Source organism: Bradyrhizobium sp. BRP23 (genome assembly GCF_020194135.1).
Lineage (GTDB): Bacteria > Pseudomonadota > Alphaproteobacteria > Rhizobiales > Xanthobacteraceae > Bradyrhizobium > Bradyrhizobium yuanmingense.
In genome coordinates this window covers 161342-217703 of record NZ_JADYVW010000003.1, presented here as the reverse complement: position 1 = coordinate 217703, position 56362 = coordinate 161342, and the positions used below count along the sequence as shown (strand labels likewise).

Here is a 56362-nt window from a genome sequence, read left to right as displayed (position 1 = left end):
TGCTCGGCGGTCCCGTGATGTCGCTGATCTCGTACATCGGCTTCCTGTTCGTCCCGCTCGGCCATGGCAGTGTGATCCAGCCCTCTTGCGCCACGCTCGGCGGCCTCCTGCTCGCGGCGGTCGTGCTGAAGGAGCGGATCTCCGCCTCGCGCCTGACTGGCGCGCTCGTCATCGTCGGAGGCCTCGGCGTGATCGGTGCGGAATCAATCGGCCACATCGGTGCCGACGGCATTCAGGGCGATCTCATCTTCGTGCTCGCCGGATTCATGTTCGCCGGCTTCGGCGCGATGCTGCGTCGATGGCGCGTCTCGGCCGTGTCGGCTGCGCTCGTGATCAACGTGCTGTCGCTGCTGCTGGTGCCGGTCTACGTCGCCACGGTGGGCCTCGCCCACATTGCGTCGATCGGCATGACCGAGAACGCGATCCAGGCGCTGGCGCAGGGCGTGCTTGCCGGCCCCGCCGCGCTCTATCTCTACGCCGTCTCGGTCCAGCGTCTCGGCGTCGCCCGCGCCGCGGTGTTTCCGGCCTGCGTGCCCGCGCTGACGCTGCTCACGGGCTGGTTGCTACTTGGCGAGCCGCCCACGATGCTTCAGACGGCAGGCCTCGTGACGGTGCTGTGCGGGTTCTACCTGGCGCAGCGGCAAAGCTAGCGGACCTCACGCCTTCTTCACGAACTCCGACTTCAGATTCATCGCGCCGATGCCGTCGATCTTGCAGGCGATGTTGTGGCCGTCGCTGGCGTCCTGCAGGCGGATGTTGCGTACCTTGGTGCCGCCCTTGACGACCGAGGACGAGCCCTTGATCTTGAGATCCTTGATCACGATGACGCTGTCGCCGTCGGCGAGCAAATTGCCGTTGGCATCGCGCACGCCCGTATCCTGCGCCGTGTCCGCGACCGCGTCCGCCGCGCCGCTCCATTCATGGCCGCATTCCGGGCAGACCCAGAGATCGCGGTCCTGATAGGCGTGCTCAGAATTGCAGGTCGGGCATTTCATCGTGTCGGTCATGACGGGTCTTGTCTCGCGCGTTCGTTCGCGGCGCGACCGTAGAGGCGGGAACCGGGAAAGCAAGCAAAAGCTGCGCACGGCGCGGGCTGGCCGCGCCTGCCGGTGCGATATCACCGGGCGATGCTTGCCGACGCTTTCAATGAGGCAACATCGCCGCCGCGCGTTGAGCTGCATCAACGGCACTGCGCGCAAGGGGCGTACCGTGTCTTCAGGAATGACCGCCGGAGGCAGCGATGGACGACACACTCAGACGAAAAATCCAGACCTTGCTGGACCAGCACCGCACGATGCGGATCGCGACGCTTCGCGCCGATGGCTGGCCGCAAGTAACGACCGTCGGCTATGCCAACGACGGTTTCACCATCTACTTTCTCTGCGGCCCCGACAGCCAGAAGGCGCAGAACATCTCGCGGGACGAGCGCGTGTCGCTGGCGATCGACGACGATCCGGCGCAAGTGATGGAGATCACCGGCCTGTCCATGGCGGCGCGGGCGGTGGCCGTGACCGATCCAGCTGAGGCCGAGAAGGCGATCACACTGGTGATGGCGCGCTATCCCGAGCAGAAGGCGATCGGCCTGCCCATGCCGAAGCCGTCCGAGGTGCGGCTGATCCGTCTCACGCCGACGGTGATCTCGCTGCTCGATTATTCCAAGGGATTCGGCCACACCGACCTCGTGACGTGCTGAGGACGCGAGCTGCGAGCTGGCTTGACGCAGATCAAGCTGGCGTCGTGGTGCACATCTAAGCTGCTCCACGATTCAATGCCGTGAGGTCGGGCGATGTCGCACAATGTTCGAATCTCCATCGGCATCGCCGTCCTGATCGCGCTGTCGGTGCTGTTTCTCTTCAGCGTCGTTCACACCGCCGCCGGGGCGCCGAGGCCCGGCTCGCGCGCGGTCGCCGCAGGTCATCGCCTGGCGCAGGCGTGGTGCCAGTCGTGTCACGCGATCGAGCCGCACATGGCCGGCTTCTTCGAGGAGGCACCGAGCTTCCAATCCATCGCCGACCGCAACGGCACCACCGCGCTCTCGCTCAAGGTGTTCTGGCGGACCAGTCACCAGACCATGCCGAATCTCGTGATCTCGCCGGAGCAGGCCGAGGTGCTATCGGCCTATATCCTGAGCCTGAAGCGCAATTGAGGGCCGGCTCAAGCAAGTGTTGCGAAAACAACCCCATGCACAGTAGCCATCCCCATGGAATTGCTCGGGGTTTTTCCTCACTTCGGTAAAATCGAACAGGATTTGACCCGTCGGGCAAAACAATGGCATGATGCCATCGTGGAACGCGGTCGGGGGCGTCGGGTGCGGCACCATCCCGGATTACGCTTGCGCTCCATCCGGGCTACGCTCGCGCCTCAACTTGCGACGAGCCGCTCATGAGCTTCCTCCTCAACATCGATGTTCCCGACGTGGCGAAAGCCACGACGTTCTACACCGAAGCCTTTGGCCTCTCGGTCGGCCGCCGCTTCGGCGCCGACTTCGTCGAGCTCAACGGCTGGCCCGCACCGGTGTATCTCTTGACCAAGCAGGCCGGCACCATCGGCGCCGGCGGCGACCCCCGCCGCTATGAGCGGCACTGGACGCCGGTGCATATCGACGTCGTCGTCGACGATGTCGACGCGGCCGTCGCGCGTGCCCTCGCTGCGGGTGCGATTCTGGAGGTGCCGGCGAGCGATGCGCCCTATGGGCGGATCGCGATGCTGGCCGATCCGTTCGGGCACGGTTTTTGTCTGTTGGCGTTCAGCGCGCAAGGGTATGACGCGTTGCTGGAAGGTGCGTAGCCTGGATGGAGCGCAAGCGTAGTCCAGCGCCGAGCGTGCCGCGCGACCCCGGATTGCGCTTTGCTCGATCCGGGCTACGCTCGCGCGCGGAAAGCTGCGCCGACATCGGAGCGACATGCCAAAGAAGCTGAAGACCTACCAGACCTCGCTCGGCTTCTACGATCAGGCGATCGCCGCGCCCTCGATGAAGGCGGCGCTTGCCGCCTGGGGCGCCAGCTCCAATCTGTTCCATCAGGGCGTCGCCAGGGAGACCGACGATCCCGATGTCGTCGCCGCGACCATGGCGAAGCCGGGCGTGGTGCTGAGGCGCCCGGTCGGCTCGGACGGCCCGTTCACCGAGAGCGCGGAGCTGCCGACTGATCTCGGCGCAGGTGAGGCCGAGCCCAAGCGCAAGTCCAAGAGCAAGGCCGAGAGCAAACCGACGTCAAAGAAGCGTCCCGCCAGGACGGCCCGGAATGCATCCCGCGAGATCGATGATGCGGCCGCCCGCAAGGCCGCAGCAGCTTTCGAGAAGGAGGAGCGACGGCGCGAGGCAGCGCGTGCCAAGGAGGAGGCCGCCCGCGCCAAGGAGCGTGCACGGCGCGACAAGGCGGTTGCCGCGGCGGAAGCAGCGCTCGACAAAGCAACACGCGAGCACGAAGCGAAGGCCGAGGCGATCGAAGCCGAGCGGGCCGCGCTCGAGGCGCGCGCCGAAGCCGAGCAGGAGCGCTGGGACAAGCAGAGGCACAAGCTGGATCAGGCCCTGCGCCGCGCGCGTGAGTGAGCGGCAGGTGCCGACGTCCGGGACTTCTGCTGCTCATCCAGACCACTCTTGCGTCATACTCGGCCGTCATTGCTAGCGGAGCGAAGCAATCCAGGCTCCCTCCGCGGAAGGACTCTGGATTGCTTCGTCGCAAGTGCTCCTCGCAATGACGGGGAGAGGTCGGAGCGCCAAAGCGCACAGCGCTTATGTCCGCACCTCGCGCGAAATTTGCTTGCCTCGCCTGGCATCCTTTTGCACTCTCCGCGCGAAGGAGACCAACGCATGACCAAGATGACTGCCGCCTGCGCGCTCGGAACCGCCCTGGTGCTGAGCGGCCTTGCAACCTCGGACGCCGAAGCCCGGACGCGGAGAGCCGTCGTCGTTCGCGCGCCGCAAGAGCGGCTCGTCATCACGGCGCCGGTGCTGAGGCCGACGCCTTGGGATTACAACATCGTGCCACGCTATCGTTACCGCCCCGAGCACGACCGGGTCGATCCCTACGGCCCGCCCTTGGTGCCGTCCTATGTGCGCTATGAGGGATGGCGCTGGCCGTATTGGTGGTGAAGGCACCGACCGACGCCAAAACTGATCGGCGCATGCGCTCGGTGAGCTGAGCAGAGGCACGACGTGCATCTGCTCGTCATGATCGCCACTCTCTATCGCAGAGAAGCGAAAGCGGCGGGGCTGCGCCGCCCGTGCTCCTACGGCCGCCCCGGTCCTTGCCTCTGATAACCAGGGGTTGTACGCTGCACTGCAGAAAAGTGCAGTGTAAATGGATCGGCTGAAATGAGCGTGGTTGAGAGCGTGGCGTCCGAGCAGCTTGCGGAGCCGAAAATGCCGCCGGGCGTGCTGACCGAAGGTCCGGTGGTCGACGCCAAGTTTCGCGATTCCTACATCTCGTTCGCCATCATGGTCGGCGGCTCGATCGCGGCGCTGGTCTGGGCCTTCTGGCAAGGCATCGGCTGGGTCGAAGTCTCGGTGTTCGCGGGCACGTTCATCATGTCCACGATCGGCATCGGCTTCATGCATCGCTACTTCGTGCACCGCAGCTTCCGCTGCGGTCCGGTGATGCGGACGATCTTCGCCGCGCTCGCGACCATGGCGGTGCAGGGCTCGATCCTGAAATGGGTGAGCAACCATCGGCGGCACCATCTGCACTCCGACCGGCCCGGCGACGTGCACAGCCCCTATTACGACGGCGGCGGCCATCCCTATACCAGTTTCGCCAAGGGCATGACGCATGCGCAAGGCGGCTGGGTGTGGGACCGCGAGACCACCGATGCCAGCTACTACGCCAAGGACATCCTGGCCGACCCGATCGCGATGTTCTTCACCAGGACGCGCTGGTACTGGTACGCGCTGTCGGCGCTGATCATTCCGGGCGCCATCGGCTACGCGTTTGGCGGCGTGCGCACGATGATCGGCTGCATCCTGTTCGCCGGCCTGTTCCGCAGCTACCTCATGACCATGGCGACCTCGCTGGTCAACTCGGTCTGTCACAGCGACGGCCGCTGGGGCTACCGCCGCTTCGAGACCCATGACGGCACCACCAACGAGCTGGTGACCACGCTGCTCACCTTCGGCGAGGGGCTGCACAACAACCATCACCGCTTTCCGCGCGACGCCTACATCTCGCACGCCTGGTACGAGGTGGACATCAACGGGCTGATCATCCTGGGGCTGGGGAAGCTCGGGCTGGTGCACGATATTTTTGCGGCGGGCGATGCCGGCCGCCATCGTGCTGCGGATGCAGGGCGGGGCGAGCCTGCGCCAGCCGCCGTCGGAAATGCCTTCGACGCCGACGACCGTCGCTCCCCCGGAACGTAATCGTGCCCGCCATGGCCCGGCGCCGATGCGGCGGGGAGTGCACTTCGAACAGGTGCGCGGATAAATTGAAGTTTGATGGCTCGCCGTCTCTGCGTGCAGAGTTGGCGATTGGGTAAAAGTGGCAAAGTGAAGACTGTCAAGAATACATAGAGGTAGAACGGCATTTATCCCCGTAATAAACCCAATACTGCTTGGGGTTTCTTTGCGCGTATTGGGAGGACAGTCATGGCAAGTGTCGAACAATTGCACAGACGGGACGGAGTGAACTTGGTCCAACTCGAAGCCGACATCACTTCGATCCGGTCGGGGAGCTCCATTACTTCAGTTAATCTGCCTGATTACGTCGAGCACACCGCGGGGGTGTCCCGGGTCGGTGCGCTCAGTGCAGAAGCGGTCATTCGCGACTATGAGTCCGCTGCAAAAGAGATCGAGGCCATGGGCACCGAGTTGATCGACGCCGCGCAAAAATGCGAGGCGCTGACGGCCCAGGTTCATGATGCGATCGCCTTCATGCGAGAAACGGCGGCAGGCTATCGTGAAGAGGGACGCAAGATCTTCAAGCGTATCGAAGAATGCGCGCTGTTCACCGAAGACGTTCGCAAGACCTGCGAACAGGTCAAACGCAGAATGGCTGAAGTCTCGGTCGGCCCTTCCGATGAGGAGCTTGCGCCGCAAGAGCCCGAGCTGACGGGGATCGCGGCCAAGGTGACGATGAGCGAGATACGCTGAGGGGAGCGTGGGTGCGTAGGGTGGGTTAGCTGCGCGACTGCGCGAGGCGCAGTTCGCGCAGCGTAACCCACCACCTCTGCCTCCGCGGAAATCAAAGAGGCGGGTTACGCCAGCGGACTGCGCTTCGCGCCGCCGCAGGCTAACCCACCCTACGCACTTCAAATCCAATCGCGCCTTCGAAACGGGCTCACCAATCCGGATCGCCGTAATAGTAAGGGTCGGCCATATAGCGCGGCGGCATCCAGGGGCCTCGCGGCGGCGGCCTCGGCCGCCGTGGCGCGGCGTCCGGTAGGTGCGCCCGGGCACGCGCAGCCGTGTCGTTGCTCACCACGCTGCGCACGACGGGCTTGGCGGGTGCAGAGGCGGATGGCGCCGATGACGCGCTCAATTGCGTTTGCAACGCCTGGACCTGCGCGGCGAGGCGGGCATTGTCCGCCGCGTCCTTCTCCTGCGCGGCCTTGAGCTGCTCGATGGTGGCGGCCTGGTCGCGCAGGGTCTGCTCGCTGCGGCTCTTCAGCTGCTCGAGCTTGTCGTTGATATTCGCAAGCTCGCTCGTGATGGCCTTGAGCGATTGCGCGAGCTCGGACGATGACGGCTCGGCCGCCGTGGCGGCAGGCTTCGGGGCGCTTTCGGTGTCCTTGGGCCCCGGCGGCGCCGGCACCGGGCTCGGCTCATCCGCGGCCGCCCGCAGCACCGTCGCCGGCTGCTCCGGACTTTCCGCGGCGGTCGCTTGCGGGGGTGCGCTCGCGGGTGGAGCCCATCGCGCCATGATGGACTTGCCGATCGATGTCGCCTCGTCGCCATATTGCGATGCGACGGCGGCACCGAGGAGGCCGATCGCCATCACGAGAATAGCCAGTGCGCGCATCATGGCCTTGTCTCCCCTCAGGCCCTGATCGCGTACCTTGGTGTTTAGAACCTTGGCTTCCGGCGTCGGCGTCTTCTTTCCTGACGTGGCGGCTGCCGTCGAGGCGGCGCTTGCGTGCGAGGTCCGCGGGGCTTCGCTGTTGCGTTCCATTCCGGAAACCAGCCGGTCCAGCCGCGCGAGGTCTTCCTCTGCGCTTTTGATCCGGTCGTAGGCCCGCGCCAGCCCACCGTCGGCGCGCGCCTCGTCCGGCTTGGACGCATCAGGCTTGGCGATATCAGGCTTGGCGTTATCGGTCTTGCCGGTATCAGGCTTGGGGTCGTTCGTGTCAGGCATCGATGCGCTCTCCATCCGGTCGGGCGTCAATGGGAGGCAGTCCGATCAAGGATAGGTCTCGCCGCTGTCAGACACAACGCGTGTGCAAAGGAGAAATTATGACGGGCGAGGGAGCGGGCGGCGTGAGGGCGTAGGATGGGTTGTCGCCGCGACTGCGCAAAGCGCATTTCGTAGGGTAGTCGAGCGGATCGAAGCTCATCAACGAATGACGATCCCAGGGGCGTCCAGCCCCGCGGCGCCATGAACGTTCGCTGAGGGGAACGGGCGCTAGTCCATTCCGTTTCCTTTGAGGGGGCTTGTTCGAGGAGGACAACATGAAAGCAACGATCATCGCGCTTTCGGCTGCCGTTGTCATGGCTACCGCACCAGCCGTATTTGCTCAGGGCGTATCGAGCAAGACGCCAGGTCATGAGATGCAGCAAATGGGCAAGAAGGGCGAGCCGGGCGCTTCCAGCTACGCTCCGGGACACAAGAAGAAGCAGCACGCGAAGTCCTCGAAGAGAACCAGCCCCGGCGCGTCGAGCTACGCTCCAGGACGGACTACAGGGCAAACCACAGGTCAAACCACAGGCGCGGGCACCGGGTCGACCACCGGCACGAAGTCAGGGTACTGAACTCCAGGCGGTCCTCAGGCGCGTAGAGTGAGTTAGCTCCGCGACAAAGCGCAGGTCGGGTAGCGCAACCCACCTCTTTAATCTCGGCGGCGGAGAGGTGGTGGGTTACGCCGGCGGACCGCGCTTCGCGCAACCGCCAGCTAACCCACCTTACGTCCCGCGGCGCCGCAATGTGCACCCGTCGTCAGTGACGTATCGTGCGGATTTCGAGCGTGGTCTGGGTGAGCCTGGCCACGAACCCCTCAAGATGCATGACCCTTTCTCTGGTCAATTGTTCATGCAGCTCGGTGATCTTCTGGGATTCGGCGACAAACGAGTCGCAGGCCTGTTTCGCGTACGCCATCTGAAGCTCAAAGGCCTCGACGGGTGAACGCGCCATAGCGAGCTTTCCCAGGAAGCTCCAGGCTTGCTCAAGCGAGGTCCTGATGTAGTCGCTATAGGCGTCGGCAATCGCCTGCGTGCTGGCCTCCAAGGGTTCGACCGGTGCGACGGGTGGGCTTGCAGCGAGCTCCATCCCGGAAGCCTCGTCCGGCAAGGCTGCAGCCGAAGGTATCTCCGCACTGATCGGTCGGCTCGGCTCTTGCCCGGTCTCGTGCCTGGTCTCCGCCGGGGCATCCGGCAATTGATGCCCTGCACTTGCGCGTTGCTCGCCGGCCCCGGCGCGTTGTCCCGCCTTCTTCTTGCCGCCGCGCCGGCCGGATTTGCCCCGTGGCTTGTTGTCCACCGCACTCAACATTGCAAATGGCTCCTGAATATCGATGAAGCCGCGAGCCTCCGTCGCGTTTGCGCTGAAATCGCGATTGTGGGCTGTCGCTTGCGTGGCGGCCATGTGGTGAGATTTTGCCGCTGCATCGTCGACGCATCGGGCAGGAAGTCGCTGGTCGAGATAGCTGCGGGGTGGTCGCCTGTCCTGAGTATCGCTGCGGCGCGATGGCATCGGGTGCGGCAACTCGGTTAACACATTGGTCATTTCTTTGCGGGCATTTTCACGACCTCAGTCAGCAAAGAGGCACCATGTCCGATATCACCATTCCCGGCGGCAAGATCCGTTCCTTCGTCGAGCGGATCGAGAACCTCGACAGCGAGATGCAGGAGTTGAGCGAACAGAAGAAGGAAGTCTTCGCGGAAGCCAAGAGCGAGGGTTTTGACGTGAAGATCCTCAAGGAGATCATCAAGCTGCGCAAGGAAGACAAGAACGAGCGCGACGAGCGCGAAAGCCTGCTCGACCTCTACATGCGCGCGATGGAGACGGCCTCGCCGGAGCAGGCGAAAGCGGCGTGAGACGGGCGGGTTGATCGGTGAGGAGGGCCGCGATCGAAAGGATTGCGGCCGTCATGCGGTAGAAGCCATGCAAGGTGGAGCGCAGCAGAACGGTCGTTCCGGGGGCGCGAAGCGCGAGCCCGGAATCCATTGCGCCACTCGTCGTGCCGCCCGATGGATTCCGGGCTCGCGCCCAAGCGGGCGCGCCCCGGAATGACGGGGTGGCCATCAATAGCGGCCGCCGCTGCCCTTTTGCTGCGTGATCCAGTCCGACAATGATTTCGGTTTCGATTTCACAATCCGGCCCGGTGATGCCTGCGGCTTGTCGCGGACGCCTTTCGCCGGACGGGTGCGCGGCGCTTCCGACTGCCTGACGCCCTTCAAGGCAGCCGCCGATGCCTCAGCGGCTTCCTTCTCCAGGCGCAGCTGTTTCAATCGCGCCATCTTGATGCGTTCTGCCTCGACCTCGGGTCGTTCGGCGAGCTGCGGCTTGTGCTGGGCAAGCTCAGCCGGGACCAGAACACCGAGAATGGTCGTCTCGCCGAGCGCCTTGCAGGCCTCGAGCCGATGCAGTCCCTCGACCAGAACCAGGCGGTCTCCGTCGCGCCGGACGGAAATCGGGACCTGTTGTCCGATCTCCAGCATGCTTTCCGCGATCTCCCCGACGGTCTCGGGCTTGACGGCCTTCTTCTGCTTGGTCGGAACGAAGATCTTCTCGATCGGGAAGCTTTCCGGTTTGGGCATGACTTTACTCCGCTTCTACCGGGCTCGTCGGAACCGATGACGGTGACGGTCGAGTTTAGGAGGGAAGGGCTCGACCGCAAAGGCAATTTCGGCGGTTGGGATTGATGAGCAGGGAAGCCGGAACCAAGCTGCGATCACGGAGGGTAGTGCACTCGATACGGAGCGCATCCAAAAGTGAGCGGAATTGGCTGATTTGGCGATGACAAACCAATTTCGTGCACCGTCGCCGTAACTCGACGGGCCACGATTGCTACTACGAGCTGGTTTGAGAGCTAGAGCCAAATGCCTGTTGGATGGATTGCGTTGTAGCAGTTCCGACAAGTATGGACTGAAGCTCCTTCACATAGGAGGAGAAGCGTTCGATCATCTCGCGAGCACGCGGCCGCTCTTTCGGATCAAGCACGCTGATATAGCCGTTCAACTCGTACTGCAGTCGTCCCCAGCGCCCGCACAACGCAAGGACGAGATCTCGCTCCTTGTGCACTAAGCGTATTGCAGCCCCCTCCGGCTCATGGGTCAGCCTGAGTAATAAAGCCAGTATTTCCTCACCGATAAGGCCGGCCGGATTCGACAGAACACGACTTTGTTGCCGTGCCAGCAACAGTAATTCTTCGAGAATACGATCGTGCTCTAGCTTCTTCTGCTCGTGACGGGGTATCGTCGAGAAACAACAGCTTTAGAAAGTGTCCATCGTTTGAGAATTTAGGAAAATCCATGTCGTAGCCGATTTCAACTATCTCCGAGAGCAGCCGAATTTCAGGAACTCTTATTTCATCGAAATAGCTGCGAGGCTTCGCAAGCACAAAAAACAAATCGATATCTGAGTATTTGCTAGCTTCTAATCGACCGTAAGAACCCGCCGCGTAGATCGTTAGGTGTTCGAAGGCTTTCAGGTGACGAGCCTTTGCTAGCCGTGTGGTCAGCACGTCTAGTTTTGTTTTAGATTCCGTCATCCGCACGTCGAAGCGACGCTGGACGATGTTAGGAAGCTCGATCCCGTCAAATCTGGTCATCACTCCCCCGAATCAGAAGATGAACGTGATTGAAATAGTCGGACTGCATTCGCCGCCCTTTTTTAATCTAATACTACCTAGTTATGTTCAAAAAACCATAAGTTGCAATATGTGAATGAAAGAAGGGCGGCCTCGCGGCCGCCCCTTGCAGATACCTGAGCACGTGCGGGTTCTACTGTCGATCGGCGTTAGCTATCGTCTTACGAACACCCCGTCGTGCTTCCGCAAGTATCGCACTTCATGCACGTCCCATTCCGCACCAGCGTGAAGTTGCCGCACTCCGAGCACATCTCGCCCTCGTAGCCCTTGGCCTTCGCCTCCGCGCGACGCTCGGCCCTGGTCGGAGCCGCGGTCGCGCCGCTGCCGGCCTTGCTCCATTGCAGCGCTTCCAGCTTCTCCGTCGGAGACAGATCGTGCTGGGCTTCCTGCTTCAGGGCGACGGCGCCTTCGATGGCGTCGCCGACGCGGGCGCTAGCGCCGTGGGCGGCCAGCGCCGTGACCCGGCTGCCGCCTGAGGGCGCGCTGTCGTTGCCTTGGCTGACCGCGGCCGAGCCGCCGCGCATCACGACGAGGTTGTCCGTGCGCGAGCGGGTGAGGCCGCGCGAGACCAGCTTGGTCGCGTGCTGGCCGCCGTCCTCGTCCGGCTCCTTGCCTTCCTCGACGCCCTTGCCGAGCGCGTCAAAGCCCGTCTCGTTGGGATCGACATGGGCGAGGTCGAAGCGCGAGAGATAGCTCACCGCGAGCTCGCGGAAGACGTAGTCGAGGATCGAGGTCGCGTACTTGATGCTGTCGTTGCCCTGCACGGGGCCCGCCGGCTCGAAGCGGGTGAAGGTGAAGGCGTCGACATATTCGTCGAGCGGCACGCCGTATTGCAGGCCGAGCGACACCGCGATGGCGAAGTTGTTGATGAAGGAGCGGAGCGCCGCGCCTTCCTTGTGCATGTCGATGAAGATCTCACCGAGACGACCGTCATCGTACTCGCCGGTGCGCAGATACACTTTATGGCCGCCGACGACCGCCTTCTGGGTGTAGCCCTTGCGGCGATCGGGCATCTTCTCGCGCTCGCGCATCACGACGATGCGCTCGACCAGCTTCTCGACGACCTTTTCGGCCACATGCGTGGCGCGCGCCGCCATGGGTTTTTCGTGCAGCAGCTCGACCGCATCGTCCTCGTCCTCATCGTCGCTGATGAGCTGCGAGTTGAGCGGCTGTGAGAGTTTGGAGCCGTCGCGATAGAGCGCGTTGGCCTTCAAGGCGAGCTTCCACGACAGCATGTAGGCGGACTTGCAGTCCTCCACCGTGGCGTCGTTCGGCATGTTGATTGTCTTGGAGATCGCGCCCGAGATGAAAGGCTGCGCCGCCGCCATCATGCGGATGTGGCTCTCGACCGAGAGATAACGCTTGCCGATCTTGCCGCAGGGGTTGGCGCAGTCGAACACCGGATAGTGCTCGGCCTTGAGGTGCGGGGCACCTTCCACCGTCATCGCGCCGCAGATGTGGACGTTGGCGGCCTCGATCTCGCGCTTGGTGAAGCCGACGGCCTGGAGCAGGTCGAAGCCGGGGGCTGCGATCGCCTCCGCGCCGATGCCGAGCTGGTCGCGGATGAAGTCTTCGCCAAAGGTCCACTTGTTGAAGGCGAACTTGATGTCGAAGGCGGTCGGCAGGGCCTTCTCGACCTTGGCGATGGCTTCGTCCGTAAAGCCCTTGGCCTTCAGCGTGGTGACGTTGATGCCGGGGGCATTCGCCAGCGAGCCGTGGCCGACGGCGTAGGCCTCGATCTCCGCGATCTCGCTCTCGCGATAGCCGAGCGCGCGCAGCGCGGCCGGCACGGCGCGGTTGATGATCTTGAAGTAGCCGCCGCCGGCGAGCTTCTTGAACTTGACCAGCGCGAAGTCGGGCTCGATGCCCGTCGTATCGCAGTCCATCACCAGGCCGATCGTGCCGGTCGGCGCGATCACCGTGGTCTGGGCGTTGCGATAGCCGTGCTTCTCGCCGAGCTCGAGCGCCGCATCCCAGGCTGCCTGGGCATGGCTGACGAGGTCGGCTTGCGGGCAGGAGACGAGGTCGAGCGGCACCGGGTTGACGCTGAGCGCCTCATAGCCGTTGGACTGGCCATGCGCCGCGCGGCGGTGGTTGCGGATCACGCGCAGCATATGCGCGGCGTTCTTCTTGTAGCCGGGGAAGGTGCCGAGCTCGGCCGCGATCTCGGCGGAGGTCTTGTAGGTGATGCCGGTCATGACTGCAGTGAGGGCACCGCAGAGCGCGCGGCCTTCCTTGCTGTCATAGGGCAGGCCCATGGTCATCAGCAGGCCGCCGATATTGGCGTAGCCGAGGCCGAGCGTGCGGAACTCGTAGGAGAGCTCGGCGATCGCCTTCGACGGGAACTGCGCCATCATCACGGAGATTTCGAGCACGACGGTCCAGAGCCGGCAGAGATGCTCATAGCCCTCGACGTCGAAGCGCTTGGTGTCGGTGTTGTAGAACGTCAGCAGGTTCGCCGAGGCGAGATTGCACGCCGTGTCGTCCAGGAACATGTATTCCGAGCACGGATTGGACGCGCGGATGTCGCCGGACGCCTTGCAGGTGTGCCAGTCGTTCATCGTGGTGTTGAAGTGCAGGCCGGGATCGGCCGAGGCCCAGGCGGCGTAGCCGATCTTCTCCCAGAGGTCGCGCGCCTTCAGAGTCTTCGTCACCTTCTTCGAGGTGCGGGCGTTGAGATTCCAGTCGCCGTCGGTCTCGACCGCGCGCAGGAAGTCGTCCTTCAGCGAGACCGAGTTGTTGGAGTTCTGGCCCGAAACGGTGAGGTAGGCTTCGCTATCCCAGTCGGTGTCGTAGGTGTCGAACTGGATGTCCTTGTAGCCTTGCTTGGCAAACTGAATGACGCGCTTGATGTAATTGTCGGGCACCAGGCTGCGGCGCGCGAGCTTGATCTCGCGGCGCAGGGCAGGGTTCTTCTCGGGGTCGAAGCAATCGTCGCCCGAGCCTTCGCAGTTGACGCAGGCCTTCAGCACGGCCTTGAGGTGCTTCTGGTTGATCTTGGAGCCCGTGACGAGGGCGGCGACCTTCTGCTCCTCCTTCACCTTCCAGTCGATATAGGTCTCGATGTCGGGGTGATCGACGTCGACGACGACCATCTTGGCGGCGCGGCGCGTGGTGCCGCCGCTCTTGATTGCGCCCGCAGCGCGGTCGCCGATCTTGAGGAAGCTCATCAGCCCGGAGGAGCGGCCGCCGCCGGAGAGCTTTTCGCCTTCGCCGCGCAGGCGCGAGAAGTTGGAGCCGGTGCCGGAGCCGTATTTGAACAGGCGGGCTTCGCGGACCCAGAGGTCCATGATGCCGCCCTCGTTGACGAGGTCGTCGCCGACGCCCTGGATGAAGCAGGCATGCGGCTGCGGATGCTCGTAGGCCGACTTGGACTTGGTCAGCTTGCCCGTGAAGGGGTCGACGTAATAATGGCCCTGGCCGGGGCCGTCGATGCCATAGGCCCAGTGCAGGCCGGTGTTGAACCATTGCGGCGAGTTCGGCGCGACCATCTGCATGGCGAGCATGTAGCGGAGCTCGTCATAGAACGCCTGGGCGTCGTCGTCGCTCGTGAAATAGCCGCCCTTCCAGCCCCAATAGGTCCAGCAGCCGGCGAGGCGGTCGAACACCTGCTTGGCGCTGAGCTCGCTGACATAGCGCTCCTTCTCAGGGAGAGCGGCGAGGGCCTCGGTGTCGGGCACGGAGCGCCACAGGAAGGAGGGGACGGATTCCTCTTCGACCTTCTTCAGGCGCGCGGCAACGCCGGCCTTGCGGAAGTACTTCTGCGCCAGCACGTCGGAGGCGACCTGCGACCACTCGGCCGGGACCTCGACGTTCTCGAGCTTGAACACGACCGAGCCGTCTGGATTGCGAATCTCCGACGTGGTCAGGCGGAATTCGATACCCGCATAAGGTGACTGTCCCGAAGTGGTGTGGCGCCGCTCAATCCGCATGGTCTTGCCCCGTCCTTTTCTTTGACCGGTCCCGCCCCTCGTTGTGGGCGTGCCGGGTCGTCATTGCATCTCGCGGGCGCCTTCAGCCGTTCGGCCTCGGGGCACCGCAGTTCAGCCGGTGGATCCGGCCCTGTTTTTTCCCGGCGCGAGCTCGATGCGTCGCATCGATCATCCTGCCGGCATGTCCACACCCATCCGCCCCCAAGGGGATGTGCGCGACATGCGTTCAACGCCCCACAACGTCACTTCGTCATCGATGCCATCCGAGCCTGTTGCCGGCCCGTTCTGGCGCCCCGAAGAGCCTCTCATTCCGAGGGCAGACAAGCCCTCATCCGCAGCCTTTGGCCGGCTGGCGGAGCTGAAATTTGCGAGACCCTTTGGGGGAGTGCCGGCGGGACGCAAACTCACTCGCGCCGAACGGACCGAAAGCTAGGACTCTCCGTTGCGCCCGTCAAGAACTAGTGCGAGTTCCTGAATCAAATACTAAATATGGTGGATTGCGGGGGATAACAGGGGTCTTCGCCGCGCCTGTCGTGGACCCAAGTATCAGTGAGTCCTCAGGGATTCCCAACTGAAAAAATTTGCATGCCGTGATGACCGGGGCCTTCATCCCGCTGTTCACAGGGCAGGTATATTTTTGAGCAATGGGATTGCGTCAGCAGGACTCACGTAGCCCTACGGACGGTGAGGGCAGGCATGCCCGCCAAAGCGGTGGTGGGACCCGCGAATCCGGGCCAAGGTGACCGCCCGATTTGCCGGACTAGCCGACATGCTTGATTCGACGACGCCGGGCGTGCGGCCGCGCATCGCCCCGGCCGGCCTGATGTTCCTTGCGATCACCTCGATCGGCTGGGGCTTCAACTGGCCGGTGACGAAATTCCTACTTGCCGAGCTGCCGCCTCTGACGCTGCGCGGGGTCACCGGCGTGCTCGGCGCGCTGCTGCTGGCGCTGCTTGCGGTGATCCGCCGGCAAAGCCTGTACGTGGAGGGTGTGATCTGGCCGCGCCTGCTCACCTCGGCCGCGCTCAACGTCACCTGCTGGATGGTGCTGATGGGGCTGGCACTGCTCTGGCTGCCGGCGAGCGAGGCGGCGCTGATCGCCTATACGATGCCGGTCTGGGCCTCGATCCTCGCCTGGCCGGTGCTTGGGGAGCGGCCGACGGTCTTGCGCACGCTTGGGCTGGTGCTGGCTTTCGCAGGGCTTGCCTCGATCATGGGAGGCAACGGCCTTGCCGCCAGCACGGAAAAGCTGCCGGGCATCATCATGGTGCTGGTCGGTGCGTTCGGCTTTGCCCTCGGCACCGTGCTCTCAAAGAAGTACCCGATTCACCTGCCGCCGCTCGCGGCGGCAGCCTGGCAGATCGGGATCGGCTGCCTGCCGATCTCGATCGTCGGCCTCCTGATCGAGACGACGCATTTGTCGCATGTGACGCCGCTCGGCTGGTGGCTGCTGGTCTATTCGGTCGTCGGGCAGTTCTGCATCGCCTATGTCAGCTGGTTCGCAGCACTGGCGCGCCTGCCGGCCTCGGTCGCCGCGATCGGCACCATGGCGGTGCCGGTGATCGGCGTCGTGGCCTCGGCGGTCGCGCTTGGCGAGCCGCTCGGGGCAGGGCAGATCGCGGGGCTGGTGTTTACGCTGGCCGCGGTGGTGCTGGCGACACGGGGGTAGCCGTCCGGACGCCGGGTTATCAGTGGTCCTGAGCCTCTTTCTCTCGCCTCCGTTGTGCCAAGCCCGGCAGTTTCGACGGAAGGTCAGCAGGTGCGACGGCAAAGACCTCGAGAGCCTGGTCGTAGCCTTTGATGGTCCGCTGTCCGAGCGATGCCATCGGGACGCTATCCCTTACCCTTTCAGCGATCGTGGGATCAGCCAGGATCTGCGCGTCCTTTGCGAGATTACAGAGCCGCGACGCCAAATTCACCACGGCTCCCATCGCCGTGTAATCCAGCCGACCGTTGTAACCGACCGTTCCTACCGTTGCCGGTCCCATGGCAACGCCCACACCAAAGCCGATCGCGTGGCCGGCGTCACACCATTTGCCGGCAAGGGCCTGAACCGTCACTTGCAGGTCGATCGCGAGGCGGACCGCTTGAGTTGCCGGCTGTTCGCATGCGATCGGGGCATTGACCAGCAGCATGACTCCGTCGCCATCAAAGCCGATGAGCGTTGCCTCGTGACGAGTCGTCACGGCGCCGACGGCCTCGTAGTACTCTCGCATGACGGCCATGATGACATCGGGTTCATTGCGAGTGGAGAACGCCGTGAAGCCGCGCAAGTCGCCAAAAATGACAGCCACTTCACGTCGCTGCCCTTCGAGCAGTTCGTGAGAATGTTCGACCAATTCGGCGACCTGTGATGGCAGGAACTGCTTCAGCCGCTCGATCCGCGCAGATTTCTGCTGCGAGATCGCCAGTTCAGAAGCCATTTCATTGAAACGCAACGCCAGCTGCTGCAACTCGTCACCGCTGAAGATTTTGATACGATGCTCGAATTGTCCGGTTCTGATCCGCTCCACGCCCTCTTCCAGTTGCTTGATCGGACCGGACATTCTGTGCGCGCGCCAATAGGCGAGCGCCAGCGCGACAAGAACACCAAAGGCAATGAGAATTGACGAGCGCCACAAGGCCGCCCGAATTGATGCAAAGGCTTCCGCGGTTGGCTGCATCGCGATCACCGTCCATCCCACATCGGCGGCCTGAACGGATAGCGCCACCACCGGGTTGCCTCGCTCCCCGGTTATCACCGCCGCTCCGCTCGCCGCGCCAACGAGATGCTTGATCCGGCCAAAACTGCCGGAGCTGGCGCGGCCGCGCAGAACCCGGCTGATATCGGGATGTGCGATCAGATGACCGGAATCATCGACGACAATGGCGTAGCCGGTCTCGCCGATTCTAATGGCTGCGATGACATCCCAGATCAGCTTCAGATTGACCTCGGCGATCGCAACCCCTGCGGCCGGCAGGCTCCCGGCAACCGCGATCCTCATATAGGGCTCTGAATCTTGCTGGTACTGAACCGGTCCGTACCAGACTTTGTTGCCGCGTGCGCCCAGAACAGCGGGATCCGCGGACATATCGATGCCGCGCCCGGTCCTGTTCAGAAGCAGCCTGGAAACAAAGACCCGTTCGGTGCCGGTCTCATCCAGAAGCGAAACCGAAGCGATTGCAGGCACCTGCTGGAGGAGACGCAAGGCATCGATCTTATGTTGCGCATCGTCTCCGGCAGACCAGGGAAGCTGCACCATCCAACCCAGCTGATCTCGCATGCCATCGGTGAACGCCTCGATCCTGTCGGACGCCGCGCGAGCATCGGCCTGCAGCACCGCGCTGATCTGGCGACGCTGGTCTCGGTAACCGAAAGAAGCCTCGACGGCCGCGCCGAGTATCAGAGGCACGACCGCAGCGACAAACAACGTCGCGAAGTACTTGCAGAACAGCGAGCGACGCGGAGGCATCGTACACGAAGAGGGCTGCGCAGCACCGTCCTTCATAGCTACTCTCAGGAGATCACCTTGCTGGCGCGAAACAGGATAGACGACACATCCAGCTTGATACCCAGAAGCCTGGCTGTCTTCATATTGATTGCCAGTTCAAACTTCTCGGGACGCATCACCGGAAGATCTGACGGATATTCACCGCGCAGGATGCGATCGGCATAAGTGGCAAGCCGAAAATAGGTCGTGCGCTGGTTTGCGCCGTAACTCAAGAGACCTCCAGCGTCACAATATTCAGACCAGCCAAACATCGAAGGCAGCCGGTGCGCGATTGCAAGCTCCGCAATCTTCGCACGATGCACCAGCGTCACAGCATCGGGAAACACGAGGAGAGCATCCGCGTCCACCTTGCCGGCAGCCATCAACCCATTCTCGATTTCGCGCGCGCCGCAGAACGGAACGTAGGCTGCCTCTATCCCAAGGTTTCGGCACGACTCCAACGTCGCACGCCATTCCAGCGGCTCTCCCGGATGATCCGTATTCGAGAAGACCGCCAGCTTTCGCAGCTTTGGATAAATGTCCTTGAGCAGCTCAACGCGCTTTCCTGCCAGCTCGAGCGACAGGAATGTGCTGCCGGTGAAATTGGTGCCGGGGTGAGCAAGGCTCTTCACCACACCCAAAGCGACGGGGTCGCCGCTCAATGCAAACAGCACTGGGATGTCGGTGATTGCAGTCATGCCGCGTGTCGCCGGACCGCTCGAGACCACAAGGTCGACATCCCCTCGCTGCAGCTCGGAGACGATCTTCCGCAGTGCCTGCGGATTTCCAGGGGCATAATGCGTCTCGAAGGTTACGGTCTTGCCTTCGACATATCCCAGGGCGCGCATTCCATCGCGAAAGCCGTCCAGGAAGGGATCCGGTTCGGACTCAGTCGAGACCCAGAAGATTCGATGCAGCTTGGCTCCGCCCTGCGCCCGTGCGATCGCAGGCCAGGCCAGTCCTCCACCGATCAACAAGATGAACTCTCTTCTTTTCATGCGAGCACCTGTCGAAACTGGGCCTTGCAGTTCCGGCCGCAGACCAAGATCCTAGCTGTGCGTCTGATGACTGTTGCGCTCCGCAAGCGGACTGTCGCGCCACCGGCTCCGACATTTGTCCTCGTGAGCATGCTCAGAGACTGGGCTGGCGAGACGATTTGTCCTTGAGATGCGCATGATTTTTACTTGAGACCGGCCCGGTTAAGACCAAAACGGCCTTACGCGTTGCATCGCGCGGTGTCCGAACACCTCCAGCGCGGATCCGGGCTAGCTATGGCGTCTCAAAAGGACAGTTGGAACTCACATCCTGAGCCAGTGCCCACGACCTCATAGATTGGGTGACTGCAGCGCCTTCGGCAACTCACGGGCTAGCGCGTGTACTCATGCGGGCTAGGGGCTCATAAAGGCAATGTTCGCTCCTGAGGGACGAGCGGAGATATTCTGATCTGCCAGAGCATCACTGCTTGTGACCCAGAGCCGTCATGAGACCGATGCGCTCAAGACCGCCTGACGGATCCTCATCATTGCGAGATGAACCAATCTGTACCCTGGGGTTTGGACCCGCAACGGAACATATGGCGCTAAATCGTCGGGCGCGCTGGCGATTGCCCAAGTGCCAGAAGCGCTGCGGCCAGCGCCGCCGCGGCCTTTTCGGGCCGGGCTTTCTCATAGATTGCGAACTCAAGGTCAGGAAGGCGCGGCAGCCCCTCTTGCGATCCCAGAATGCGCAAACCTGCAATGACCGCGCTCGCGGGAAGCGGCGTGATGGCGAGACCAGCGAGCGCCGCCGCGCGCACACCTGTCAGGCTGGGGCTGGTATAGATGATCTCCCACGTCAGTTCGCTGTCATTTAGCGCGGCGAGCGCTGCCTCACGCGATACTGACCGCTCGCGATAGAGCGCCAGCGGCAGCACCGCGCCCGGAACCAGATCAAACGCGTCGGCGGCGGCCCAGACCATGGGTTCGCGCCAGACCAGGCGCCCACGCGACGTACCGAGCGGACGCTTAGCGAACACGACGTCGAGTCGTCCCTTGTTCAACTGCTCGATCAATTCCGCACTAACGCCGATCTGCACCTCGAGCTTCACGCTCGCGTGCAACATGGCGAAGCGTCCCAGCGCCGATGGCAGCGAGCCGCCGGCGACTTCCTCGACCACTCCAAGACGCACGGCTCCTGACAGGCGCGGCGCTGACAGGCGATGGCGGGCAGCCTCCTCGAGTTGCAACAGACGACGGGCGTCACCCAGCAGCATCTCTCCATCGTCGGTCAGCGCGACGCTGCGGGTCGTGCGCCGGAACAGCGGACGTTTGGTTTCAAGCTCCAATCGCTTGACCTGCTGGCTGATGGTCGACTGTGTCAGATTGAGCCGTTCGGCGGCGCGGTGGAAGCCGCCGCAATCCGCGACGGCAACAAAGGAACGCAAAAGCTCGAATTCCAGCATGCCGATTGATCCAAATTCATGATCAATCATATTAAAAAATATCGTTTCTATAATCAATACTGGTCACCTAACTTCTGCATCGAAGACAGCGTCGAGCGAAGGAGGTTCATCATGCACGCCACATCACGACCGGGAGCGGATCGCTTCGCGAGGCTAGCTCGGGCGGCCACGATCTGCTCTGAAAAGCTCTGCCCTGCCGAGCGCGCGACCGAGTTGCTCGAAGCGATCATCGAGCCGGGCGACCGCGTTGCCATCGAGGGCGACAATCAGAAGCAGGCCGATTTTCTTGCCGCCGCCCTGACGAGCGTGGATCCTGCGCAGATTCACGATCTGCACATGGTGCAGTCGGTGCTGGCGCTGCCCGATCATCTCGCCGTGTTCGAGCGCGGTGTCGCCAATCGACTCGATTTTGCCTTCGCAGGTCCGCAGAGCCGCAAGCTCGCCGAACTGGTCGGCAGCGGCACGGTGAAGATCGGCGCAATCCATACCTATCTCGAGCTCTATGCTCGGATGTTGGTGGACCTGACGCCGCACGTGGCGCTGATCGTCGCCGACAAGGCCGACCGCAACGGCAATCTCTACACCGGTCCCAACACCGAAGACACGCCGACCATCGCCGAAGCCGCGGCCTTTCGCGGCGGCATTGTCGTGGCGCAAGTCAACGAGATCGTTGACCGGTTGCCGCGAGTAGACGTCCCCGGCGACTGGGTCGATTTCGTCATACCGAGCCCAAAGCCTTACGCGATCGAGCCTCTGTTCACGCGCGACCCCGCCAAAGTAAGGGACGAGAACGTGCTGATGGCGATGATGGCGATTGCTGCGGTCTATGAGCCATTTGAGGTCCGGCGGCTCAACCACGGCATCGGTTACGCCACCGCGGCGATCGAGCTGATCCTCCCGACATTTGCCGCCCGGCGGGGCCTGAAGGGCAAGATCGCGAGCCAATTCGTGCTCAATCCGCACCCGACCCTGATCCCGGCGATCGAAGCCGGCTTCGTCGACGGCGTCTATTGCTTCGGCTCCGAGCTCGGTATGGAGCGCTACGTCGCAAAGCACGCCGATATATTCCCGATCGGCGCCGACGGCAGCCTGCGGTCGAACCGGGCACTGGCGCAGGTCGCCGGACAATATGCCTGCGACATGTTTGTTGGCGCCACGCTGCAAATCGACGCGCGAGGCAACAGTTCGACGGCCACCAAAGACCGGATCGCAGGCTTCGGCGGTGCGCCGAACATGGGCGCGGATGCACGCGGTCGTCGCCACGACAGTCCCACCTGGCTTCGCGCCGGTCAGGAAGCAGGCGATCCCTTACGCGGGCGCAAGCTTGTGGTGCAGATGGTGCAGACCCATCAGCCAAACGGTACGCCCAGTTTTGTCGAGCGTCTGGACGCGTTCGATCTGGCCGCCTCCGCCGGCTTCGCATTGCCGCCGGTGATGATCTATGGCGACGACGTGAGCCATGTCATCACTGAGAAGGCCGTGGCGAACCTCTTGCGCTGCCAATCACCACAAGATCGCGAGGCGGCATTGCGCGCGATCGCCGGCGACACTGAATTTGGCAAGCGCCAATCGCCTGACACAACCGAGAGCCTCCGCCGTCGCGGCATCGTGATGTTTCCGGCAGACCTTGGCATCGACGTCGGCACGGCGAGGCGCGATCTGCTCGCCGCCAAGACGATCGATGACCTCGTGGCCGCCTCGAGCGGACTCTACGCGCCACCGGCCAAGTTCCGCCGCGCCGTCACCGCCCAAGCTTGAGGAGGAATAGTCATGTCCGCAATCCGCCAAACTTTCAACGATCCATCCAGCACGACAATGCCGCTCCTCGATCGCGCGAAGCAGCTCGCAGCATCGCTGCTCTCCGAGCGCAGCCAGGCCTCAGGAGCGCTGGTCGCGCGGCAATTGCGCGAGATGCTTGGTGCACTCGACGACAACGATCGCCGCTGCTTTCAGCGCTATCTCGCCACGGAATTCCATCCTCACGGTCCGGCTTTGCGCGCGGCGGCGCAGCGCTACCTCGCCGAAGGCACCGCAGAAGCCGCGGCCGCACTCGCGCGTGCTGCCGAGCCGCCGCGCCAGGAACTGCTGCGGCGAATCAACATGGCACCCGGCGGGATCAGCGCGCTGATCGCGATTCGCAGCGAAATTGCTTCATACATGCGCACTGACCCCGAACTGAAGTTGCTCGACGCGGATCTCAAGCATTTGTTCGCCTCATGGTTCAACCGCGGCTTCATCGAGTTGCGGCGCATCGACTGGCAGACACCGGCCGCGGTGCTGGAAAAGCTGATCGCCTACGAAGCCGTGCACGAAATCAAGGGCTGGGACGACCTGCGCCGGCGCCTTGCACCCGATCGGCGCTGCTTTGGCTTCTTTCATCCCGCACTTCCAGGCGAGCCACTGATTTTCGTCGAGGTTGCTTTGGTGGAAGGACTGGCCACGGCCGTGCAGCCGTTGTTGTCGCAGGACGACGGTGAAGCCATCGCGCAGCAGCGCGCCGCGCGCGCCGACACCGCGATCTTCTACTCGATCTCCAATTGTCAGGACGGCCTGCGCGGCGTGGCGTTCGGCAATTTCCTGATCAAGCAGGTCGTTGAAGAGCTGCAGTCGGAGTTTCCGCAGCTGAAGCGTTTTTCCACCCTATCTCCGGTACCGGGATTTCGGCAATGGCTCGCTAATCGGCTTGCAAATGCAAGTGATCCCGATGTGGCGCTGTTATCGCAACTGGAGAGCGATAGCTGGTGGAATGACCCGGCGCAGAGCGAGAAGCTGCGCGTGCCCTTGCTGCGGCTCTGCGCTAGCTATCTGACACGGAAGCCCTCGATACGCATCGACCCCGTGGCGCGTTTTCACCTCGGCAACGGCGCACGGCTCGAACGCATCAATTGGCTCGGCAATACCGCTCTGCGTGCGATTCAAGAATCCTTCGGGATCATGGTCAACTATCTTTATGACCACAACACCATTGAGACCAATCACGAAGCATTTGTACGCGACGGCACTATCGTCCGTTCGCCTGATGTCGATGCTCTACTGCACATCACCGACTGAGCCGCGATCAAGTTCGTTGCGCTAGCTCGGCGCCATCCCGCCGCCGTTCAGCGCCTTGCGGATCATCTCGGCGAGCTGGTTGCGCCGATAGGGCTTGGTCAGCAGCAGCACGCCGTCGTCCAGCTTGCCGTGATGGACGATGGCGTTGTCGGTGTAGCCGGAGGTGTAGAGCACCTTCACGCCCGGCCGGCGCCTTGCCACCTCTTCGGCGAGCTCGCGGCCGCTCATGCCGCCGGGGATGACGACGTCGGTGAACAGCAGGTCGAAGCTCTGGCCGGCCTCGATCAGGTCCAGCGCCGCCTTGCCGTCGGGGGAGGCGACCGTCTTGTAGCCGAGGCTCTGCAGCTGCGCGGTGACGAAGTTGCGGACCAGCGGATCGTCCTCGACCACGAAAATGGTCTCGGCGCCGCCTTGGGCCGTCGGCGTGACGCCGGTTGCGATGTCCGCGGCGCCTTCGCCCGGCGGCAGATAGAGCTTGATCGTGGTGCCGTGGCCTTCCTCGCTGTAGATCTTGATGTGGCCGCCGGATTGCTTGACGAAGCCGTAGACCATGGAGAGGCCGAGGCCGGATCCCTTGCCGACCTCCTTGGTGGTGAAGAAGGGCTCGAACGCCTTCTGCTGCACGTCAGGGGGCATGCCGGTGCCGGTGTCGCTGACCGCGAGCATGATGTAGGGGCCCGCTGCCACGTCGGCATTGGCCTGCGCATAGGCTTCGTCGAGCACGACGCGGTGGGTCTCCAGCAGCAGCTTGCCGCCGCCCGGCATGGCGTCGCGGGCGTTGATCGCCATGTTGAGCACGGCGTTGGTGAGCCTGGACGGATCGATATGCGTCGTCATCGGCCCCTGTTCCAGGACGGTCTCGATCTGGATCTGCTCGCCGAGGGTGGGGCGCAGAAGCTTTGCGATGTCCGAGATCGCGGCGTTGATGTCGACGTTGCGCGGCTCGAGCGGCTGCCGGCGCGCGAATGCCAAGAGGTGCTGGATCAGCTCGGCGCAGCGTTCGGCGGCATCGTCGATCAGCCGGGCCGTGCGCTGCAGCTCGGGCTGGTCCTTCAGGCGCTCCACCAGCGTCTCGGTGTTGCCGGAGATGACCGTGAGCATGTTGTTGAAGTCATGCGCGACGCCGCCGGTCAGCTTGCCGATCGCATCCAGCTTCTGCGACTGGTGCAACTGCCGCTCGGTCTCGCGCGAGGTCGTCGCATCGTGATAGACCAGCACCGCGCCGGAAATGTTGCCTTGCCCGTCCCGCATCGGCCGGCCGCTGACCATGAGATGGCGCGGCGGGTTGCCGCTGTGCGGGCGGACGATCATCTCCAGCTCTTCGAACTGCTCGCCGCGCAGCACGCGCGTCGATGGCAGCTCGTCGGCCGGAAGCGGCGTGACGCCGTCGCCGTGAAACACGTCGGACAGCGCGCGCAGATTGCCGACGTTCATGCCGGTGCGATGCAGCAGCATGCGCTCGGCGGCCGGATTGGACAGCAGCACGGTGCCCTCGGCGTCGATGACCAGCACCGCCTCCGCCATGCTGCGAAACGTGCTCTGGAGCACGTTGACCGACAGGCGCAATTCGTCATGCGCGGCGACGAGGTGCTCGGTGCGTTCGGCCACCGCCGCCTCGAGCGCCGCCTTGGCGGCTTGGGTCTGCTCGAGCGAGCTCTGGAGCTCACCCGTCGTGCGGCGGCTTTCGCGCATCACCAATGCGACCAGGAGCAGGATCAGCACGGCGCCGGCGACGTCGATGCCGAGCAGCACGATGCCGGTGCGGCGCGAATCCTGGGAGCGGGCGGCGAGCAGGCGTTCTTCCTCCGCGCTCAGGCGGTCGAGATTGCGCATCACCGTGTCCATGAGGCCGCGGCCCTCGGCCTTGCTGTTGAGCGCGGCAATGCCGGCCTGGTCGTTGGCGGCCCGCAGGCGCATCGCGGTGGCGGCGATCTCGATCCGGCGCAGCGCCAGCGGCTCGGTGCCCTCAAGCAGGGCGACCTGATCGGGGGTGTCGCGCACGTCGCGCTTGAGCTCGGCGAGGGCCGGCGCGAGCTTGGCGTGCACCGCCTGGAACTCGTCGCTGAAGCCCTGGCTGCGATAGAGCTCGTAGCCGCGCGCGGCGCTCTCGGCCCGGCGCAGCAGCACGCGCAGATCGGAGATCTTCTTTTGCACCTGGACGGTGTGGTTCACCGACGCCGCGTCGGACCGCGACTTGACGTCGAGGGCGATCGAGGCCGCGGTGATGATCAGGAGGATGGCAAGTCCAACACCGAGAATGACGCGCTGCGTTGGAATCAAGGGGCTTCTTTCTGGTCCTTCGGCGGCGCGCTCTCGCCCGTGCCGGCAAGGCATTCCCGGATCGTGGTCAGCAGCGCTTCCGGCGTGAACGGCTTGCGCAGGCAGCGCGTTGCGCCGAGCTCAAGCGCCATGCGGAGAAAATCGGGAGAGGGCGAGGCGGACGAGGCGAAGGCATAGCCTGACATCGCGATCAGCGGCGTGGCAGGGGCGCGCTCGTGAAAGATGCGGATGGATTCGAAGCCGCGCATATGCGGCATGAAGATGTCGACCAGCATGACGTCGAAGGCTTGCGATTCCAGCGCAGCCAGTCCTGTTTCGCCGCCGTCGGTCAGCGTGACGTCGAAGCCCTGACGTTGGAGGAGGACCTCGATGGTCGCGCCGACCATCGGATCGTCATCAACCACGAGAATACGCGGCATGACACTTCCCAGAAGATCGAAGTCCCCACTGTGGTTTGTGATATCCGCGAATCGTGGGTCCGGTCAATTTGCGATTGGATCGCGCAGGATATGCACGGTTTGGTGCATAAAGGTCCATTTGCATCGATTTGTATTTTTCCGCGAGGGTGATGGAGCCGAAAGGAGCGAGGAAGGCGCCGATTGCAAAAAAGGCGCCGCATCGCTGCGGCGCCTTTCGCCTCTAGTCTTCGCGATCTGCTTACGGGCAAGGATGCCGCCGGCCGTCGTAGCCGAGATAGGTGCCCGAGGCCGGGTCGTAAGATTTGAAGCGCCGCGCGCAATAAGCGGCGTCGCCGCCGCCATCCTGCACTACGGCAACCGACGGCTCGTCATAGTAGCCGTAGTAGTAGGGATCATCGTAATAGCCGTAGCCGCTGCCGTAATAGGCGTAGGAGCCGAGGCCGCCGATCGCGGCGCCAGCCGCAAAGCCCGGCCAGAAGCCGCCGTGGCGATGATGATGGTGGTGGCGACCGTGCCAGTGACGACCGCTCCAGTTGCCGCTGCCGCCCTGCCAATTGCCGCTGCCGCCCTGCCAGTTGCCCGCAACTGCAGCGCTACGGGTCCCACTGAAGCTCGGCGAGATAGCGGCACGGTCTGCCGCGCCCCCGACGAAACTGCCACCGCCCGGACGGACCGCGCCACCGCCTGCGAAATTGCCACCGCTCGGGCGCATCGCGGCTCCGCCCCCGAAACCGCCGCCACCGCCCTGGAACGCGGCGCCGCCGCCGCCCATGCGGGCGCCGCCACCGAAGCCGCCGCCTCCGCCACCGACCGCGGCACCTCCGCCACCGATCGCCGCACCACCGCCCGCTCCGACCGCGGCGGCACGACTCTGCTGCGCAAAGCTCGGGCTCGCCAAGGGAAGAACCAACGCCACCGTCGCAGCGGCACTCAACAATTTCAGACTGTTCATGGTAAACTCCTTTCCCGGAAAGCAACCCTGAGAAAGCGCGGGGGTTCCTGGGATCACGCCGGTTTGCGCGCGCATGGAGCCTCAGGTCCCGCCGCTGTACCGGGCATGAATGAATCGCGTCGGCTTTGCGGTAGGGGCGTGCGCGGCAGGCGGATTTGCGGGGGCGCCGACGCGCCTGCCGAACTGGACATTTCGGCCCCCGGATGGCATCAGGACCCCACGAAGCAGGGCCCTTGCCGCATGAAACAATTCTTCCTCAAGTTCTTCACCTGGTGGAATGGCCAGACCTTTGGCACCCAGCTCTGGACCAAGCGGTATGGCGAGCTGGTCGGGGAGGACGAGCAGGGCAACCGTTACTACCGCACGCGGGGCGGGGCGATCGATCCGGCGCTCGGCTTCGAGCGGCGCTGGGTGATCTATAACGGCTACGCGGAAGCGAGCCGGATTCCGCCGTCCTGGCATGGCTGGATCCACCACGTCGTCGACAAGCCGCCGACCGAGATCGATTATCAGCCGCGCGAGTGGGAGAAGCCGCACCAGCCGAATCTCACCGGCACGGCCAAGGCCTATCGTCCCTCCGGCTCGACGCTCGCCAGCGGCAGGCGTCCCAAGGCGACCGGCGACTATCAGCCCTGGACGCCCGGCTAAGCCCCTTTCGGCCGACCCACGAATCACCATCGTCCAAAGCGGATGCACATGCATCCGCGCTGCGCCGCTGTGGACAACGGGAACAGCGGGGATGCCGCCTGCGCAGGTGTTGCCGCGAGGCGGGCGATGCGGCTCAATGATCCCATCTTACGGAGATGGGAGACCATCGCGTTCGGTTCGGGCAACAGTTCGCGACTGTCCCGAGATGCAGCGGCCGCCGAGGAAGGACTCGATCGGGAGATAGGCCCCCGGTCTGGAAGCTCCGACATCGCCCGATGTGAATGTGCAGCCACCGTGAGACAGGAAAGGCCGCTCGGGAAACCGAGCGGCCTTTTTCTGTCGTTGTTCGCCTCGCGTGTCCCGGACGCGGTGCAGCGTGCAGCGCTGCGCTGCGTCCGGGGTACAAGAGCAAGCCCGATCCTTTACGCCACCCGCTCGGCCGCGCGCTGCACCGCCTCGAGCCGCCGTGCATGGTTCTGCGCGCCGCGCTCCCTCAGCAGCGCCAGCACTTCGGCTGGCGCGGTGTCGGGCGATCCGGCATTGAACGGCGGGGCTGGATTATATTCCATCTGGAGCTGGATCGCTTCGGCGGTGGTGCGATTGACCATGATCGAGACCAGCGTCAGCGCGAAATCGATCCCGGCGGTGACGCCGCCGCCGGTGATGCGGTTGCGATCGACGCAGACGCGTGTCTTGGTCGGCGTCGCGCCGAACTGTGCGAGCATCTCCATTGCGCTCCAATGGGTGGCGGCGCGGTAGCCCTTCAGAAGGCCGGCGGCGCCGAGGGCCAGCGATCCCGTGCAGACCGAGGTGACGTACTTGGCGCCTGCCGCTTGCCTGCGCAGGAATGCGAGCACGTCCTCGTCGTTGAGAAGGTCGTTGGTGCCCTGGCCGCCCGGCACGCAGATGACATCGAGCTGGGGGCAATCCGCAAAGGTCGTAGTCGGCGTTAGCGTCAGCACGGAATCGCTCGGCACCGGCTCGATCCGCTTCCAGATCAGGTGCAGCTTTGCGTCCGGGACCATGGCGAACACCTGCAAGGGGCCGGTGAAGTCGAGCTGGGTGACGCGCGGAAATACCAGGATTCCGATCTGGAGCGGTGACGACATGGGAGCCTCCGATAATGCGCTTGACGCCGGCAGAATGGCATGGTGCCCTTCTGTCTGAAATGGCATAATTCCCTCGCTTTCGGACATACCAACTCTACATACCAGGCTTGGCCCATGATCGGCATCCTGATCTTCCCGGACTTCCAGCTGCTCGATGCGGCAGGTCCGATCTCGGCGTTCGAGATCGCAGCGCGCTGCCTCGGCAAGGCGCCAGCCATCCGCGTGCTGGCCGCCAAGCCGGGGCTGGTGCGCAGCTCGTCGGGCGTCGAGATGATGGCGCGCGACTTCAAGACCGCGAACGCGATCACGACGCTCGTCGTCGCCGGCGGCATGGGCGTCGCGGAGGCCGCGCGCTGCGAGGTCACGCGGGCCTTCGTGCAGCGGCTGGCACGGCGCGGCGTGCGGGTCGCGAGCGTCTGCTCGGGCGCCTTCGTGCTCGCCGCGGCGGGGCTTCTCGACGGCCGCCGCGCCACCACACATTGGGGACGGACGCGCGATTTCATCGCGCGGTTTCCCAAGGTGAAGTTCGAGCCGGACCAGATTTTCACCCGCGACGGTAATGTGTGGACCTCCGCAGGTATCACCGCAGGGATCGACCTCGCGCTCGCGATGGTCACCGAGGACCACGGTGAGGAGATCGCGCAGGCGACCGCGCGGCAGCTCGTGCTCTATCACCGCCGCAGCGGCGGGCAGTCGCAATTCTCGTCGCTGTTGGAGCTGAAGGCGCCGAACGGTCGTTTCGGCGCACTGCTATCCTGGGCACGCGAAAATCTCGACGCGCCGCTGACGGTGGAGGATCTCGCCGATCGCGCCGGCATGAGCGCGCGGCATTTTGCCCGCGCCTTTGCCGCCGAGACCGGCACGACACCGTCCAAGGCGATCGAGCGGCTCAGGCTCGAAGTCGCGCGCGAGCGCGTGCAGTCCTCGCGCGAGGCGATCGAGCGCGTGGCGGAGGTGACCGGCTTCCGCGACCCCGAGCGCATGCGGCGTGCCTTCATCCGCGCCTATGGCCAGCCGCCGCAGGCGCTGCGGCGCGCGGCGCGGGCGGGGTAGGACGTTTCTCTTGACCTTGGCGAGCCCTGCGGAACGGCGAAGTCGGGCGTTGCTCAGAAGCGGACTTCGGCGATGCTCACTTGTCCGGCTTCTCGCTCACGATGGCGCCGGTTTTGGGATCGGCACGGAATTCCATCTTCTGGCCGTTCTTGATGCCTTCGCCCTCCCACCGGCCATCGTCGGCTTCAAGCTTGGTGACCTCGGAATAGCCCGCCTCCAGGATCTTGGCTATCACTTGTTGCATCGGCATCCAGTCGGGGCCGGGTCGATCGGCTCTCGCGGCCGAGCCCAGCGCGAGCGAGCCGAGAACCAAAATCACGGCAAACCTCATCGCGACCTCCTTTGGGTAACAGACCTTGAACGGCCACCTTAGATTGTTGTTCCTTCACGGCGCTCCTGTGACACAAACGGGTGAACTTCGACCTTTTTTGCCTCGCTGGACCCATTCGTGCGTGCCGTCAGGCGCCTTGCGATCGGCATCAGCATGTACGGCGCAAAGTGAATCGGAAACTGCGTCAGCGCGAAATAGAGCCAGGTCGTCGCCGGCAGCGCGGCGGCGGTGGCCGCCAGCATCAGGCCCAGATTGCGCTGTGACACCATCAGGCCGAGCGCGAACGCGCGCTCGGTGCCGGCACGTCGGAAGATCAGCGTGGTTGCGGCGAGGAGGGTGAAGTAGACCGCAAAAGCGAGCAGCGCGACGGCGATCGTGAACAGCGGATCGGCGAGAAACTCGGTTGCGACGTCGCCCATCACTGCGGAGGCGAACACCAAGAGTATGATGATGTTGAGGCCGTCGATCGGCCGCTTGTGGCGCTGGATTGCATCACTGCCCACCAGACGGCGGATGATCGTGGCGGTCACCAGTGATGCGGCGAGGATGCCGAGCAGCTTCAAGCCGAGCGTCATCGGAGAGATGCTGAGCATGCCGCCGAGAAACAGGCTCGCGTACAGCGAGGCGGTGAATGGCACGAGCGCGGTCGAGGTCACCAGCGTGACCAGCACCAGCGCGGCATCGAGGCCCATCAGCGCGGCAAGCGCTGGCGCCGCCATCATCGGCGAGGCCATGCCCTGGAGCATCAGCGCGAGAGCAAGGCCTGGAGAGCTCGTGGAGAGCCCCGTCGCGTGGGCAGCGAGGGCGAAGATTAGCGGCACACCGATCGTGGTCCAAACGGTGGCGGCCGCGACCAGCGCCGGCCGGCGCAGATGTCCGTACAGCGCGCCGAGATCGACGCGCATGAAGGAGATGCAGAGCAGAAGGAAGATCGCCTCGGTGACGTAGGGGCGCAGCAGCGCGCCGAGCGGCGGCACCGCGACCGCGATGAAGGCAATCGCCGCCACCGCGCGCGTGCCCTGGCCACCAAGCCAGCCGAGGGCACGCAGGGGAAGGGCGAGGACGGCTCGGAGGAGGGAGGGCATTTCTGTCGGTATTATCGGCTGCGTAGCGCTTTGGAGGGCATGCTCGCCTTCGGCCATGGGGGTGCCCCGGCGAGGGGCTCAGGACTATCCCATCCGGGAGCCGGCCTGGCCAGACCGGGCCGGGAAGGGCAGGGATGCCGCCCTTCCCCCGCCGTATTCGGCGTGTTAACCGGAAGGCCTGCGAGCGGCGGTATCCCCTGTAGAATGTCCAACGAGCCCGATTCGCTGTTGAAGCCGCGCGAAATGTTCAAAACCTTTTCCCTGACCGGTCTTGCGGCGCTTTTGGCCGCCACCGCACTGACGGCTGCGACGCCGGCAAGTGCGCAGATCGGCACGATCTTCTCCGATCCGCCGCCGCTGCGGCCGCCCGGCAGCATTCCGCGCGGCCAGCCCCAGCCGCAGCAGATGCCCGAGGACGACGAAGAGGTGCCGGAGCTGCCGCCGCAGGGCCGGGTGCTGCCGTCGCGCCCGATGCCGCCGCCTCCGGGCCGGCAGGGCAACGTGATGCCCGGGCCGGTCGAGACCCAGCCCCTAGCACCGCCGCCGGGCTCGACCCTCGCGCCGCCGAACCAGCCGCCCTCGGCCGCGATCACTCCGCCGGGTCCGCAAGGCGCTCCCGGAGCGCCCGGTCAGCGGCAGCCCCAGCAGAAGGGCGGCGTGCCGCAGACGCCGGCCAGCCTCCAGCCGGGCGACGAGGTCGTGACGGAGCCGCCGGCCCAGAAGATCGTGAACAAGAAGGCGACGTTCTCCGGCCTCGACAAGATCACCGGGCGCATCATCAATTTCGACGAGGAGATCGGCGAGACCGTCCAGTTCGGTGCGCTCCGCGTCAAGACCAACGCCTGCTACACGCGTCCCGCGACTGAAGCGGCCAACACCGACGCCTTCGTCGAGGTCGACGAGATCACCTTGCAGGGCGAGGTGAAGCGGATCTTCTCGGGCTGGATGTACGCGGCGAGCCCCGGCCTGCACGGCGTCGAGCATCCGATCTACGACATCTGGCTGACCGACTGCAAAGAGCCGCAGCAGACCGTGGCGACGGCGGCACCGGATCCGGCCGCGGCCAAGCCGCCGCCACCGCCGCCCACGCAGAAGAAGGCCGCGCCCAAGCAGGTGCAGCAGCGCCCGCCGCAGCCGCTGCCGCCGATCCAGCAGCAGCAACCGGCGCCGCCGCCGCCGCCACCACCGGAGCAGCGCCCAGGCCTGTTCGGCATCCCCGGATTTGGCCGCTAACCGAGCTGTTCGTTATTGCCGCGAAGCGATGATCTCGAGGGCTCGTGCGCCCGGGATCGCTTCGCCGGCGGAGAGCTTCAGGAAATCGCCGGGCTCGCCCGCCAGCGCCTTGTCGAGCAGCGCGGTATAGCGTCGCCGCGAGATCTCGACGGCGCCGAAGCTCTTCAGGTGCTCGGTGACATATTGGGTGTCGAGCAGCTCGAAGCCGCCGTGAATGAGCCGCGCGACCAGATGCACCAGCGCGACCTTCGAGGCATCGCGCACATTGTGGAACATGCTCTCGCCGAAGAAGGCCCGCCCCAGGCTGACGCCGTAGAGACCGCCGACGAGCTCGTCGCCCTGCCAGGCTTCGACGCTGTGGCAATGGCCGAGCTCGAACAGCCCGCCATAGAGGTCGCGGATACGCTTGTTGATCCAGGTGTCCTCGCGGCCCACTTGCGGCGCCGCGCAGCCGGCGATGGTCGCCTTGAATGCGGTGTTGACGGTGACGCGAAACTGATCCGAGCGCACCGTGCGCGCGAGGCGCGAGGCGACGCGGAAGCCGTCGAGCGGGATGACGCCGCGCAGCTCCGGCTCGACCCAGAACAGGGTCGGATCGTCGGCGCTTTCGGCCATCGGAAAGATGCCGCAGGCATAAGCGCGCAGCAGCACGGCCGGCGTGATTTCAGACGGGGCGGAGTCGCGCGAAGTCATGGCTTGCCATCATAGCAGGATCGCAATGCAGTTGCGATGGGTGCGGCCGAACCGCTCAGCCCGTGGCAGCGGTGCTGGTCTTGCCGACGCTTGCGGGCATGCGGCCGAACTTCAGCACGACCCGGGTTCCGGAATGCGTGGGATCGCGCTCGACCGTGGCGTCGAGCTTGGTGGCCATGGCTGCGACGATGCGCTGGCCCATGCCGGTGGAGCGCGGATCGGCCTTGGCGTTGTCGCCAACGCCGTCGTCGGTGATCGAGAGCAGGAGATCGTCGCCTTGCGAGATCAGCTCGACATGGATCGGGCCGGCGCCGTCGGGATAGGCGTATTTCACCGCGTTCATCACCAGCTCGTTGACGATGATGCCGACGGCGACCGCACGGTCCGGATCGATCTCGATCGGCTCAGCCTTCAGCGTCAGGCGCGACATGCGGTTGCCTTCGGCCGAGCGGCGGAGATCCTCGAGCAGCGAGTCCAGATACTGATTGAGGACCACGCTCTTGAGGTCCTGCGAGGTGTAGAGGCGGCGGTGCACCTGCGCCACCGCGGCGACGCGGCCCATCGCGTTGGTCAGCGCCGCCTTGACCTCGTCCTGCGCGGCGGAGCTTGCCTGCAGATGCAGCAGCGAGGCGATGATCTGGAGCGAGTTGCCGACGCGGTGATTGACCTCGCGCAGCAGGAGCTCGCGTTCGGCGGCGAGCGCCGCGTAGCGGTCGCGCGAGGCGTGTATCTCGGCCTCGGCTTCCTCGCGAGCCCGTTGCAGCTCGGCCTGGCGTAGCGCGCCTTCGGCGGCGACGTGGAGGAGCGGGATGAAGTCGCCCTGGACGTCCTTGACCAGATAGTCGGCCGCTCCCGCCTTGAGCGCCGTCACCGCGATGCTGGAATCCTGCGAGGCGGTCACGAACACGACGGGCGGCGCGTCCGGGATCGCCATGATCTGCTCGAGCGTCTCGAGCCCGTCGAGGCCTGGCATGTACTGGTCGAGCGCGACGACGTCGATGCCGCCTACGGTGCTGTTCTGGGCGGCGGCGCGGCGGATGTGCTCGAGACCTTCCTCGCCGCTCGCGGCATGGACGACCCGGAAGCCGCGCCGCGTCAGGCCGCGATCGACCAGGCGCGCCAGCGCCCCGTCGTCGTCGATGTAGAGCAGTGTCGGCGTGCGCTGGTTCATGTGGCGGCGGGCGGGACCTGGATGACCGAGAAGAACAGACCGAGCTGCCGGATGGCGTTGGCGAAATTCTCGTAGTTGACGGGCTTGGTGATGTAGACGTTGCAGCCGAGCTCGTAGCAGCGCTTGATCTCCTGGGAATCGTCGGTGGTGGTCAGCACCACCACGGGCGAGGCCTTCAGGTACTTGTTCTCCTTGATCTGCTTCAGGATGTCGATCCCGGTCATGTCGGGGAGGTTGAGGTCGAGCAGGATCAGGAGCGCGTTGCCCTTCTGCACCAGCCCGGAGCCGTCGGCGCCGAACAGGTGCCGCATGGCGTCGGTCCCGGTGGTGAAGGAGACGATCTCGTTGTTGACGCCCGAGCGGCGGATATTGCGCTCGATCAGACGGGCATGGCCCTCGTCGTCCTCGACCATGATGATGGTGACAGGCTGGGTCATCGATCTCTGTTCCGGTTGCTCACGTTCCAGGCGATCGGCAGCGTGATCGTGAAGGTGCTGCCCGTGTTGAGTTCCGATGATACCGACATGGTGCCGCCGAGGCGACGCACAAGTGCACGCACATGGGCAAGACCAATGCCCTGGCCGGGCTTGTCCTGGGTTCCCGCGCGGCGGAACAGGTCGAATATCCGCTGGTGGTCCTTGGGATCGATGCCGCGGCCGTTGTCGCTGACCTCGAAGATAGCGTAGCCGAGCTTGGTCCGCCCGCGGATTCTGATCTCGCCGGGCACGCCGGGCTTGAGATATTTGATGGCATTGTCGATCAGGTTGGAGAAAATTTGCTCGAGGGCGAGACGGTCGCTCACGAGGTCCGGCAGGGGCTCGACGTGAATCTCGGCCTGCGCCTCGGCGGCCTGGTGCGCCAGCGTCGTCACGATGGCCTCGATCAGCTCGCGCGTGTCGACCTTCACCGGCTGGAATTCGCGCCGGCCCTCGCGGGTGAGGTTGAGGATGGCCGAGATCAGCCGGTCCATCTTGGCGATCGACGATTTGATGAAGCCGAGCGCTTCGGAGAAATCCTCATGGAGCTGCTTGTCGGCGCCCTCGAGCGCGATCTCGCCCGGAGCGGCGGGCGCGAGCGGCGCTCCATCCGCGGGGGCGTGCGCGAGGCTGCCGATGCGGCGGAAGATGTCGCCGCCGAGCTCTTCGAGCTCGCTCGTGAAGCCCATGATGTTGACGAGCGGCGAGCGCAGATCGTGGCTGACGATATAGGCAAAGCGCTGGATCTCGTCGTTGGCTTCGCGCAGATCCGCCGTGCGCTCGTCGACGACGGCCTCAAGATTGAGGTTGGCATCGCGCAGGCGCGCTTCGGCCGCATCGCGTTCGCGTGTCGAACGCCGCACCAGCCAGATCGAGATCAGCGCCAGCACCACAACCAGGCCGGATCCGATACCGGTCATCGAGGCGGCCAGGGTCTGGCTGCGGTCGGAGTTGGCCGTGCGGAGGCGGAATAACCGTTCCTCCTCCTGAAGCATTCCCGTCGCGACTTCGGCAATCGCCGCCGTGGTATCGGCGGAGGCTAGCTCGCGCACCAACCCTGCGGCCTTCTCCGGCTGACCCTGACGGATGAAATCCATCTCCTGCGCGAATTGGCCGAGCCGCGTCTCGATCACCGAACTCAGCTTTTCGATGCTCTTGCGCTGTTGCGGATTGTCGCCGATCAGGCGTGTAAGCCTGTCGAGCGCTGGCACGATTGCAGCGATGGCCTTGTCGTGGTCTGCCTTGAAATCCGATCTTTGGGTCAGCAGGTAGCCGCGGGCGGTGCTTTCCGCACGCCGGATTTCCAAGAGGAGGGCGTTGATCTGGTTTTCAGCCTCGATGGTGTGAACCACCCACTTGCTGTCCTCCCGCGCCTTGTTGACGAGGTAGACGGAACCGGCGCTGATCACGGTCAGCACCAAAAGGCCCGCCGCGAACAGCAGGATCTGCCAGAATGCGCGCCGTCGCTGGCCTTCAGCCGTCACGACGGTTCACCTGTCTGCAGGCAATGGAGTTCAAAACGCCCCCTTGGAACTGGCCCCAACCATCCAGAACGCGATTGGAGGCAAGGGGTTCCATGAGACGACGTGATTATCGCGGCGCTGGTTCCACCTTGCCGGCCAGGTACTGCTCCAGCCAGTGGATGTGGTAGTCGCCGTTGATGATGTCGGCTTCGCGCACCAGCGCGCGGAACAGCGGCAGCGTGGTCTCGATGCCCTCGACCACCATCTCGTCCAAGGCGCGGCGCAGCCGCATCAGGCATTCGGCGCGGGTCTTGCCGTGCACGATCAGCTTGCCAACGAGGGAGTCGTAATAGGGCGGGATCGTGTAGCCCTGGTAGACGGCGGAATCGATCCGCACCCCGAGGCCGCCGGGCGGATGATATTGCAGGATCCGGCCGGGCGAGGGGCGGAAGGTCTGCGGATTCTCAGCGTTGATGCGGCACTCGATCGCATGGCCGATGACCTGGACCTCGTCCTGCCTGGCCGGCAGGTCGCCGCCGGCGGCGATGCGGATCTGCTCCAGCACGAGGTCGATGTCGGTGATGCTCTCGGTGACGGGATGCTCCACCTGGATGCGGGTGTTCATCTCGATGAAGTAGAACTCGCCGTCCTCGAACAGGAATTCGATGGTGCCGACACCGAGATATTTCATCTCGCGCATCGCTTTCGCGCAGGTCTCGCCGATCTTGGCGCGCGCCGCGGCAGCAAGCACGGGCGAGGGGCCTTCCTCCCAGACCTTCTGGTGGCGGCGCTGCAGCGAGCAGTCGCGCTCGCCGAGATGGATCGCGCCGCCGCGGCCGTCGCCGAGGATTTGGATCTCGATGTGGCGCGGCTTCTGCAGGTATTTTTCCAGATAGACGGAAGCATCGCCAAAGGCGGATTTGGCCTCGTTGGCCGCCGTCGATAAGGCGACCTGGAGGTCGGCCTCGCTGTGCGCGACTTTCATGCCGCGGCCGCCGCCGCCCGCCGCCGCCTTCACCAGCACGGGGAAGCCGATTTTCCTCGCGATCGCCATCGCATCGTCGTCGGGACCGACGGCGCCGTCCGAGCCGGGCACCACGGGGATGCCGAGGCGCTTGGCGGTCTTCTTGGCCTCGATCTTGTCGCCCATCAGGCGGATGTGCTCGGCCTTCGGACCGATGAAGTGCAGATTGTGCTCGGCGAGGATTTCCGCAAAGCGCGCGTTCTCGGAGAGGAAGCCGTAACCGGGATGCACCGCGTCGGCGCCCGTGATCTCGCAGGCCGCGAGCAGGGCGGGCACGTTGAGATAGCTGTCCTTGGACGCCGGCGGCCCGATGCAGACGCTCTCGTCCGACAGCCGCACATGCATGGCATCGGCGTCGGCGGTGGAGTGCACGGCGACGGTGGCGATCCCGAGCTCCTTGCAGGCCCTGAGGATGCGAAGGGCGATCTCGCCGCGGTTGGCTATGAGGATCTTGTCGAACATGTTGTCCTGCAGCGAATGGCGAGTGGCGAATGGCGAGTAGGGAAGGCTGACGCCATTCGCTATTCGCTATTCCCCATTCGCGTCACTCAATGATCACCAGCGGCTCGCCGTACTCGACCGGCTGGCCGTCCTCGACCAGGATCTGCGTCACCGTGCCGGCGCGCGGCGAGGGGATCTGGTTCATCGTCTTCATGGCTTCGATGATCAGCAGGGTCTGGCCGACTGAGACCTTGGTGCCGACGTCGATGAACGGCTTTGCGCCCGGCTCCGGCGCCCAATAGGCGGTGCCGACCATCGGCGAGGTCACGGCGCCGGGATGCTTCGACAGATCGGCCGCGGCAGGGGCCGCGGGGCTTGCTGCCACCGGCAGGGCGGCCGGAGGAGCCGTCACCTGCATCGGCATGGTCGCGGCAACGCTGATGTTGCGGGCAACGCGCAGTCGCAGACCCGCTCGCTCGATCTCGATCTCGGTGAGGCTGGTCTCATCGAGCAGAAGTGCCAGCTCGCGGACGAGCGCGGAATCCTCGCTAGAAAACTTTGCGGCTGCTTTGTCGTCTGGCTGGCGCGCCATGTTGTTTGATCCGAATGTTCTGTTGGAAGGGAGCGTCAGGCGTTGGGCTTGATGCCGAGCTTGGCGGCAAGGCCCTGGATGGCGAGGCGGTAGCCCTCGATGCCGAAACCGCAGAGCGAGGCGAAAGCCGCGCGCGCGGTGTAGGAATGGTGACGAAAACTCTCACGGGCGTGGATGTTGGTCACGTGCACCTCGACGGTCGGAATCTGCACCGCGAGCAGCGCATCGTGCAGTGCGATCGAGGTGTGGGAATAGCCGCCGGCATTGATGATGATGCCCTTCATCTTGCGCGCATGCGCCTCGTGGATGAAATCGATCAACTCGCCTTCGCGGTTGGATTGCCGGCAGTCCGCCTTCAGGCCGAACGTCGCGGCCGTGTCCCGGCACAGCGCCTCGACGTCGGCCAGCGTCGCATGGCCATACTTGTCGGGCTCGCGGGTCCCTAGCATGTTGAGGTTCGGCCCGTTCAGGACGAGGATCGTGTCGGTTGCAGGTTCGGCCATTCCAATCCCGGAAGAGGTGTTTCGGCGTGGCGGGGGTTATAGGTAACAAAGCGCGTGAGGGGAAGCCTTGAAGGGCCTCAGCGGCGGGTTCAACCGCCTCATCCAGTGCGCAAAAACCTGTGCGGAAACCACGGAAATTGCTTGTTAACCAGTCCGAAGCATGGCTGCCCGGCGCATGCAAAGGGGCGGGCATCGCTGCCCGCCCCTGAGATTGCCCGTGTCCGCCTTAGACGTTCAGGACGGCCACGATCTCGTAGGTGTCCGGATCGATGATGACGATCTCTTCCCGGACCAGGACATACTTGTAGCTCCGCCACTCCGGATAGATCGACACGACCCGAGACGGCAGGGCGTGAAGGGTGATGCCCTCCCGCGGAATGCGGGTGCCGACCGAGATCGAGAAGTTCACGTTGGTCACCGGGGCGACGCGCTGCTCGCGGATCACGGACGTGATCTGCGTGCGCTGCTCAGTCGAAAGCTTGGCAGCGGCGCCGGCCTGGCCGACCGTGGTCGAGCTCTGGCCCTGCGCGTTCTGGGTCGAGCTGGTGCCAGTCTGACCCTGCACGTTCTGGTTGGTGCTCGTGGTGCCGGCGCCCTGTCGGGTCTCGGTGGTCGAGGTGCCTCCCTTGCTGCCCTCAGCCTTCATGTCCTTCTGGTCCTTAGCACCGGACTTGCTGGTGTCCTGGCTCATGCTCTTGGACTTGTCCTGCTGGGACTTGTCCATCTGGCCCTGCGCGCGATCATCGGTGCGCTGGCCCTTGGTGGTACCAGACTTGTCCTCGGCCGCGTTCTTGTTCATCGCGCCGCCCGAGGAGCGCTCGTCCTTCATCGCGCCGGACTTGTCTTCGGACTTCATCGTCCCGGAGCCGCCGGCCTGGCCAACGGTCCCCTTGTCCTGGCTCATCGAGCCACCGCGCTCAGCCGCGCCGCCGGAAGGCTGCGAATGCTGCATCTGCGCGCCACCGGCGCCGCCGCCGCTGTCGCGGCCCATATTGCCCTGCGCGTTCGCGAGGCCAGTGCCCGCGACGAGCGCGACTGCGGCAACCGAAATCATAAAGCGGTTCAACATCGAAATTCTCCTCACGTGTTCATTCGCGTCATTGCCCGCGCCGACAACGAAAGGGGATTTGAGTTGTTCCGGAACTTCGACTGTTCCGCGGCTTTTGTTTGTTGAACGCCAGATGAATGACTTTGCACGAAGGCGCCAACGTTCAGCGCAAGAAAAAAGGCCGGCATGTCTGCCGGCCTTTTTGTGTTCTCGCTATCGTAAAACTGTGATCAGCAGGTCGCCTTGCCGCAACGGGCAATGCCGATCTTCTCCTTCAGGCTTTCAACACCGACGGCACCGATCACGATCTGCTTGCCGATCACGTAGCTCGGCGTACCGTTCATGCCCATCGCTTCGGCGAGCTTGAAATTCTCCTCGAGGGTGGCGCGCACCTCGGGGCTGGCGATGTCCTTCTCGATGCGAGCCGTGTCGAGACCGGCTTCCTTGGCGGCTTGCATCGCGCGGGCCTTGTCGGCGGCGCCGCGGCCGCTGAGCAGTTTCTGATGGAAGTCGAGATATTTCTTGCCGGAGGGATCTTGCATGCGCACGGCGACCCCGACCTGCGCCGCTTCCACCGAGCCCTGGCTCAGCACCGGAAATTCCTTCAGCACCACCTTCAGCTTCGGATCGCCCTTCATGATGGTCAGCATGTCGTCCATCGCGCGCTTGCAATAGCCGCAATTGTAGTCGAAGAACTCGACGAAGGTGACGTCGCCGTCCCTGTTGCCGAGCACGACCTGGCGCGGCGAGTTGAAGATCGCCTCGGCGTTCTGCGCGATGCTGGCTTGGTGCTTCTGCGTTTCGGCCGCGGCCTGGCGCTTGCTGAGCTCGGCCATGGCCTCCTCGAGCACCTCGGGATTGCTGACGAGATAGTTCTTGATGATCTTCTCGATCTCGGTGCGCTGGCTGTCGGAGAAACTGTCGGCCGAGGCGGGCACGGCTGCGCCGAACATGGCGAGCGCGAACAGGGCAGGAGCGAGCAGGCGCAGCGAAGGCATAGTCAAATCCTCTTATCCAAAGCGGGTTTCGAGAAACGTCCCGGCGGAGCAAGCCCGGTGTCGTGACGTCGTGGTCGGGCGTCGTTCGAGTTTGCGTCAGTTGCGCGGCGGCTTCGCCGCCACGATGTCGTCGGCCTTGACCCATCCGGGGGTGCCGACGGCGAAACGTGTTTTCGCGCGCGTGGCAAGCTCGCGGGCGGTTTTGTTGTCGCCGCGCAAATATGCGGCCTGGGCCGAGGCGAGATCTGCCTCCGCATAATCTCCCTTCCGGCCATAGGCCATCGCGAGCTGGGTATAACCGAGCGCCGCCTCGGGCTCCCGGGCCACCGCGGCGCGGAGAATTCGAACGGCATCGTCGGTGTAGGCCTTATTATCGGTTCCGACCAGAGCCTGCCCAAGTAACATCTCGATGAGGGGGGCGTTGTTCGAGAGGGCGACGGCCTTACGCAAGGGAGCGATCGCTTCGGCCGCCTTGCCGCTTTCCAGGAGCGCCTGGCCGCGCACCTCGTAGAAATACGGGTTGTTCGGCTGCACCTGGATCAGCGCGTCGATCTGGGCGAGCGCGCTGCGCAGATCACCGTGCAAATAGGTGCTGATGGCGCGGGCATAGCGCGCCGGCAGGCTGTCGTTGGTCTGGGGATAGCGGCGGTACACCGTCTCCGGCCGCTCCATGAAGGCGGAGATTTTGGCGCGGACCATGTCATGCCGAAGCTGGAGCGCGGGATCGTCCTTCTTGTTCCAGTAGGGGCTGGAGCTTGCGAACTCCTGTAGTGCGGCGACGCGCTCGGCCGGCATCGGATGCGACTGCAGGTAGGGATCGGCACCGCGCGCGGCGAACAGGCTCTCGCTGGTGAAGCGCTTGAACGTCTCGTACATGCCCTTGGGCGATTGCTGGGTCGCAGCCAGGAATTTCACGCCGGCGCGGTCGGCATTCTCCTCCTGCTGGCGCTGGTAGGACAGCAGCGTGCGGCGGATCACCTCCTGCGGAGCGGCGATGGCGGCCGCGCCAGCATTGGCGAGCCCGTTGTTGCCTACGCTGCTGCGCTGCGTGCTGCCGGCCGCAATCGCGCCGGCGCCGAGCAGCATCGCGATGATCATCTGGGTCTGGGCGGCGGCGAGCTGCTCGCGCAGCTTGGACAGATGGCCGCCCGCCAGGTGTCCGGTCTCGTGCGCGAGCACGCCGATGATCTGGTTCGGCGTCTCCGATTGCAGGATCGCGCCCCAATTGACGAAGATGCGGCGGCCATCCGCGACGAAGGCGTTGAACGAGCCGTCGTTGATGATCACCATCTGGATGTTGTGCTTCTCCAGACCCGCAACGCGCAGGATCGGACGCGTGTATTCGCGCAGCAGCTGCTCGGTCTCGGTGTCGCGCAGGACCGGCGGCCCCTTGGCCTGCGCGCGCGCGGCCGAGAACGGCGTCAGCGCGATCGCCGTGGCCGTGACGAGGGCGGTGAGGGCGGAGGCCTTCTTGCGCAATGCGATCTGGAGCGACATCAAGCGGTCTTGGTCAAAAGGGGCTCGGTCAAGTGGTCTTGGTCAAGCAGTTCAGTGATTGGTTTTGGCGATTGGCGGCGGACCGGATACGCGATATGCCCTTGTGAGCGGTGCCCTTATGAGCCGTACAATGCGGCCAGTCTGGGGCACAAGCGCCCCGTTTACGGACCGGACGGACCGGTTCGCCAGCCAATAGCAGAAATCGATGCACGACGCGACATTGAGGAACCGGTTGGGGCAGTGGCTCGAGCCCTCCCGCCGCAGCGATGTTCCCCCGTTCATGGTGATGGATGTCATGGCCGCGGCGGCCCGAATCGAGGCCGCCGGCGGTCATGTGATCCATATGGAGGTCGGCCAGCCTGCGGCCGGCGCGCCCAGGACCGCGATCGCGGCCGCCCATGCGGCGCTCGAGGCCGGACGAATCGACTATACGTCCGCGCTCGGCATCCCTTCCTTGCGCGCGCGCATCGCGCGCCATTATCGCGACGCCTATGGCTGCGATGTCAGCCCCGAGCGGATCGTGGTGACGACGGGCTCGTCGGGCGGCTTCATCTTGGCCTTTCTGTCGATGTTCGAACCTGGCGATCGCGTCGCCGTGACGGTGCCGGGCTATCCGCCATATCGACATATTCTGACCGCGCTCGGCTGCGAGCCGGTGCTGATCGAGACCACGAACGAAACGCGTCACGCGCTCACCGGCGAGGCCCTGCTCGCAGCGCATCGCAAGGCGCCGCTGAAGGGTGTTCTGGTCGGCAGCCCCGCCAATCCGACGGGCACGATGATGTCCCGTGAAGCGCTCGCCGGCCTGATCGCGGCCGCAGAAGACGCCGGCATCCGCTTCATCTCCGATGAGATCTATCACGGGCTCGATTACGCGTTTCCGGCCGTGACAGCGGCTGCGCTGTCCGAGCACGCGCTCGTGATCAATTCGTTCTCGAAGTATTTTTGCATGACCGGTTGGCGCATCGGCTGGATGGTGGTGCCCGAGATCCTGGTGCGGCCGATCGAGCGGCTGCAGCAGAACCTCTCGATCTCGGTGCCGGCGCTGTCGCAGATCGCGGCGGAGGCTGCCTTCGACGGCACGGCCGAGATGGAGGAGATCAAGCACGGCTACCAGGAAAACCGGCGCGTCCTGATCGATGGTTTGCCCAAGGCGGGACTGACGAAATTCCTGCCGGCCGACGGCGCCTTCTATCTCTATGCAGACGTCTCGGACTTCACCGCCGACAGTTTCGAATTCGCAAAGCAGATGCTGGAGCAGGCGCGCGTGGCGGCAACGCCCGGCCTTGATTTCGATCCCATCCATGGCCGCTCGTTCATTCGTTTCTCCTATGCGCGCTCGCCAGGGGAGATGCGTGAGGCAGTTGACCGGATTGCTGAGTGGCTTAAATAACTGCGCCAGTTTTCTTCAGCCTTCCGGAGTTCAGCTTGTCAGACCGTTCCGTCCCGTCCGCCGCTACGCCACATTCTTCTCTCGCCGCATTGATGTGGCCGACGCGACCGGGCGAAGCCGTCGGCGCGCTGCGTGCCGTCGTGCTGGTCGCGCTCGGCACGGCGTTGATGGCGCTGTCGGCAAAGGTGAATCTGCCGCTGCCTTACGTGCCCATGACGTTGCAGACGTTGGTGGTGCTGATGATCGGCGCCGCCTATGGCTGGCGCCTCGGCAGCGCGACCATGATCGCTTACCTCGCCGAGGGCGCGATCGGGCTTCCGGTGTTCGCCGGCCCCGTGGGTGGGATCGCGCCGCTGGTCGGCCCGACCGCGGGCTATCTGTTCGGTTTCGTGCTGGCTGCGTTCGCGACCGGTTGGCTCGCCGAGCGCGGCTGGGATCGCAGCGTCATGCTGCTATTTGCGGCGATGGCTGTTGGCCACATCGTCATTCTCGCGGCCGGATTCGGCTGGCTGGCATTCGGCCTTGGTCTCGGCGCCGCCAAGGCCTGGCAGGTCGGCATCATGCCGTTCATTGCGGCCTCGCTGGTCAAGAATGCGCTCGGCGCGACCCTGATTCCGGCGGCGCGCCGGATTGTCGAGCGTCGCGGATAGGACGCGCTCGCTAAAATCGCTCGGGCCGGTACGGCGTGGGATCGACCGCGGGCGTTTCGCCGCTCATCATTTCCGCGAGCAGGCGCCCGGTCGCAGGTCCCAGCGTAAAACCCTGGTGGCCGTGGCCGAAATTCATCCACAGGCCGGGGTGGCGCGGGGCTGGGCCGAGCACCGGGAGCATATCGGGCGTGCAGGGCCTCGTGCCGAACCACGGATCCGGCTCGACCCGTTTGCCGAGGTCGATCAGCTCGCGCGCCGAGGCTTCGGCGCTGGCGAGCTGCACCGGGGTTGCGAGCGCGTCCGCGCCCGTCAATTCCGCGCCGGTGGTGATGCGGATGCCCTTGGCCATCGGCCCCATGGCGTAGCCACGGGCCTTGTCGACCAGCGGCAGGTCGAGCGAAGCGCCGCCGCTGTAATGCATGTGGTAGCCGCGCTTGCGCACCAGCGGGATGCGATAGCCGAACTTGTACAATAAATCAGGCGACCACGGCCCGAGCGTCACGACGGCGTGGGCAGCGTCGATGCGGCCCTGGTCGGTGTCCACCGACCAGCCGGTCGCGGTCTGTCGCAGCGACTGCGCATCACCGAGCACGATCCTGCCGCCGAGCCGTACGAACAGCTCGGCATAGGCCGTGACCAGCGCGCCGGGATCGGACACGGTCCAGGTGTCGAGCCAGTGGATCGCTCCCGGGAGATCATCGCGCAGGATCGGCTCGGCCCTGGCAAGCTCGCTGCCCGACAGCACGCGGTAGTTCACGCCAAATTCGCGCTGATCTTCCTCGGCAGCCTTGACCGAGAGATCCAACGAAGCGGCATCGCGAAACAGCGCTCGGTAGCCGGCGCGGCGGATGAGATTGTCGGCATGCGCCTCGCGGATCAGGATGTCGTGCTCGGCCGTTGCGTAGGCGATCAGCCGTGCCCAGGCCTCGATCGCCTCGCGATGCCGCCTCGGCGCCGAATGCCACCAATAGCGGAGCAGGGGCTCGATGTGGAGATGCAGCGAGGAGAGGCTGTAGCGCACGTCGTTGGTGCGGCCGGTCGCTATCTTCAAAAGCGAAGCGAGGTCGCGCGGCATCGGATAGGGGCGTACCGCTTCGGCCTGGATCATCCCCGCGTTGCCGTAGCTGGTCTCGCGGCCCGGCTCCCTGCGATCGATCAGCGTCACCCACCAGCCGCGCCGCTGCAGATGCAGCGCGGCGCCGACGCCCACCATGCCGCCGCCGAGAATGATCGCGCTTTGCATCGCAACTGACCTCATCAAATCAAAACCGCCCGGTTGGGCCGGGCGGTTTCGATTCCATTTGTCCCTTTACTCGCCGCCGCCGAAACGGCGTGACCACCAGCCGGCACGACGTGGGGCGGCCGGGGTTTCGCTTGCCGCCTCCGGCGCGGGCTCAGGTGCCGGCGCGGGTGGAGCAACCGGCTCGGTCGCCTCTGCCGCCGGCGTTGCGGGCTCCGCCTGGCTGTTCGCCAGGAAGCTCACCTTTTCGCGCACGGTGGAGCGGCGCCGCGCGGCCCTGTCGCCGGCTGACTCGTCGTCCGGCGTTGCGGTCGTCGCGGCGGGAGCGGGCTCCGGCTGGGCTGGCGCCTCGGTCCGGATCTCGGCGTGCGGCTCAGGCTCCGCAACTTGCGGCTCGCCGGTCGGCTCGGCCTGCGCGATCGAAGGCGAAGCCTGGCTGCCGAGGCCGTCGAAATCGGCCACTGCATCGGCAGCTTCCGGCGGCGGGTTGGTGCCGAGCTCGTCGCTGATGGAGCCGGCAAGACCTTCCTCGCCGCCACCGCGACGGCGGCGACCGCCGCGGCGGCCACGCCGACGCCGGCGATCACCGCTGCCCTGCTGTTCGCCACGGGCGGCCTGTTCCTCGCCTTCCTCACCGTCCTGCTCGGACTCGGTCTCCTCCTCGCTTTCGCCGGCGATCATCGCGGGCTCAGGCACGGTCGGCGCCGTATCCTCGCGCAACTCTCCTTCGCGCTGGCCGCCGCGGCCGCGCCGGCGGCGCCGGCGCTTGCGGCGCTGGCCGTCCTGCTCCGAGGCTGCCTCGCCGCCAGCCTGCTCGTCGGCAAGGCCTTCGGTCTCGTCGGTTTCGACCTCGGATTCCGTCTCCAGGTCGAAGACGTCCTCGTCGTCATAGGCCTCTTCGGCCGGTGGCGGCGGGCTCGCAGCGGCTTGCGCAACGAGCAGCGCCTTGGCGGCTTCGAGCGTATGCACCTGCTCGCCGCGGTCGATCACATAGGCCTGCGGACCGCTGACGCCGGGATCGGCGATCACCGACAGCGTGACCTTGAAGCCGTTCTCGAGATCGCGCAGATGGCCGCGCTTGTGGTTCAGCACATAGAGCGCGACGTCGGTGCGGGTGCGGACCACGAGATTGTGGGTGGCGCCCTTCATCAGGATCTCTTCGAGGCCGCGCAGGAGCTGCAGCGCCACCGAGGACACCGAGCGGACGTGGCCGGTGCCGCCGCAATGCGGGCACGGATCGGTCGAGGATTCCAGCACGCTGGCGCGGATGCGCTGGCGCGACATCTCGAGCAGGCCGAAATGCGAGATGCGGCCGACCTGGATGCGCGCGCGATCCTGCCTGAGGCAATCGGACAGCTTGCGCTCGACCGCGCGGTTGTTGCGCTTCTCGTCCATGTCGATGAAATCGATGACGATCAGGCCGGCGAGGTCGCGTAACCGGAGCTGGCGGGCGACCTCTTCAGCCGCTTCCATGTTGGTCTTGAGCGCGGTGTCCTCGATATGGTGCTCGCGCGTCGATCGTCCCGAGTTGACGTCGATCGAGACCAGCGCCTCGGTCTGGTTGATGACGATGTAGCCGCCGGAGCGCAGCTGCACGGTCGGCGAGAACATCGCATCGAGCTGGCTCTCGACGCCCATGCGCGAGAACAGCGGCTGGCCGTCGCGATATTGCTTCACCGCGCCAACATTGGCGGGCATCAGCATCTTCATGAAGTCGCGGGCCTCGCGGTGGCCGGCTTCGCCGGCGACCAGGATCTCGTCGATCTCCTTGTTGTAGAGGTCGCGCAGCGAGCGCTTGATCAGCGAGCCTTCCTCGTAGACGAGGGTCGGGGCCTGCGATTTCAGCGTGAGGTCGCGCACCGTCTCCCACATCCGGATCAGATATTCGAAGTCGCGCTTGATCTCGGGCTTGGTCCGGGCGGCGCCCGCGGTACGCAGGATGATGCCCATGCCCTCGGGCACGTCGAGGTCCTGCACCACTTCCTTCAGGCGCGAGCGGTCCTGCGCGCTGGTGATCTTGCGGCTAATGCCGCCGCCGCGTGCGGTGTTCGGCATCAGGACGGCGTAGCGGCCGGCGAGCGAGAGGTAGGTCGTCAGCGCCGCGCCCTTGTTGCCGCGCTCTTCCTTGACGACCTGAACCAGCATCACCTGGCGGCGCTTGATGACTTCCTGGATCTTGTACTGGCGGCGCGGGCGGAAGGTGCGCTCCGGCACTTCCTCGAGCACGTCGTCGCCGCCGACGGATTCGACGACTTCCTCTTCGGCATCCTCGCCGTCCTCGTCCTCGTCGTCCTCCTCGGCTGCTTCCCCGGCGTCCGCATGCGGGGCTTCCGTGCTTTCGCCGGCGGTGTAGATGGCCTCGGCCGGCTCGGCGGCCGATGTCACGGCTTCGGCCAGAGGCTCCGCCTGCGCTTCCGCGGCATGAGCTTCTGGAGCGGGAACGTCGAAGGTTGACGCCGGCTGCGGCTCGGCAGCGGTTTCGACCGCGGGCTCGGCGCCGACCGCCGCGACAGGCGCGGGCGTCTCGTCGGCGTGATCATGATCGTGATGATCGCGTTCGTCCTCGCGGCCGTGGGCATCATCGTGAGCGTGATCGTGCTCGTCATCGCGGGCATGACGATGTTCGTCATGATCATGGTCACCATGATCGGGATCGTGGCCTTCGTGCTCGCCATGATGCTCCGTATCGGCGTGCGGATGCTCGCCCTCGGCATGCTCGGGCAGCGCGGCGCCTTCGACCGGCTGAGCGGCGGGATCGGCGCCGGCTTCGAGACCTTCGACGATGTCGCTGCGCACGCGCTCGCCATGACCGCGGCGGCGGGCGTTGCGGTGCCGCGAGCGGCGACGGCCGTGCGAGCGGTTCTCGCTTTCTTCCTCGGCCTCGCGATGGGCCTGTTCCTCGGCCTCGATCAGCGCCTGCCGGTCGGCGACCGGGATCTGGTAATAGTCGGGATGGATTTCGCTGAAGGCGAGAAAGCCGTGGCGATTGCCGCCATATTCGACGAAAGCAGCCTGGAGCGAGGGTTCGACCCTTGTGACCTTGGCGAGGTAGATATTCCCGCGCAGTTGCTTGCGTTGCGCGGTCTCGAAATCAAACTCTTCGACACGATTGCCGCGGACCACGACGACCCGGGTCTCCTCCGGGTGGGTGGCATCGATCAACATCTTGTTGGGCATGTCTTAACTCTTGGCGGCGGCGGACGCGATAAGCCGTGGGCGCGTATCGCGCCGGCGGGTGACGCGACGGTCCACCTGATTCGGGGGTGAGGGGAAGGCCGAAACGCCGTCTCTCGCGCCTTGCCGAACCGGAAGCTTCAGGACCATTGCGACGCACGGGATTGTCACTCCGCAGCGTCGCGAATGCTCCTTCAGATTTCGTCGGCACAGTCTGGCGCATCAAGCGTCGGCCCGTATGAAACACTGGGCGGCGAGGCCGCCCTTCAATCAGTTGCTGCTGGCCAGGCACGGCGCGAGCGCGCTCGCCTTGGGGATCACGAACCGCCCCCTTGGGATCAAGGGACCGGGTAATGGGTTACGCCGCTGTCAGAACCGTCCCGGCAACATGAGTGGTAGCCCGAGACCGTCCGCCGCCGGGGCTTGACCCGCTCCACCTCGCTGCCGCGCACCGCGCTGGTCATAGAGGGAAGTGGAAAACGCTGGAATTCTCAAACCTTGAGAGTTCCGGCGCTGCACCGGGAGGCTGAATGCGACACAACCGGAAATATCGGCCGTCAGCATTCCGTACATACGAGGAATGAGCCATCCGTGCAAGGGAGCGTCGCACGGCGGTCACAGTCGGCGAGTTTCGCGTTTCCGTCATTAAGGATCGATTAACCCTGTGGTTCTATTGCGTTAAGAGAGCTGCTCGGAGGCACGGAATCGGTGGCGAGCCGCACAAATCGACGGATTTTGCTGGGGGGCGTGTTGCTATGCACTGCGGCATTGCCCTGTGCCGATTCCGCGCGCCTGATCGCCGCCGAGAGCCGGCTGCAACCTGCTGCCGTTGCGGCGAATTTTCCGGTCGCCTCGGCCGCCCGCCTGGCCGGCGACGGCAAGCAGACCCGCTTCATCCTCGACCTCGACCAGACCGTCACCTTCCGCGCCGTCACGCTGGGCGACCCCTACCGCGTGGTGGTGGACGTGCCGCAGGTCAATTTTCAGCTGCCCGCCGGGACCGGAAGCGGGGGGCGGGGGCTGGTCAAGGCCTTCCGCTACGGGCTCGTCATGCCCGGCGGCTCGCGAATCGTGTTCGACCTGACCGGACCGGCGAAGATCGCCAAATCCTACGTGCTGGAGGCGGCCAACGGCCAACCGGCCCGGCTCGTGCTCGAGCTGGAGGAGGTCGAGCGCACCGCCTTCGTGTCGTCACGTGCCCCCGAGAACCGTCCCGAGCTGCGGCCCGCAATCGCTGAAGCGCCGCCTGCCACGGCTCCCAGTGCCGCGGCCCCCGATGGCGCGCAGCAGAAGGCCGATACTCGACCGGTGGTGGTGATCGATCCCGGCCACGGCGGCATCGACAACGGGACGCAGTCGAGCGGCGAGAGCGAGAAAAACCTGGTGCTGGCCTTTGGCCTGGCGCTCCGCGACAAGCTGGAAAAAGCCGGCAAGTACCGCGTGGTCATGACGCGGGACGACGACACCTTCGTTCCGCTCAATGACCGCACCAAGATCGCCCGCAATCTCAAGGCGGCCTTGTTCGTCTCGATCCACGCCGATGCGCTGCCGCGGGCGGAAGGGGATGCGCAGGGCGCGACCATCTATACGCTCTCCGACAAGGCGTCCGACGCCGAGGCCCAGCGGCTGGCGGATGCGGAGAACCGCGCCGATGCGATCGCCGGCTTCAACCTCGCGGAGGAGCCGACCGACGTCGCCGACATCCTGATCGACCTCACACAGCGGGAAACCCGCACCTTTTCAAACCGTTTCGCCCGCCATTTGATGAGCGAAATGAAGCAGACGGTGCGGATGCACAAGCATCCCCTGAAATCCGCCGGCTTCCGGGTTCTGAAGGCGCCCGACGTGCCATCGGTGCTGGTCGAGATCGGCTACGTCTCCAACAAGGGCGATCTCGAGCAGCTGGTCTCCGAGGGCTGGCGCTCCCGCGCCGTGGGCTCGATGGCCCAGGCGATCGACGGATTTTTGACGAAGCGGATGGCCACGGCGGGGACGTCGAACTGAGCCGGTTTGTTCCTCCCGGCCCGAAGGCCCTAGTTTGGCCACAGCGGACGCTTTATAGAAACCGGTAGAGGGTTCCGGAATCGGCGAGAACCTGTTCGGCAAGCGTCTTAAGTCCGGCCTCCATGTGATTGCGTAAGCCGGTGAATTCGCGGCGTGAGGTTGGTACCGTTTTGTGTGCCAAAGGGCTGATACTGGGCTGATCCAGAGTTTGAACGGATAAACAGATAATGCGCTTGCTGGTGCGGTTCATGGGCTTCCTGTTCGCCGCGGGAACAGTGGTGTTCCTTGTTGGCGTCGGGGCCGTGGCAGGCCTGATCTGGCATTTCTCCAAGGACTTGCCGGACTACTCTCAGCTTCAGGATTACGAGCCGCCGGTGATGACGCGTGTGCACGCGGTCGACGGTTCGCTGGTCGGCGAATACGCCAAGGAGCGGCGGCTGTATCTGCCGATCCAGGCGGTGCCGAAGCTCGTGATCAACGCCTTCCTCGCGGCCGAGGACAAGAATTTCTACGAGCATGGCGGCATCGACTACACCGGCATGGCTCGCGCAGGCCTGCTCTATCTGCAGAACTACGGCTCCAACCGCCGTCCGCAGGGTGCGTCCACGATTACGCAGCAGGTCGCCAAGAACTTCCTGCTCACCAACGAGGTCTCCTTCTCACGCAAGATCAAGGAAGCCTTGCTGGCGATGCGCATCGAGAAGACCTATTCGAAGGACAAAATCCTCGAACTGTATCTCAACGAGATCTATCTCGGCCTCGGCGCCTACGGCATCGCGGCGGCCTCGCTGGTCTATTTCGACAAGTCGGTGAACGAGCTGACGGTGGCGGAAGCGTCCTATCTGGCGGCGCTGCCGAAGATGCCGGCGACGCTGCATCCGGTCCGCAACCGCGACCGCGCCATCGAGCGCCGCAATTACGTGATCGACCGTCTCGTGGAAAACGGCTGGATCAAGCAGGCCGACGCGGACAAGTCGCGCAAGGAGCCGCTCGCCGTCACCAGCCGTTCCAACGGCGCCCACACCTTTGCCGGCGAATATTTCGCCGAGGAAGTCCGCCGCGACATTTTCGAGCGCTACGGCGAGAAGAAGCTCTACGAGGGTGGCCTGTCGGTTCGCACCACGCTCGATCCGAAGATTCAGGTCATGGCGCGCAAGGCCATGGTCGCCGGCCTCGTGAATTATGACGAGCAGCAGGGTTATCGCGGCGCCATCAGCAAGCTCGACATCTCGGGCGACTGGGGCGTGAAGCTCGCCGAGATCAAGTCGCTGTCCGACATCTCGCCTTGGCGCATGGCGGTGGTGTTGGAGACCAGCGATCAGTCGGCACGGATCGGCTTTCAGCCTGGCCGCGAGCTCGGCGGTGCGGTGAGCAAGCAGCGCGAGACCGGCATCGTCACGGTCGACGGCGTGCGCTGGGCGCGGGCGCTGCAGGGCGGCACGAGAGGCAAGACGCCGACAGCGGTGTCGCAGGTGCTCCAGCCCGGCGACGTCATCTATGCCGATCCCCTCTACAAGGACGGCCACCCCGTCGAGGGCCAGTACCGGCTTCGCCAGATTCCGGAAGTCTCCGGCGCGATGGTGGCGATGGATCCCTGGACCGGCCGCGTGCTCGCGATGGTCGGCGGCTTCTCGTTCGACCAGAGCCAGTTCAATCGCGCCACGCAGGCCTACCGGCAGCCCGGTTCGTCGTTCAAGCCGATCGTCTATTCGGCTGCGCTCGACAACGGCTATACGCCCTCGACCGTCGTGCTCGACGCGCCCATCGAGATCGACCAGGGCCAGGGCGCCGGCGTGTGGCGGCCTGAAAACTTCTCCTCGGGCAAGTTCCAGGGACCGGTGACGCTGCGCAATGCGCTGCGGCAATCGCTCAACACCGTGACGGTGCGCCTCGCGCAGGACATCGGCATGCCCCTGATCGGCGAATATTCCCGCCGCTTCGGCGTCTATGACGAACTGCCGAACTATCTCTCCTACGCGCTCGGCGCCGGCGAGACCACGGCGATGCGCATGGTCACGGCGTACTCGATGCTCGCCAATGGCGGCCGCCGCGTGAAGCCGACGCTGATCGACCGCATCCAGGACCGTTACGGCCGCACCATCTTCAAGCACGACCAGCGCGAATGCCGCGGCTGCGACGCGCCGGGCGGCTGGAAGAACCAGCCCGAGCCGCAGCTGATCGACCGCCGCGAGCAGGTGCTGGATTCCATGACCGCCTATCAGATCACCGAGCTGATGGAGGGTGTGGTGCAGTCCGGTACGGCCACGGTGATCAAGGAGGTCGGCAAGCCCGTCGCCGGCAAGACCGGCACCACCAACGAGGCCAAGGACGCCTGGTTCGTCGGCTTCTCGCCGGACATCGCAGTCGCAGTTTACATGGGCTACGACAAGCCGCGTCCGCTCGGCAAGGGCAATGCCGCGACCGGCGGCCATCTCGCTGCTCCGATCGTGCGTGACTTCCTCAAGCTCGCGCTCGCCGACAAGCCCGCGGTCCCGTTCAAGGTGCCCGCCGGCATCAAGCTCGTTCGCGTCGTCGCCAAGACCGGCATGCGCGCCGGCCCCGGCGAGACCGGCGGAACCATCCTCGAAGCCTTCAAGCCCGGCACGGCGCCGCCGGACAATTATTCGGTCATCGGCGTTGCCGACGCCGACGGGCGCGGCATGCCGGTGCAGCAGCAGCAGCCGGATTCCGGCTTCCTCTTCCGGCCGGGCACTGGCGGGTTGTGGTAGGCCGCGGATAAGGCCGGCGATCACGGTTTGGGCGGTTGCGCTTTGCGGCCGCCGCCGCTACATCCCCTCTCGAACTGCACGCGGGATTCCGCAAGACAGAGAACAACATGCGCGCCGAAATCGAACGGTTGGTAGAAGAGATCAAGCAGTCAGTCGGGCTGCTGAGGAGGCATCTTTGACGTCGAGAAATCGACGGCGCGCCTCGCTGAGCTGAACAAGCTCGCAGAAGATCCCAATCTCTGGAACGACCCTCAGAAAGCCCAGAAGCTGATGCAGGAGCGCACCTCGCTTGAGGATGCGCTCTCAGGCATCGGCAAGGTCGAGCAGGAGCTCGAAGACGACATCGGCATGATCGAGCTCGGCGAGGCCGAGGGCGATGACGGCGTCGTCGCCGAAGCCGAAGCTGCGCTGAAGAACCTCAAGAAGGAAGTGGCGCGGCGCGAGCTCGAGGCACTGCTCTCGGGCGAAGCCGACCGCTTCGATTCCTATCTCGAAGTCCATGCCGGCGCCGGCGGCACCGAGAGCCAGGACTGGGCGCAGATGCTCCTGCGCATGTACACGCGCTGGGCCGAAACCCACGGCTTCAAGGTCGAGTATCTCGAAGAGTCCGAGGGCGAAGAGGCCGGCATCAAGTCGGCGACCATCCAGGTCTCCGGTCACAACGCCTACGGCTGGCTGAAGACTGAAGCCGGCGTGCATCGGCTGGTGCGCATCTCGCCATTCGATTCCAACGCGCGGCGGCACACCTCGTTCTCGAGCGTGCAGGTGTTCCCCGTCATCGACGACAGCATCAAGATCGACATCAAGGAATCCGACGTCCGCGTCGACACGATGCGATCGGGCGGTGCCGGCGGCCAGCACGTCAACAAGACCGAATCCGCGGTGCGCCTGACGCATATCCCGACCGGCGTCGCCGTGGTCTGCCAGGCCGGCCGCTCCCAGCACAAGAACCGGGCGCAGGCCTGGGACATGCTGCGCGCGCGTCTGTACGAGATCGAACTGAAGAAGCGCGAGGAGAAGGCCGCTGCCGACCAGGCTGCCAAGACCGACATCGGCTGGGGCCACCAGATCCGCTCCTACGTGCTGCAGCCCTATCAGATGGTGAAGGATTTGCGCACGGGCGTGCAGACTTCCGACACATCGGGCGTGCTCAATGGCGAGCTCGACGAGTTCATGGCCGCGACCTTGGCGCAGCGCGCCTTCGGCACCACCGCCGGCGACGTCGAGGACGTGGACTAGCCATGTCCCGAATCGCCTTCATCGGGCTTGGGCGGATGGGCCATGGCATGGCCGGCCGCTATCTCGATGCCGGCTTCACGGTAACGATCTGGAATCGCAGCAAGGCAAAGGCCGAGGACCTGATCGCGCGCGGCGCGATTTGGGCGACCTCGCCGGAGGATGCCGCGATCGATGCCGACGCGGTCGTGACCATGGTCACCGACGACGAGGCCTCGCGCGCGGTCTGGCTCGGGCCTGACGGCGCCGCCAAGACGGCGAAGGCCGGCACCATCGCGATCGAATGCTCCACCGTCTCCTATGACCATTCCCGTGAGATGGGCCGCGAGCTCAACGCGCGCGGGCTGATCTATATCGACTGCCCGGTGACGGGATTGCCGGACGCGGCGGCGGCCGGGAAGTTGACGCTCTTGGTTGGCGCCGACGCGGCCGATCTCGAGCGCGCGCGGCCCTATCTGACGCCGATCGGTTCGACCATCCGCCATTTCGGCGCGGTCGGCTCCGGCACGGTCTACAAGCTGATCAACAATCTCATGGGCGCGATCCAGATCGCCGGCCTCGCCGAGGGCCTTGCGATTGCCGAGCAGGCCGGGCTCGACATGAACCTGGTGCTGGAATCGATCCAGGCAGGCGTCGCGGCAAGCCCGCAGGTAGCGCGTCACTCCAAGCGCATGGTCGCCCGCGATTTCAGCGGCGCGACCTTCACCGCAGCGCTGCGGCACAAGGATGCCGCCTACGCCGTGAAGCTCGCCGAGAGCCTGCTCGCGGGCAAGCCGCTGGTCGCGCGCGCCGCGGTCGAGGCGTACGCGCAGGCGAAAGCGGTGATACCGGACGATGATGAAGGCAGGATGATCGAGCTGGTGTCGCGGCCGAAGAAGCCATCCTAGTCAAACCGCGCTAACCGGTGCCCCTCAGTCACTCCATTCGCGCCGAGCATCGGTTTGTAAACCGGGACCTCGTCAGAAATCGGGTGGCGACATTGATCGCACCGTTCTAGGCCATGGGGCTGAGGTAAGACCCCATGCCCGACAATGACCACCGGATCGATGCACGCGACTGGTCGCTGCTCGC

50 protein-coding genes (2 of these 50 cut by a window edge) are annotated in these 56362 nt (G+C 64.9%); 23 read left to right on the top strand and 27 right to left on the bottom strand.

The genetic code is table 11. From position 1 onward, the window contains the following. Positions 1-650 carry the 3' portion of a DMT family transporter gene (locus I6F24_RS09040; protein ID WP_057029033.1) on the top strand. It extends 265 nt beyond the left edge of the window, so only the last 650 of its 915 coding nucleotides appear in the window; the start codon falls outside the window, past its left edge; the stop codon is at positions 648-650. Between the two features lie 6 nt (positions 651-656). On the opposite strand, the gene I6F24_RS09035 is transcribed toward I6F24_RS09040, so the two are convergent. Beyond that, positions 657-1007, bottom strand: a complete 351-nt coding sequence (locus I6F24_RS09035) for a zinc ribbon domain-containing protein YjdM (protein WP_225149539.1) — start codon at positions 1005-1007, stop codon at positions 657-659. A 233-nt stretch (positions 1008-1240) separates the two neighbouring features. Between I6F24_RS09035 and I6F24_RS09030 the strand changes: the two genes are divergently transcribed. The 7 genes from I6F24_RS09030 (at position 1241) to I6F24_RS09000 (ending at position 6085) form a co-directional block, all read left to right on the top strand. Beyond that, positions 1241-1693: a pyridoxamine 5'-phosphate oxidase family protein gene (locus I6F24_RS09030; protein ID WP_225125607.1), complete on the top strand. Its 453-nt coding sequence runs from the start codon at positions 1241-1243 to the stop codon at positions 1691-1693. A gap of 93 nt (positions 1694-1786) precedes the next feature. Continuing rightward, positions 1787-2146 (top strand): cytochrome c, encoded by a 360-nt coding sequence (locus I6F24_RS09025; RefSeq protein ID WP_225125606.1) that lies wholly within the window; start codon positions 1787-1789, stop codon positions 2144-2146. 236 nt (positions 2147-2382) lie between these two features. Next, a complete protein-coding gene (locus tag I6F24_RS09020) occupies positions 2383-2787 on the top strand; it encodes a VOC family protein (protein ID WP_225125604.1) in 405 nt (134 codons plus the stop codon). A 115-nt stretch (positions 2788-2902) separates the two neighbouring features. Then, positions 2903-3550, top strand: a complete 648-nt coding sequence (locus tag I6F24_RS09015) for a cell envelope biogenesis protein TolA (protein WP_225125603.1) — start codon at positions 2903-2905, stop codon at positions 3548-3550. A gap of 261 nt (positions 3551-3811) precedes the next feature. Next, a complete protein-coding gene (locus tag I6F24_RS09010) occupies positions 3812-4093 on the top strand; it encodes a hypothetical protein (RefSeq protein ID WP_109143935.1) in 282 nt (93 codons plus the stop codon). Positions 4094-4315: 222 nt separating this feature from the next. Beyond that, entirely contained in the window at positions 4316-5356 is a 1041-nt protein-coding gene (locus I6F24_RS09005; RefSeq protein WP_225125601.1) for an acyl-CoA desaturase, read from the top strand. Positions 5357-5581: 225 nt separating this feature from the next. Continuing rightward, on the top strand, positions 5582-6085 hold the full coding sequence (locus tag I6F24_RS09000) for a hypothetical protein (RefSeq protein WP_036033716.1): 504 nt from the start codon (positions 5582-5584) through the stop codon (positions 6083-6085). A 187-nt stretch (positions 6086-6272) separates the two neighbouring features. On the opposite strand, the gene I6F24_RS08995 is transcribed toward I6F24_RS09000, so the two are convergent. After that, a complete protein-coding gene (locus I6F24_RS08995; protein WP_225149540.1) occupies positions 6273-7286 on the bottom strand; it encodes a hypothetical protein in 1014 nt (337 codons plus the stop codon). Between the two features lie 314 nt (positions 7287-7600). Here I6F24_RS08995 and I6F24_RS08990 point away from each other — a divergent pair, with 314 nt between their 5' ends. After that, entirely contained in the window at positions 7601-7900 is a 300-nt protein-coding gene (locus tag I6F24_RS08990; protein WP_225125599.1) for a hypothetical protein, read from the top strand. 184 nt (positions 7901-8084) lie between these two features. Here the strand turns inward: I6F24_RS08990 and I6F24_RS08985 are convergent, their stop codons facing one another. Continuing rightward, positions 8085-8870 (bottom strand): phasin family protein, encoded by a 786-nt coding sequence (locus I6F24_RS08985; protein ID WP_225125598.1) that lies wholly within the window; start codon positions 8868-8870, stop codon positions 8085-8087. A 44-nt stretch (positions 8871-8914) separates the two neighbouring features. Here I6F24_RS08985 and I6F24_RS08980 point away from each other — a divergent pair, with 44 nt between their 5' ends. Continuing rightward, positions 8915-9181 carry a DUF2312 domain-containing protein gene (locus tag I6F24_RS08980; protein ID WP_225125597.1) on the top strand — a complete coding sequence of 89 codons (267 nt, stop codon included), beginning with the start codon at positions 8915-8917 and terminating at the stop codon, positions 9179-9181. A 207-nt stretch (positions 9182-9388) separates the two neighbouring features. On the opposite strand, the gene I6F24_RS08975 is transcribed toward I6F24_RS08980, so the two are convergent. The 3 genes from I6F24_RS08975 to I6F24_RS08965 form a co-directional block, all read right to left on the bottom strand. Beyond that, on the bottom strand, positions 9389-9904 hold the full coding sequence (locus I6F24_RS08975; protein ID WP_225125596.1) for a ParB N-terminal domain-containing protein: 516 nt from the start codon (positions 9902-9904) through the stop codon (positions 9389-9391). Between the two features lie 545 nt (positions 9905-10449). Then, on the bottom strand, positions 10450-10917 hold the full coding sequence (locus tag I6F24_RS08970) for a nucleotidyltransferase domain-containing protein (RefSeq protein WP_225149541.1): 468 nt from the start codon (positions 10915-10917) through the stop codon (positions 10450-10452). Positions 10918-11117: 200 nt separating this feature from the next. Further along, complete coding sequence (locus I6F24_RS08965) at positions 11118-14888, bottom strand: vitamin B12-dependent ribonucleotide reductase (protein ID WP_225149542.1); 3771 nt, start codon at positions 14886-14888, stop codon at positions 11118-11120. Positions 14889-15657: 769 nt separating this feature from the next. On the opposite strand from I6F24_RS08965, the gene I6F24_RS08960 reads away from it, so the two are divergent. Then, the gene (locus tag I6F24_RS08960; protein WP_225149543.1) at positions 15658-16557 is read left to right on the top strand and encodes a DMT family transporter; all 900 of its coding nucleotides are present in this window, start codon (positions 15658-15660) and stop codon (positions 16555-16557) included. Positions 16558-16576: 19 nt separating this feature from the next. On the opposite strand, the gene I6F24_RS08955 is transcribed toward I6F24_RS08960, so the two are convergent. From I6F24_RS08955 to I6F24_RS08945, 3 genes are all read right to left on the bottom strand, one after another. Then, complete coding sequence (locus I6F24_RS08955; protein ID WP_225149544.1) at positions 16577-18376, bottom strand: adenylate/guanylate cyclase domain-containing protein; 1800 nt, start codon at positions 18374-18376, stop codon at positions 16577-16579. Between the two features lie 8 nt (positions 18377-18384). Beyond that, positions 18385-19356, bottom strand: coding sequence for an ABC transporter substrate-binding protein (locus I6F24_RS08950; RefSeq protein WP_225135955.1), 972 nt, complete (start codon positions 19354-19356; stop codon positions 18385-18387). Between the two features lie 581 nt (positions 19357-19937). Then, on the bottom strand, positions 19938-20798 hold the full coding sequence (locus I6F24_RS08945; RefSeq protein ID WP_036000125.1) for a LysR substrate-binding domain-containing protein: 861 nt from the start codon (positions 20796-20798) through the stop codon (positions 19938-19940). Positions 20799-20909: 111 nt separating this feature from the next. Here I6F24_RS08945 and mdcA point away from each other — a divergent pair, with 111 nt between their 5' ends. Then, positions 20910-22556 carry a malonate decarboxylase subunit alpha gene (mdcA, locus tag I6F24_RS08940; RefSeq protein WP_225149545.1) on the top strand — a complete coding sequence of 549 codons (1647 nt, stop codon included), beginning with the start codon at positions 20910-20912 and terminating at the stop codon, positions 22554-22556. A 12-nt stretch (positions 22557-22568) separates the two neighbouring features. Continuing rightward, a complete protein-coding gene (locus I6F24_RS08935; RefSeq protein WP_109143921.1) occupies positions 22569-23849 on the top strand; it encodes a malonyl-CoA decarboxylase family protein in 1281 nt (426 codons plus the stop codon). A 21-nt stretch (positions 23850-23870) separates the two neighbouring features. Here the strand turns inward: I6F24_RS08935 and I6F24_RS08930 are convergent, their stop codons facing one another. The 3 genes from I6F24_RS08930 to I6F24_RS08920 all read right to left on the bottom strand — a co-directional run bounded on the left by I6F24_RS08930 (position 23871) and on the right by I6F24_RS08920 (position 27500). After that, complete coding sequence (locus tag I6F24_RS08930) at positions 23871-26129, bottom strand: CHASE3 domain-containing protein (protein WP_225149546.1); 2259 nt, start codon at positions 26127-26129, stop codon at positions 23871-23873. Then, the gene (locus I6F24_RS08925) at positions 26126-26548 is read right to left on the bottom strand and encodes a response regulator (RefSeq protein ID WP_225149547.1); all 423 of its coding nucleotides are present in this window, start codon (positions 26546-26548) and stop codon (positions 26126-26128) included. The genes I6F24_RS08930 and I6F24_RS08925 overlap by 4 nt, the downstream gene beginning before the upstream one ends. A 238-nt stretch (positions 26549-26786) precedes the next feature. Then, positions 26787-27500, bottom strand: coding sequence for a BA14K family protein (locus I6F24_RS08920; protein WP_225113967.1), 714 nt, complete (start codon positions 27498-27500; stop codon positions 26787-26789). A 240-nt stretch (positions 27501-27740) separates the two neighbouring features. Between I6F24_RS08920 and I6F24_RS08915 the strand changes: the two genes are divergently transcribed. Continuing rightward, positions 27741-28148, top strand: a complete 408-nt coding sequence (locus I6F24_RS08915) for an NADH:ubiquinone oxidoreductase subunit NDUFA12 (RefSeq protein WP_036022873.1) — start codon at positions 27741-27743, stop codon at positions 28146-28148. Between the two features lie 422 nt (positions 28149-28570). Here I6F24_RS08915 and I6F24_RS08910 read toward each other — a convergent pair whose 3' ends face one another. Further along, on the bottom strand, positions 28571-29257 hold the full coding sequence (locus I6F24_RS08910) for a DJ-1/PfpI family protein (RefSeq protein WP_225146725.1): 687 nt from the start codon (positions 29255-29257) through the stop codon (positions 28571-28573). A 114-nt stretch (positions 29258-29371) separates the two neighbouring features. Between I6F24_RS08910 and I6F24_RS08905 the strand changes: the two genes are divergently transcribed. Further along, a complete protein-coding gene (locus I6F24_RS08905; RefSeq protein WP_225149548.1) occupies positions 29372-30310 on the top strand; it encodes a GlxA family transcriptional regulator in 939 nt (312 codons plus the stop codon). Positions 30311-30386: 76 nt separating this feature from the next. Here the strand turns inward: I6F24_RS08905 and I6F24_RS08900 are convergent, their stop codons facing one another. Both I6F24_RS08900 and I6F24_RS08895 read right to left on the bottom strand, forming a co-directional pair. After that, positions 30387-30641: a PepSY domain-containing protein gene (locus I6F24_RS08900; protein WP_036000102.1), complete on the bottom strand. Its 255-nt coding sequence runs from the start codon at positions 30639-30641 to the stop codon at positions 30387-30389. Between the two features lie 38 nt (positions 30642-30679). Further along, complete coding sequence (locus I6F24_RS08895) at positions 30680-31726, bottom strand: Na+-dependent transporter (RefSeq protein WP_225149549.1); 1047 nt, start codon at positions 31724-31726, stop codon at positions 30680-30682. 204 nt (positions 31727-31930) lie between these two features. On the opposite strand from I6F24_RS08895, the gene I6F24_RS08890 reads away from it, so the two are divergent. Further along, complete coding sequence (locus tag I6F24_RS08890; RefSeq protein ID WP_036022878.1) at positions 31931-32959, top strand: DUF2155 domain-containing protein; 1029 nt, start codon at positions 31931-31933, stop codon at positions 32957-32959. 12 nt (positions 32960-32971) lie between these two features. On the opposite strand, the gene aat is transcribed toward I6F24_RS08890, so the two are convergent. The 10 genes from aat to I6F24_RS08840 form a co-directional block, all read right to left on the bottom strand. Beyond that, positions 32972-33652 carry a leucyl/phenylalanyl-tRNA--protein transferase gene (gene aat / locus I6F24_RS08885; RefSeq protein WP_036022879.1) on the bottom strand — a complete coding sequence of 227 codons (681 nt, stop codon included), beginning with the start codon at positions 33650-33652 and terminating at the stop codon, positions 32972-32974. 55 nt (positions 33653-33707) lie between these two features. Beyond that, complete coding sequence (locus I6F24_RS08880) at positions 33708-34823, bottom strand: histidine kinase dimerization/phosphoacceptor domain -containing protein (RefSeq protein WP_036022880.1); 1116 nt, start codon at positions 34821-34823, stop codon at positions 33708-33710. Then, the gene (locus I6F24_RS08875) at positions 34820-35260 is read right to left on the bottom strand and encodes a response regulator (RefSeq protein WP_036000093.1); all 441 of its coding nucleotides are present in this window, start codon (positions 35258-35260) and stop codon (positions 34820-34822) included. Before I6F24_RS08875 ends, I6F24_RS08880 begins: the two co-directional genes overlap by 4 nt. Further along, entirely contained in the window at positions 35257-36783 is a 1527-nt protein-coding gene (locus I6F24_RS08870) for an ATP-binding protein (protein WP_036022881.1), read from the bottom strand. Before I6F24_RS08870 ends, I6F24_RS08875 begins: the two co-directional genes overlap by 4 nt. A 106-nt stretch (positions 36784-36889) precedes the next feature. Further along, positions 36890-38248, bottom strand: coding sequence for an acetyl-CoA carboxylase biotin carboxylase subunit (accC, locus tag I6F24_RS08865; protein ID WP_036022882.1), 1359 nt, complete (start codon positions 38246-38248; stop codon positions 36890-36892). A gap of 82 nt (positions 38249-38330) precedes the next feature. Beyond that, on the bottom strand, positions 38331-38819 hold the full coding sequence (accB, locus tag I6F24_RS08860) for an acetyl-CoA carboxylase biotin carboxyl carrier protein (RefSeq protein WP_036022883.1): 489 nt from the start codon (positions 38817-38819) through the stop codon (positions 38331-38333). A gap of 35 nt (positions 38820-38854) precedes the next feature. Next, positions 38855-39322, bottom strand: coding sequence for a type II 3-dehydroquinate dehydratase (gene aroQ / locus I6F24_RS08855; protein WP_036022884.1), 468 nt, complete (start codon positions 39320-39322; stop codon positions 38855-38857). Between the two features lie 226 nt (positions 39323-39548). Next, on the bottom strand, positions 39549-40391 hold the full coding sequence (locus I6F24_RS08850; protein ID WP_225149550.1) for a DUF1236 domain-containing protein: 843 nt from the start codon (positions 40389-40391) through the stop codon (positions 39549-39551). A 209-nt stretch (positions 40392-40600) separates the two neighbouring features. Next, the gene (locus tag I6F24_RS08845) at positions 40601-41368 is read right to left on the bottom strand and encodes a DsbA family protein (protein WP_225141780.1); all 768 of its coding nucleotides are present in this window, start codon (positions 41366-41368) and stop codon (positions 40601-40603) included. Positions 41369-41464: 96 nt separating this feature from the next. Further along, positions 41465-42865, bottom strand: coding sequence for a M48 family metalloprotease (locus tag I6F24_RS08840; protein WP_036022887.1), 1401 nt, complete (start codon positions 42863-42865; stop codon positions 41465-41467). Positions 42866-43070: 205 nt separating this feature from the next. Between I6F24_RS08840 and I6F24_RS08835 the strand changes: the two genes are divergently transcribed. Beyond that, complete coding sequence (locus I6F24_RS08835; protein WP_225125568.1) at positions 43071-44258, top strand: aminotransferase class I/II-fold pyridoxal phosphate-dependent enzyme; 1188 nt, start codon at positions 43071-43073, stop codon at positions 44256-44258. 92 nt (positions 44259-44350) lie between these two features. Next, a complete protein-coding gene (locus tag I6F24_RS08830) occupies positions 44351-44908 on the top strand; it encodes a biotin transporter BioY (RefSeq protein ID WP_225126003.1) in 558 nt (185 codons plus the stop codon). A 10-nt stretch (positions 44909-44918) separates the two neighbouring features. On the opposite strand, the gene I6F24_RS08825 is transcribed toward I6F24_RS08830, so the two are convergent. Both I6F24_RS08825 and I6F24_RS08820 read right to left on the bottom strand, forming a co-directional pair. Continuing rightward, positions 44919-46151: an FAD-binding oxidoreductase gene (locus tag I6F24_RS08825; protein ID WP_036022890.1), complete on the bottom strand. Its 1233-nt coding sequence runs from the start codon at positions 46149-46151 to the stop codon at positions 44919-44921. A gap of 66 nt (positions 46152-46217) precedes the next feature. Then, positions 46218-49325 (bottom strand): ribonuclease E/G, encoded by a 3108-nt coding sequence (locus I6F24_RS08820; protein WP_225149551.1) that lies wholly within the window; start codon positions 49323-49325, stop codon positions 46218-46220. 705 nt (positions 49326-50030) lie between these two features. On the opposite strand from I6F24_RS08820, the gene I6F24_RS08815 reads away from it, so the two are divergent. The 5 genes from I6F24_RS08815 to I6F24_RS08795 form a co-directional block, all read left to right on the top strand. Further along, positions 50031-51326 (top strand): N-acetylmuramoyl-L-alanine amidase, encoded by a 1296-nt coding sequence (locus I6F24_RS08815; RefSeq protein ID WP_225149552.1) that lies wholly within the window; start codon positions 50031-50033, stop codon positions 51324-51326. Positions 51327-51553: 227 nt separating this feature from the next. Then, positions 51554-54055, top strand: coding sequence for a penicillin-binding protein 1A (locus I6F24_RS08810; protein ID WP_036022896.1), 2502 nt, complete (start codon positions 51554-51556; stop codon positions 54053-54055). A gap of 107 nt (positions 54056-54162) precedes the next feature. Continuing rightward, a protein-coding gene (gene prfB, locus I6F24_RS08805; protein ID WP_100213427.1) for a peptide chain release factor 2 occupies positions 54163-55294 on the top strand; the annotation gives its coding sequence in 2 pieces (ribosomal slippage) (positions 54163-54231 and positions 54233-55294; 1131 coding nt in all). A 2-nt stretch (positions 55295-55296) separates the two neighbouring features. Further along, positions 55297-56178 (top strand): NAD(P)-dependent oxidoreductase, encoded by an 882-nt coding sequence (locus tag I6F24_RS08800; protein ID WP_225149553.1) that lies wholly within the window; start codon positions 55297-55299, stop codon positions 56176-56178. A gap of 134 nt (positions 56179-56312) precedes the next feature. Further along, on the top strand, positions 56313-56362 hold the start of the coding sequence (locus I6F24_RS08795; protein ID WP_225149554.1) for a DMT family transporter. 934 nt of this gene lie beyond the right edge of the window; 50 of the gene's 984 nt are visible here — the first part of the coding sequence; it begins with the start codon at positions 56313-56315; its stop codon lies beyond the right edge, outside the window.

What these genes read in the sequence shown, in the direction of transcription:
- I6F24_RS08835 (WP_225125568.1), top strand. Translation starts at nt 43,071, where the DNA reads ATGCACGACGCGACATTGAGGAACCGGTTGGGGCAGTGGCTCGAGCCC.
- I6F24_RS09020 (WP_225125604.1), top strand. Translation starts at nt 2,383, where the DNA reads ATGAGCTTCCTCCTCAACATCGATGTTCCCGACGTGGCGAAAGCCACG.
- mdcA (WP_225149545.1), top strand. Translation starts at nt 20,910, where the DNA reads ATGCACGCCACATCACGACCGGGAGCGGATCGCTTCGCGAGGCTAGCT.
- I6F24_RS08995 (WP_225149540.1), bottom strand. Translation starts at nt 7,286, where the DNA reads ATGCCTGACACGAACGACCCCAAGCCTGATACCGGCAAGACCGATAAC.
- I6F24_RS08875 (WP_036000093.1), bottom strand. Translation starts at nt 35,260, where the DNA reads ATGACCCAGCCTGTCACCATCATCATGGTCGAGGACGACGAGGGCCAT.
- I6F24_RS08960 (WP_225149543.1), top strand. Translation starts at nt 15,658, where the DNA reads ATGCTTGATTCGACGACGCCGGGCGTGCGGCCGCGCATCGCCCCGGCC.
- I6F24_RS08840 (WP_036022887.1), bottom strand. Translation starts at nt 42,865, where the DNA reads ATGTCGCTCCAGATCGCATTGCGCAAGAAGGCCTCCGCCCTCACCGCC.
- I6F24_RS08980 (WP_225125597.1), top strand. Translation starts at nt 8,915, where the DNA reads ATGTCCGATATCACCATTCCCGGCGGCAAGATCCGTTCCTTCGTCGAG.
- I6F24_RS09005 (WP_225125601.1), top strand. Translation starts at nt 4,316, where the DNA reads ATGAGCGTGGTTGAGAGCGTGGCGTCCGAGCAGCTTGCGGAGCCGAAA.
- I6F24_RS09010 (WP_109143935.1), top strand. Translation starts at nt 3,812, where the DNA reads ATGACCAAGATGACTGCCGCCTGCGCGCTCGGAACCGCCCTGGTGCTG.
- I6F24_RS09025 (WP_225125606.1), top strand. Translation starts at nt 1,787, where the DNA reads ATGTCGCACAATGTTCGAATCTCCATCGGCATCGCCGTCCTGATCGCG.
- I6F24_RS08820 (WP_225149551.1), bottom strand. Translation starts at nt 49,325, where the DNA reads ATGCCCAACAAGATGTTGATCGATGCCACCCACCCGGAGGAGACCCGG.
- I6F24_RS08830 (WP_225126003.1), top strand. Translation starts at nt 44,351, where the DNA reads ATGTGGCCGACGCGACCGGGCGAAGCCGTCGGCGCGCTGCGTGCCGTC.
- I6F24_RS08800 (WP_225149553.1), top strand. Translation starts at nt 55,297, where the DNA reads ATGTCCCGAATCGCCTTCATCGGGCTTGGGCGGATGGGCCATGGCATG.
- I6F24_RS08825 (WP_036022890.1), bottom strand. Translation starts at nt 46,151, where the DNA reads ATGCAAAGCGCGATCATTCTCGGCGGCGGCATGGTGGGCGTCGGCGCC.
- I6F24_RS08890 (WP_036022878.1), top strand. Translation starts at nt 31,931, where the DNA reads ATGTCCAACGAGCCCGATTCGCTGTTGAAGCCGCGCGAAATGTTCAAA.
- I6F24_RS08910 (WP_225146725.1), bottom strand. Translation starts at nt 29,257, where the DNA reads ATGTCGTCACCGCTCCAGATCGGAATCCTGGTATTTCCGCGCGTCACC.
- I6F24_RS08970 (WP_225149541.1), bottom strand. Translation starts at nt 10,917, where the DNA reads ATGACCAGATTTGACGGGATCGAGCTTCCTAACATCGTCCAGCGTCGC.
- I6F24_RS08810 (WP_036022896.1), top strand. Translation starts at nt 51,554, where the DNA reads ATGCGCTTGCTGGTGCGGTTCATGGGCTTCCTGTTCGCCGCGGGAACA.
- I6F24_RS08920 (WP_225113967.1), bottom strand. Translation starts at nt 27,500, where the DNA reads ATGAACAGTCTGAAATTGTTGAGTGCCGCTGCGACGGTGGCGTTGGTT.
- I6F24_RS08845 (WP_225141780.1), bottom strand. Translation starts at nt 41,368, where the DNA reads ATGCCTTCGCTGCGCCTGCTCGCTCCTGCCCTGTTCGCGCTCGCCATG.
- I6F24_RS08905 (WP_225149548.1), top strand. Translation starts at nt 29,372, where the DNA reads ATGATCGGCATCCTGATCTTCCCGGACTTCCAGCTGCTCGATGCGGCA.
- I6F24_RS08965 (WP_225149542.1), bottom strand. Translation starts at nt 14,888, where the DNA reads ATGCGGATTGAGCGGCGCCACACCACTTCGGGACAGTCACCTTATGCG.
- I6F24_RS09000 (WP_036033716.1), top strand. Translation starts at nt 5,582, where the DNA reads ATGGCAAGTGTCGAACAATTGCACAGACGGGACGGAGTGAACTTGGTC.
- I6F24_RS09035 (WP_225149539.1), bottom strand. Translation starts at nt 1,007, where the DNA reads ATGACCGACACGATGAAATGCCCGACCTGCAATTCTGAGCACGCCTAT.
- I6F24_RS08945 (WP_036000125.1), bottom strand. Translation starts at nt 20,798, where the DNA reads ATGCTGGAATTCGAGCTTTTGCGTTCCTTTGTTGCCGTCGCGGATTGC.
- I6F24_RS08955 (WP_225149544.1), bottom strand. Translation starts at nt 18,376, where the DNA reads ATGAAGGACGGTGCTGCGCAGCCCTCTTCGTGTACGATGCCTCCGCGT.
- accC (WP_036022882.1), bottom strand. Translation starts at nt 38,248, where the DNA reads ATGTTCGACAAGATCCTCATAGCCAACCGCGGCGAGATCGCCCTTCGC.
- I6F24_RS08850 (WP_225149550.1), bottom strand. Translation starts at nt 40,391, where the DNA reads ATGTTGAACCGCTTTATGATTTCGGTTGCCGCAGTCGCGCTCGTCGCG.
- I6F24_RS08915 (WP_036022873.1), top strand. Translation starts at nt 27,741, where the DNA reads ATGAAACAATTCTTCCTCAAGTTCTTCACCTGGTGGAATGGCCAGACC.
- I6F24_RS08975 (WP_225125596.1), bottom strand. Translation starts at nt 9,904, where the DNA reads ATGCCCAAACCGGAAAGCTTCCCGATCGAGAAGATCTTCGTTCCGACC.
- I6F24_RS08990 (WP_225125599.1), top strand. Translation starts at nt 7,601, where the DNA reads ATGAAAGCAACGATCATCGCGCTTTCGGCTGCCGTTGTCATGGCTACC.
- I6F24_RS08900 (WP_036000102.1), bottom strand. Translation starts at nt 30,641, where the DNA reads ATGAGGTTTGCCGTGATTTTGGTTCTCGGCTCGCTCGCGCTGGGCTCG.
- I6F24_RS08950 (WP_225135955.1), bottom strand. Translation starts at nt 19,356, where the DNA reads ATGAAAAGAAGAGAGTTCATCTTGTTGATCGGTGGAGGACTGGCCTGG.
- aat (WP_036022879.1), bottom strand. Translation starts at nt 33,652, where the DNA reads ATGACTTCGCGCGACTCCGCCCCGTCTGAAATCACGCCGGCCGTGCTG.
- I6F24_RS08895 (WP_225149549.1), bottom strand. Translation starts at nt 31,726, where the DNA reads ATGCCCTCCCTCCTCCGAGCCGTCCTCGCCCTTCCCCTGCGTGCCCTC.
- accB (WP_036022883.1), bottom strand. Translation starts at nt 38,819, where the DNA reads ATGGCGCGCCAGCCAGACGACAAAGCAGCCGCAAAGTTTTCTAGCGAG.
- I6F24_RS08935 (WP_109143921.1), top strand. Translation starts at nt 22,569, where the DNA reads ATGTCCGCAATCCGCCAAACTTTCAACGATCCATCCAGCACGACAATG.
- I6F24_RS09015 (WP_225125603.1), top strand. Translation starts at nt 2,903, where the DNA reads ATGCCAAAGAAGCTGAAGACCTACCAGACCTCGCTCGGCTTCTACGAT.
- I6F24_RS08880 (WP_036022880.1), bottom strand. Translation starts at nt 34,823, where the DNA reads ATGAACCAGCGCACGCCGACACTGCTCTACATCGACGACGACGGGGCG.
- I6F24_RS09030 (WP_225125607.1), top strand. Translation starts at nt 1,241, where the DNA reads ATGGACGACACACTCAGACGAAAAATCCAGACCTTGCTGGACCAGCAC.
- I6F24_RS08925 (WP_225149547.1), bottom strand. Translation starts at nt 26,548, where the DNA reads ATGCCGCGTATTCTCGTGGTTGATGACGATCCGATGGTCGGCGCGACC.
- aroQ (WP_036022884.1), bottom strand. Translation starts at nt 39,322, where the DNA reads ATGGCCGAACCTGCAACCGACACGATCCTCGTCCTGAACGGGCCGAAC.
- I6F24_RS08985 (WP_225125598.1), bottom strand. Translation starts at nt 8,870, where the DNA reads ATGACCAATGTGTTAACCGAGTTGCCGCACCCGATGCCATCGCGCCGC.